The following is a 57,671-nucleotide window of genomic DNA, read 5'->3' as shown; positions in this document are numbered from 1 at the left end:
TTACAAACGGATCGGCCACAAACTTTTCGCCCGTTAATTCAGGCAAGTTCAGATACCCCCGTCCTACTCCGTCTCCGGCGATGCACAGCTCACCTTTTACACCTATAGGCAGCATCCGATCATGGGAATCAACAATATACACACGGTTGTTGCCCAGCGGTTTGCCGATCGGCACGTAACCGCCGTCGTCAGCGGATGCCAATGTCTCCGGTACGATGTGAAAGACCGATGCATCCACGCAGGTTTCCGTCGGACCGTATACATTGGTTATGAGCGGCATTGATGACCCGTTCGAAGCGAACAATTCAAGCAATTGCGCCACCGTCGCCTGCGGGAGCGCCTCTCCTCCAATAAGCATGTGCCGGATCGTTACCCCATGAAGGCTGTCTGCAGCGATAAGCAATTGCAAATGTGACGGTGTTCCGTCTGTTACGTCAATGCGGTGGGTGCGATAATAGTTTGACAAGGCATAACCGTCTGATACTGATGCTTTAGGGACGATATACAGTGCATGTCCCCCTAACAGTGCCGCGAAAATTTGCTTGACCGATGCGTCGAAATAGTACGGTGCCAACAGAGACACACGCAATCCCGAATCATAAGCACCGTACACTTGTCCGCGGATCCCCTCCATCAAATGAAGGACCTGGCGATGCTCGATCAGCGTGCCTTTTGGCTTGCCGGTTGTGCCTGATGTGTAAATCACATACGCCAAGTGATCCGGTCCGGCTGCCGTCACCAGATTCGAGCCATCCCCGCTGTTCATTCGTTCGTCATTCAGCAGTAAAATCTCTCCGGCAAAGGATACACGATCTTGTAAATGGGGCTGTGCCAGCAGAACCTTTGCTCCTGAATCCTCCAGAATATAGCGGAGGCGTTCCTGCGGACTGTCCGGATCCATCGGCACATACGCGCCCCCGGCTTTCAGGATCGCCATAATCCCCACGATCATTTCCAGAGAACGTTCTGCCAGAATACCCACAGGCTGGTCAGGCTGCACGCCTTCGCTTCTTAAAATCCGCGCCAGGCGGTTGGCCCGCTCATTCAGCTCACGGTATGTGAATCGGCTTTTCTCGTAAACTGCGGCCGTATGTTCCGGCGTGCGCTCCGCCTGCTCCTCGAACAATTGGTGAATTGTTTTGTCCCTTGGGCAGTCTATCGCCGGTTGACCCCATCTTTCCACAATCTGCTCTTTCTCCTGCGCGGTGATCATCTCCAGCGATGAAAGCGGCGCCTGCGGATCATTCGCAATCGCCTCGATCAATTGGATAAAGTGCTTTGCCATGCGTTCCGCAGTTTCCTGCTTGTACAGCGCTGCCGCGTAACTGATCATACCTGTAATTCCGTCTTCATTTTCTGCCGCTTGGAACGTCAGGTCGAACTTCGCCATCGCATGGTTGTCCGGATAAGGGGTAAAACGCACATCATCGAGGCTCAATTCTCCCTGTTCTGTGTTTTGCCATATGAACATCGTGTCAAATAGCGGATGGCGGCTGAAATCCCGGGACACATTCAGCTTGTCCACCAGTTCGTCGAATGGATACTCCTGGTTTTCGTACGCTTTTAATGTATGCTCTTTGACTTCCTGCACGTATTCTCGGAATGTTTTTTCCCCGACCGGATTCGTTCGTATCGCGAGTGTGCCCACAAACATGCCGATTAAGCTTTCCAAATCCGAATGGGTTCTTCCGGCAATCGGGCTGCCTACTACGATGTCTTCTTGCCCGCTGTATTTGGCAAGCATGGTCGTATAAGCAGCCAGCAGGACCATGTACAGCGTGCTTTCGCTCTTCAGCGCCAAGCCTTTCAGCTGTTCCGTCAACTCCGGTCCGATGACAAACTCGATTTGTCCTCCATCAAAGCTCCGCGCAGCCGGTCTTCCGTAGTCGGTTGGCATATCCAGCACCGGAACCTCTCCGCTGAACACATCCAGCCAGTACGCTTCCTGTTTCTTCATCCGTTCGCTTTGCATATCCGACAGCTGCCACGCCGCATAATCTTTATACTGAACCCGCAATGGCGGGAATTCTTTTCCTTCATATAATGAAACGAACTCTTCAATCAAATTCTTGATAGATACGCCATCGGAAATGATATGATGCATGTCAAACAGCAGCAAATGGCGGTCTTTTGCAAGCTCGATCAATCCTACCCGCAGCAGCGGTGCTTTCTCCAAGTCAAATGCACGCACAAAACCATGAACGAGGGCTTCCGCCTGTTCTTCTTTCGCTTGAGTGAATTCCACTGCAAATTGGACGTCGTCATAGATCCGCTGCACCGGTTCTCCGTCTATCAGTTCAAAGCCGGTACGCAGCGTTTCATGGCGCTGAATCAGCTTGCGGATCGCCTTCTCGACAAGTTCCCGATCCAAAGCTCCATCGGCTCTCATGACACTCGGCATGTTGTAGCTCAGCTCTCCGCCTTTCAGCTGATTCAAAATGTACAGCCGTTTCTGCGCCGAGGAGACGGCATAGTATTCTTTTGCTTCAACGGTCGGGATAGATGTATATGCTGTGTGTTTCATTCCGGTAATCGTTTCTGCCATTTCTTCAATTGTTGGCGATCGGAACACTTCCCGCAGCGGCAGGCTGACCCCCATCTCTTTGTGCAGCTTCGCCATCAGCGTCGTTGCCCGCAGCGAGTGACCGCCGATGTCGAAGAAATTGTCTTTCACGCCGATACGCGGAAGTCCAAGCACCTCTTGCCAGATATGCGCCAGCTGCGCTTCCGCCGCTGTACGGGGAGCAACATATTCGATCCCTGTTTGCACGCCTTCTTCTGGTGCTGGTAATGCTTTGCGGTCGATTTTTCCGTTTGCCGTTAACGGCAAACGCTCCAGTTGGATAAAGTACGACGGGATCATATACCCCGGCAGTTCCTGCGACAGCGCTATTCGCAGCTCGCTTACCATCAGCTCGGTGTTCGCTGAAAAGTATGCGCATAGCTGCTTTTCTCCGGCTCCGTCTTCAAGAGCGGTGACTACTGCTTCCTGTACCGATTCTATCTTTAAGAGCTGAGCTTCCACCTCGCCGAGTTCGATCCTGTATCCTCGAATTTTCACCTGATGATCGATCCGGCCCAAATATTCGATGTTACCGTCCGGCAGCCATCTCGCCAGATCTCCCGTCCGGTACATCCGTTTGCCGGGCTCGAACGGATGATCCACGAACTTCTCCGCAGTCAGCTCCGGACGGTTCAGGTACCCCCTCGCCAGCCCGTCGCCTGCGATACAAAGCTCTCCCGGTACTCCGACTGGCTGTAGACGCATTGATCCCGGTGCCATCATATACAGCTGTATATTCGAGATCGGCTTGCCGATCGGTACTGATGCATACGCTTGGTTTGCTTCGCAGTTGAAGTACGACACATCGACCGTTGCTTCCGTCGGGCCGTACAGGTTGATCAGTTGGGCGCCGTTCACAGGCGTAATAAGGCGATGAAATCTTGCCGTATGTGCCGGCATTAATGCCTCACCGCTTGCAAACACTTGCCGCAACGTACGCAGCTTGCTTGTCTGTCCGCTCGCCGTCTGTGTTTCCGCAAACTTCAGGAAGGCGTGCAGCATCGCCGGGACGAAATGCATTGTCGTGATACTTTGCTCTTCTATTGTGTTCCAAATCACTTCAGGGTCTTTCTCTCCGCCGAGCGGAAGCAGGCACACCTTCGCACCGGTCAAAGCCCACCAGAACAGCTCCCATACCGAGACGTCGAAGGTGATCGCTGTCTTTTGTAAAATCGTATCGCCGCTGCCGATCGGATAAGCCTTTTGCATCCACATCAACCGGTTTATAACCGGACGATGTTCAACCATAACCCCCTTGGGCTTGCCGGTCGATCCGGACGTGTAGATTACATATGCCCTATCGCCCGCACCGGACAGCGGCTCCAAGTTAGAAACGTCATCATCGTAAACGGAAGTATCATCGAGATCGATGACCGTTCCTGCAAAAGCAACCCGTTCTTTCACGTGACGCTGTGACAGCAGCAGGGTCGCTCCTGAATCTTCAAGGATGTAGCGTATGCGTTCCTCCGGGTAATCCGGGTCGATTGGCACATAAGCGCCTCCCGCTTTCAGGATTGCATAAATCCCGACCATCATTTCTAGAGAACGCTCAGCCATGATCGCAACAAGCTGGTCGGCCTGTAGGCCTTCAGCTCGTAAAGTGCGTGCTAGTTGATTGGCCCGTTCATTTAACTCAAGGTAAGTCATACGCTGCTCCTCGAATATAACCGCCTCATGGTCCGGCGTCCGGAGTGCTTGTTCCTCGAACAGCTGATGAATCGTTTGTTCACGTGGGTAATGCATTTCGTTAGACTGAAAACGGCTGTGCAGCTGTTCTTTTTCTTGCTGCGTCAGAAGTTCCATTTCTTCTACTTTGACAGACGGCAGCTGCAATACTTGCTGCATAAGCTGTTCAAAATGTCCGCGAATCCGCTCTGCCTCTGATTGTTCATATTCATTTCGGTTAAAACTAAAATGAACGGTGAGTTGTTCGCCAGGGATGACAACTACATTAAAATCGTAATGGGTGTGTTCTTCTATATGGAAATTCACGATATTTAAATCCGCAGCATCATGGCCCTCTTCAACTTGCTGCCCTATCGGATAATTTTCAAAGATCATGATATGATCAATTAAGTTTTGCTTTTGTTCCGTTTGGGCCTGAATTTCGTATAAAGGATAGGTATCGTACGATTGGGAAGCCAGCGCGTTTTGTTGAACCATTTGCATCGTATCAGCAAAAGTGCTGTCCTCATCGCAGCGGATGCGAACCGGAATGGTATTGATGAACAGGCCGATCATCTGTTCCACATCAGGAATTTCCGCCGGCCTTCCCGACACGACACTGCCGAAGACAACGTCTGCGGACCCGCTGTATTTCTGTAACAAAATCCCCCATAACGTTTGGATCAACGTATTTAACGTAACCTGATGCTGATTTGCGATCTGCTGTAATTGTTTTGTCTGTTCGTGATCAAATCGGCAGATCGCATTGGCATAAGCGTATTCTTTTTGTTCATGCTGCGCTATTTTATGAAGAAGCGTGGTTTCACCTTTATATCCTTCAAGATACCCGCTCCAGTACCGCTTTGCCGCTCCCTGATCTTGGCGGTCAAGCCACTCGATATAGTCGCTGTAAGGAACTGCCGATGGCGGTTCTGGTTCCCTGCCTTCCTGTAAGGCGCTATAATGATCAAACACTTCCTTCGTGATAAGAGACAGGCACCAGCCATCCATCACAATATGATGGAAGCTCCAAATCAAATGATATTTGCGGTCTTCCATACGGAAAATCGCTATGCGCATCAGCGGATCCCGAGCCAAGTCAAATCCTTTTGCCTTGTCTTCTCTTTGATAGGCTGCGATTGTATCCTCTCTCAGGTGCTCCTCTATATCACGCAAATCTGCAAAATGAATTTGCGGTGTTTGCGTTTTATAGACAATTTGTAAAGGAGTATCGTTCCAGCCGCTGTAAAAACGGGTTCTGAGCACGGCGTATGTTTCAAATAATCGTTCAAGGCTTGCTTTAAACCAATCAATCTTTAACTCTCCCTGCAAATCGAACGATGCTTGTTCAAAATAAGAACTTGAGGCCTCGTCCAGCAGGCTGTGAAAGAGCATTCCTTTCTGCATCGGAGTGAGCGGATACACGTTTTCAACCTCACCTGCATGCGGCAGTTGAATGAGGAGCTGATCCAATTCGTCAATGGATATGCCTTTTAACAAAATATCGCTTGGCGTCAGTTCCGATTGTTCTTTATGAACGCAATGCGTAATGATTGTCCGCAGGCGGCTTTGAATCGTTTCCGATAACCGCATGATCGTTTCTTTTGCGTACTGTTTGCTGCTGTAGCTGATCGTAAGCTTCAGCCGGCCCTCGGTGATCATTCCGTTTATATTCAATACATACGGTCTTTCTTGATTTCCGCTTGAGTCTGAACCGCAAGAATAAGAAGATAACTGAACCCCATGCTGCTGTAAATCTTGGTCAAACTGTCCCAGGTAGTTAAAGCTGATCTCAGGATTGAGTTTCGATGGCATTCCGCCGCTTAAGTACCTTGCTATTCCATATCCGATCCCTTTATACGGAATTTGGCGCAATCCTTCTTTGGTCGTCTTGATATAATCAGAGATTTCTTTGCCCGGCTGCGCGTGCAGCACAACCGGATACAGACTTGTAAACCACCCGACCGTGCGGGAGATATCTATATCTTGTATAATCTGTTCTCGGCCGTGTCCCTCTAAATGAATCGGAATTTGTTCCAGTCCTGACCAATGCGATATGGAAAGACCCAGAGAAGTTAAAAGCAAATCGTTTATTTCCGTGTGATAAGCGCGATTCGCTTGTTTTAATAAGAGCTCCGTTTCCTCTTTCGTCCATTCCACAGTTGCTGTTTCGCTGTCTTTTGCAGTTGTATGGGTTTCATGAAAATCTTTAGGCAGCGGTTTGACTTCGGTTTGTTCGATTTTTGTCCAATATTCCTGTTCTTGTTTTATGGTTTCACTTTGCGCATATTCTGACAGTCTCTTAGCCCATAATTGGAAAGAGTCTGTTTTTTGCGGCAGTTGAATCACTCGCCCGTTCTCGGCTTGCTTGTAGCCGCTAACGATATCTTCCAGTAGTATGCGCCATGAAATCCCGTCTATAATCAAATGATGGATGGCAATGAGCAAATGATCTCCATCTGCGCATTGAAACAACCCGGCTTTCATTAACGGCCCATCACTTAAATGCATACTGCTTTGTATCTCATCAGCTTTGGCTTCAATTGTACGTCCCGGATCGGGATCTTCTTTCAGATTCATGACTTCTAAGCGGTACAGTCCGCTTTGGGTGATTTCTTCATTCTGTGCCTCACAGCCATTTTCCGTAGTCCGGAACGTCATGCGGAGCGCATCGTGATGTTCAGCAAGCTTTTGCAGGGTTTGACGAAGCTGCGTTTCCTGAAAACCTTCCGGCGCATGCAGCATGACGGCTTGATTGTAATAATGCTGATCTGTTGTTGTTTGTTCGAAAAACCAATGCTGAATAGGAGTCAGGCTGACTTTTCCTTTGACCTCACCTTGATCGGCTATACGCAGATTCTGCTTGATATGCGGACTCAATTCTGCAATTGTTGCATATTGAAACAAGTCTTTGATTTCCATTTTGTATCCTTGCTGATTTAATCTGGAGGATACTTGAATGGATTTAATGGAATCTCCGCCAAGATCGAAGAAATTATCAAGAATACTGACGTTTTCAGCGCCTAATACCGATTCCCAGGCAGAAACTAATATTTCTTCAGCTTTTGTTCGGGGAGCTTTATACTCTGCTCTGTCCTGCAGTTCGAAATCCGGAGCCGGCAGCCCTTTTTTGTTTATTTTTCCGTTAGAAGTTAAAGGCATTTCATCAAGCTCGATAAAATAAGCCGGAACCATATAACTTGCAAGGGTTTGAGACAATTGTTTCCGGAGCCGGGCTGCCGTTGTTTGCCCGCCGCTCACGTAATATGCACACAATTGTTTAAACCCGTGGACGTCCTCTCTGGCTGTAACGACAGCTTCCTTAATCACTTCTTCTTGAAGCAGTGCCGCCTCGATCTCGCCTAATTCGATACGATAGCCTCTGATTTTCACTTGTTCATCTATTCTGCCCGCATATTCAATGTTTCCGTCCGCCAGCCACTTCGCCAAATCTCCGGTCTTATACATCTTCGCTCCGGGTTCAAACGGGTCATCGACAAATTTCTCTGCCGTTAATTCGGGACGGTTCAAATATCCTCTTGCCACACCGGCGCCGCTGATATAGATCTCTCCCGGGACACCGATCGGCGCGGGTTTCATATTCTCATCAAGAACGTAAATGCTCGTATTTGCCGCAGCGGTTCCGATCGGTACTGATTCCCGCCTGTCCTTTGCGGCATCATAACGGTAAATCATGCAGCCGACAACGGTTTCCGTCGGTCCGTACTCATTGCATATTTCAATCCGGCCTTCGAACTGTTCATGAATGCTGCGGGCTAACCGGGTGCTTAAGTTTTCCCCGCCCACAATCATTCTTCGGACAGCCGTTTGATCGGCAATGTTCATTTCTTTCAAGACCTGCAAATGGGCCGGGGTCAATTTAATGATATCCACCCTCGGGTCCCGCACAATTGATTCAAGCAGAGCTGTTTTATCCTCTCCGTCATAGACGATGATTGCATTGCCTGTGACAAGCGGCGTGAAAATAGAAGTCACCGTCAGATCAAAAGAAATTGACGAATACAATGGGAAGTTGGCTTTCTCGCCTTTTACATAAACTTCTTTCGCCCACCAAATATAATTGGTCAAGCCTCCGTGCTCGATTAGTACGCCTTTTGGCCGGCCTGTGGAACCTGACGTATAAATGACATATGCCAAATGGCTCACATCACTTATCGGAGCAAGGTCAGAGCCATCTTGGTGATAAGAACTTTCATCATCAAGTAAAACCGTGACGCCTTCATAGGCAAGCTGTTTCCTGACGTCCCGCTGCATTAAAACGATTCCGGCTTGGGAGTCATCCAGCATATACCGGATGCGGTCTTGCGGATATTCCGGATCTATAGGTACATAGGCTCCGCCTGATTTTAAAACGGCAAGGATTCCGACCACCGATTCGATGCTGTTTCTTGTGATGATGGCTACAGGCTGATCCGTCTGCACTCCTTTCGCTCTTAACGTTCGCGCCAGGCGGTTGGCCCGCTTATTGAGCTCTCCGTACGTGAGCTGCCTGTCCTTATCAATGACGGCTGCTTGATCGGGCGTACGCTGCGATTGCTCTTCAAATAATTGATGAACCGGCGTCTGCGGGAACGGCGCAGCCGTGTCGTTCAGCGTCTGCAGAAGGGTTCTTCTTTCGCCTTCCGTTAACAATTCCGCTTGATCCACCCGGATATCCGCATCTGTCACGACTTGATGCAGGATTTGCATGAAATGTTCCCGAACCCGCTCTATGCTTGCCCGCTCATACACATTTGCATTGTATTCAAAAGAGATGTTCATCTCGTCGCCCGGTATAACGGTCAAATTAAAATCGTAGTTGGTCTGTTCTTCCATTTGTACGTTGGAAATCGTGATGGATGTTCCGTTTTGGCGGCCTATACTTTCCATATACTGATCAACCGGATAATTTTCGAATATCATTAAATGTGTAATTAAATCTTGCTTTTGCGTTGTACGCGCTTGAATATCGTACAGTGGGTGCGTCTCAAATTTTTGGGACGCTACAGCCCTTTCCTGCGCCTCTTTCATAAGCTCAGCAAACGTTGTCCCGGCTTCACATCGGAACCGGACGGGAATGGTGTTAATGAATAAGCCGATCATGGTTTCCACGTTTGGAATTCCAGCGGGTCTTCCGGATACAACACTTCCAAACACAACGTCCCGGCTACGGTTATATTTCTGCAGCAAAACCGCCCATGCCGTCTGCAGCAGCGTGTTCAGCGTGACATGATGCTTGCCTGCCGTCCGCTTCATTTTCGAAGTGAGATCGGAGCTTATGTCACACGTCACTTTTTCAGGAACGTATCGTCCGTCCTCCGCTGCATGGTGATCCTTAGGAAGGCCGGTTTGCTCCTCATATCCCTCCAAGTACTGATCCCAATAAGCCGCGGCCTCTTTCGCATCTTGCCGGCCGAGCCATTCAATATATTGACTGTACGGAGTAATTGACGATTGTTCAGGCTGCTTTTGCTGAAGCAAAGCAAAGTAATTCTCGAAAATTTCTTTTGTAATCAGCGGCAGACACCAGCCGTCCATCAAAATATGGTGGAAACTCCAGATAAAACGGTATGTTTTTTCATCCGTACGAAGGATGAATAACCGCATTAACGCGCCTTTTTCTAAGTCGAACCCCCGCATCTTATCTTCTCTGGCATACTGCTGAATCATCGCTTCTTTTTGTGATTCCTTCATCTCTCGTAAGTCATTGAATTGAAAACCGATTTTTTTCGTTTTGAATATGATTTGGAGCGGCTGATCCTTCCAGCCTCTGTAAAAATTCGTGCGGAAAATATCATATTTTTGCGATAAGCCGTCCAAGCTTTTTGAAAATGAATCAATTTCCAGATCTCCATGCAGATCAAACATCGTTTGCTGAAAATAAGCACCAGAATTCGGATCAAATAAGCTGTGAAACAGCATGCCCTTCTGCATCGGCGTTAATGGATAAATATTTTCCGCTTCGCCTAATTCACGCGTCTGCTCCAAAAGCTGTTCCAGTTCGTCGATTGAGATGTCTTTTAACAGGATGTCACTTGGTGTGAGAGAAGTCTGCTGCCGGCTTACGCAATGCGCAATGACTTCTTGCAGACTTTCTTTCAACCCCCGGGCAAATTGAGCCATAGTAGATCTTTCGTATTGTTTGCTGCTGTAGCTCAGTGTCAGTGATAATGTCCCTTCGGCAATCATTCCGTTCAAATCAAGCACGGCCGTTCTCTCTTGGTTTTCGTTCATTGACAACCCTGTGGAAAAAGGCGAGATGCGCAAAGCCTGATGCTTCAGGTCTTGGTCAAATTGTCCCAAATAATTAAACGATATCTCCGGATTCAGCTGCAGGCTGTCGGCTTCCGAGTGCCCGGATATATATTTGATGATGCTGTAATTCATTCCTTTGTCAGGGATACGGCGCAGCCCTTCTTTTACGATCTTGATCCGCTGCGACAGGTTTTTTCCGGCTTCCATCCTCAGGACGACAGGGTACTGGCTTGTGAACCATCCTATCGTGCGGGAAATGTCAGCATCCGGAATAATCGGTTCTCTCCCGTGGCCTTCCAAATTCACGACAATGTCTTCCGTGCCTGTCCACTTGTGAACAGCCAGCCCTAACGAAGTCAGCAGCAGATCGTTGATATCCGTGTTGTAGGCGCGGTTCGCTTGTTTTAATAATTGCTCCGTTTCCTCTTTTGTCCATTGAATCGTCACTTCTTCGCTGTCTCTTAATAACGACCCTTCGCTGATAGTGTCCTTAGGCAATGGCTGAGGCTTTATACTTGAAAGCTCAGTCCAATACGCAATCTCCTCTTCCATATCGGTTTCCGCCGCATATTTGGACAATTGACCGGCCCAGAATGGAAACGAGTCTGTTTTTTGCGGGAGCTGGATCGTTTGTCTGCGTTCTGCCTGCTCATAACCGCTTGCAAAATCTTCGAGCAAAATACGCCAGGATACACCGTCAATCAGCAAATGATGAATTGCAATCAGCAAATGATCCCCGTCCGGACATTGGAACAAACCGAGCTTCACCAATGGCCCTTTGTCTAATACCATGCTGCTTTGAATCTCATTCGCTTTATCGGCAATCGCTTGAGCCGGATCGGTTTCCCCTTTATAATTCATCACTTCCAGATGGAATAGTTCACTTTCATCTGTTCCTGTAATTCGCGGAGCGTATCCGTCCGGCGTTTTTTCAAAAATCATCCTCAAGGCATCGTGATGCGACGCGATCCGTTCCATCGTCCGGCGAAGCGGGCCCTCTTTAAAGCCTTCCGCCGAATATAACATGACGGCCTGATTGTAATGGTGTGCATGCGGCATTTTTTGCTCAAAAAACCAATGCTGTATCGGGGTCAGCTTGGTTCCGCCATTCACTTCTCCTTGATCAGCCACCCTGCTGACCGGTGCTACAAACTGACTAAGTTCAGCAATCGAGGGGTGTTTAAACAAATGCTTCATATCAACCTTGTATCCGGCTTGATACAATCTGGATGACACCTGAATTGATTTAATCGAATCTCCGCCAAAATCAAAGAAATTATCCAAAATTCCTATACGTTCTGCCCCTAATACTTCTTGCCAGATAGACGCCAGCAGTTCTTCTATTGTGTTCCGCGGGGCTATGTATTCGTTTTCCGCCCGCGTATTTTCGTCAGCAGCAGGCAAAGCTTTCAGATCAATCTTCCCATTGGAAGTGAGCGGAATGCGTTCCAAAGGGATAAAGCGGGAGGGAATCATATAATTCGGCAGTTCCCGGGATAATTCTTCTCTGAACTGCGCAGCGGTCAAAGAAGGCTCGCCGACATAATAGGCATACAATTGTTTGGCCCCGTCTGCGTCTTCCCGCGCGACGACTGCGGCTTCACGAACGTTTTCCAGATTGAACATGGCTGCCTCTACCTCGCCGATCTCAATCCGGTAGCCGCGAATTTTCACTTGATGATCAATCCGCCCTAAATATTCGATTCTTCCATCCGGCAGCCATCTGGCGAGATCCCCCGTTTTATACATCTTTTGACCAGGGACATGCAGATGCTCCACAAATTTTTCCTCCGTCAATTCAGGCCGATTGAGGTAGCCGCGGGCCACTCCCGCTCCTCCGACATACAGCTCTCCCGGTATGCCGATCGGCTGGATTTGATGGTGCGCTCCTAAAATATAAGCTTGATGGTTGGCCACCGGGCTGCCGATTGTGATCTGTTCATCAGCGGACTGAACAGGGTGAAATGTAGATACCACGCTGTTTTCTGTCGGTCCGTATTCATTATTGATCCGAATGCGAGGCTGCAGAGAATGCAGCTTCTCAACTGTATCTGTTTCCAGCTGCTCACCGCCTACAACAACATGCTGAACATGGATGAAATCCTCTCTGTTCATCTGTTCAATCATCGTTTTCAGAAGACGGGGGGAAGTTGAAAAATGGGTAATTCTCTCTTGTTTTATGGCATTTTGAATGGCGAAAGTTTCTTTATTCTCTTCATTAGGCAGAAGGTGCAAAGTTGCTCCTGAGATGAGCGGGCCGAAGAAATTTAAAATGAACGCATCAAAAACATACGGGTACAAGACAAGCACGCGATCCGCCGGAGAATGCTTGAAAAACGCCTTCTTCCACTGAAGCGAGTTCACAATGCCGCCGTGTTCAACCATGACCCCTTTCGGCTTTCCTGTTGTACCCGACGTATAAATGACATAGGCTAAATGGCTGTGTCCCGCTACTGGTGATAACAATGAGCAATCGGCATGGTATGATGCTTCATCATTCAAATCAATCACCGGGCCGTCAAAGGCGAGGCTGTTTTTTAAATGATGCTGAACAAGGAGAACGTCTGCATCCGCATCATGAAGCAAATATTGAAGCCGCTCTTTTGGATATTCAGGATCCAGGGGCACATAAGCGCCCCCTGCCTTCCAAACAGCTATAATGGATACGATCATCTCTAATGAACGATCAGCGAGAATGGCGACTAACGTATCGGGTTGAACCCCGCAATTACGCAATGTTCTTGCCAAACGGCTCGCCTTCTCATTCAGTTCCCTGTACGTCAAATGGTCGTTTTTAAATTTGACGGCCGCATTCTCAGGCGTTCTTTCTGCCTGCTCTTCAAATAATTGATAGACTGTTCTGCTCCCGGAGAAATCTCTGACGGTGTCGTTAAAATCAAACAATAGCTTCTGTTTTTGCGCTTCCGGTAAGATCTCTGCCGTATGGATCGCGGCTTGAGGCTGAAACAGGATCACAGACAGCAGCTGATCCAAATGGGATACAATTTGATTGATATAGCGCTCATCGTACAGATTGCCGTTATAAAAAAGCTTCAAATGAATCCCGTTGTTCTCCAAATCAAAGTGAAACAGCGTATCGGTTGCAGTATCTTCTTTACATTGCAAGGAATGAATTTCGTTAAGCGAAACGACGGTATGAATCAAAGGCATATGCTCGTCATTGTATTGCACGCTCAGATGCCGGGCCATTTTTCTGAACGGCAGGTTTTGATTTTTCAGAGAATCATTAACGGCTTCTTTCAGCTGCCCGAATACGGTTTTAAATGTGCTCTCGTTTGAAAGTGTATTTTTTAAGAGGACAATGTTGTTAACGGCTGACTGGCCGGCTTTTTGCTTCGATACCGTTGGAATGCCAAGAATCAGGCTCGTTCGATCCGTATATTTATATAACAAGCACTCAATACCCGCCAATAAAATCAGATAGGCCGCCATATCGGAATGATTCGCCATTGTCATGATTCTTTGAGATACTTCCGGAGATAAGGAACGGCAGATGCATTTTTCCTGGTAGCCGGTACGGACCAACGACGCTTTATCCGCTGCTTTAAAGTAAGGGAATGCGCTTAGACCGTCTTCTTCATCAAACAGGTTTTCCCAGTACGTTTCTTGAGTTTTAAATACCGACATTGGAGCACCTCATTTTATATATTTTAAAGAAATAATGCTTTTCCCTAAAAGTTCAATTGAATAGAATCAAGCGCGTTCTCTTCTTCCTCATTGCTGCCGCTCAATCCGATATGTTCGATTAGAATGCTTGGCTGTTCCAAAATCGCCGATAGGATGTGTAAGTAGTCGTTTGATAAAACCTCGATTCTGCTTTTCTTAAACAGTTTTTTCGAATATTCAAACAGTCCGTGATAGTTGTCGCGGTCCGCCTGAATCGACAAGGTCAAATCGAATTTGGCAACCGGATGATGAAATGGATACGGCTTGAGTTGAAGGGAATCGAAAGTCAATTCAGCATGATCAAGATTTTGCAGCACAAACATCGTATCGAATAAAGGATTGCGGCTTGAATCTTTTGGAAGATGCAGATGCTGAATTAATTCTTCCAACGGATAGTCTTGATTTTTATAGGCGTTCAGCATGTTTTCTTTTACTTCATTTAAGTAGGCATCAAATGTTTTACGGCCCGCCGGGTGATTGCGAATGACTAACGTATTGACGAACATTCCCACGACCGGCTCTACATCCAGATGAGTCCGCCCGGCAGATGGCGTTCCTACGATAATATCTTCTTGTCCGCTGTATTTGGATAAAAGAATCGTATAGGCTGCCAATAAAATCATATACAGTGTTGCTCCTGTGTCTTCTTCCATTTGGCTTAAACGCTGTTTCAAGTGTTCGGGTATAAGAAATTCAAATGATTCGCCTTCGTAATCGCGTATGGCAGGTCGCTCATAATCCGCAGGAATATCCAGTACAGGAATATCACCGTGAAACTGATCCAGCCAATACGCTTCCTGGCTCTTGATGTTCCGTTTCTGAATGTCCGATTGCTGCCAAACTGCAAAGTCTTTATATTGAATAGAGAGCGGGTCCGGTTCGTTCCCCTCGTAGATTCGGCTTAAATCTTTCATCAGAATATTGACGGACACGCCGTCAGAAATGATATGATGCATATCCACCACAAGCAAGTGCCGCGCAGGTTCAATTTCAATCAGTCCGGCCCGCATCAGCGGCGGCTTGGCTAAGTCAAACGCTTTGATGAAATCAAGCACACGGTCTTCCGCTTCTTCTTCGCTTGCTTGAATTCGTTCTATCGTAAAGTCGACGTTCTGATGAATACGCTGTGCCGGCTCGCCTTCATATAAATCAAAGCTGGTACGCAACGCTTCATGACGCGCGATTAATTTTCGGAAAGCGGCGTTTATCCGTTCGGGATCGATCGCCCCTTCCACATTCATGGCACCCGTCATATTGTAAGTCAGCTCGCCGCCTTCTGTGTGACTTAATAAATACATCCGCCTCTGAGCTGAAGAAACCGGATAATATGGCATTTCCTTTGCAGCCGGAATCGGTACATATCGATTTTTGTCCATGTGTAACGCCTTGTCAGCCAATTGTTCAATGGTAGGAAACTTGAATATGTCTTTGAGAGACAGATTCACATCCAGCTCTTTGTGAATTCTGGCGGCTAAGGCTGCCGCTCGGATGGAGTTGCCCCCGAGATCAAAGAAATTATGTTTGATCCCCGCATGGCTTATTCCGAGCACTTCCTTCCATAAATCTGTCAGTTTGGACTCCGTCTCATTACCCGGCGGAACATATTCAGCTGTCTGCTGCAGACTCGCTTCCGGTGCAGGCAGCGCCTTACGGTTTATTTTCCCGTTGGATGTTAACGGCATATGCTCCAGACGGACAAAATAGGACGGAACCATGTAGTCCGGAAGCTGGGATGACAAATGTTCCCTAAGCTGCGCAGCCGCTATAGGCTTGTCGCTTACGTAATACGCGCATAATTGTTTTAAGCCGTCTTCTTCTTCTTTCACTGTTACCGCGGCTTTTTGCACCGCTTCCGCGTTATGCATCGCTGCTTCAATTTCACCAAGCTCGATTCGGTGTCCCCTGATTTTGACTTGTTCATCAACGCGCCCAATATATACGAGATTTCCGTCCTTCAATCGCTTAGCCAAATCCCCTGATTTGTACATTTTCGCTCCCGGGACATACGGGTTTTCAACAAATTTCTCTTCCGTTAAATCCGGGCGGTTCCAATACCCTCTGGCAACACCCGGTCCGCTGATATATATTTCGCCGATTACCCCGATCGGAACCAGGTTTCTGCTTGCATCGGCCACATAAATATCCGTGTTGGCAGCCGGAGTGCCGATCGGTACAAATTCCCGCTTGTCCCGTTCTGCGTCGAAGTGATAAATCATACATCCGACGACAGCTTCCGTCGGTCCGTATTCATTGAAAATGTCCAGCCGGCCTTTAAACTGCTCGCTGACACTTTTGGCCAGACGGGTGCTTAAATTTTCTCCGCCGACAATCATTTTCCGTATGGCGGTGCCGCCAGCGATATTCATCTCCTTGATGACGTGCAGATGTGCCGGGGTCAATTTGATCATGTCTATTCTTGAGTCCCGCATAATCTCAGAAAGCACAGCGCTTTTGTCTTCGCCGTCAAAGACAATGATGGTATTTCCCGTAACCAGCGGTGTAAATATCGAGGTCACAGTCAGATCGAAAGAGATGGAAGAGTATAATGGAAAGTTGGTTTTCTCACCTCTTACATAAACCTCTTTCGCCCACCAAATATAATCAGCCAGCCCCTGATGCTCAATGAGTACACCTTTTGGATTTCCCGTCGAACCTGACGTATAGATCATGTAGGCCAAATCATGCGCATCGCTGTCCGATTCAAGATTCGAGTGCTCCTCATGGTATGAGTTTTCCTCATCCAAAAGCACAATGTCACCATCATACGGTAATTGATCCAGCAGGCTGCGCTGTGTCAACACAACCTCCGCTCTTGAATCTCTCAGCATATATTGGATCCGATCTTCCGGATATTCAGGATCAATGGGCACGTATGCGCCGCCGGCTTTCAGAACAGCCAAAATTCCGACAATCAGCTCGATCCGATGCGGGCTGATGATGGCAACGAATTGATCCGCTTGTACGCCTTTTGTCCGTAACGTCCGCGCCAATCGGTTCGCCCGTTCATTGAGCTGTCTGTACGTATACCGCTCATTGCCAAAAATAACGGCTTCATGATCGGGACTCTGTTCCGCCTGCATTTCAAACCACCGATATACCGTTTCCTTATGCGGATACGGCGTCTTTGTGCCATTACACTCCGTCAGCAGTTGATGCCGTTCGGTTTCAGACAGCATAGGAACGGAAGACAATGTCATCTCCGGCTGCTCAGCAAGGCTGTTTAAAATGGCGGTATAGTGTCTGGTGATCTGTTCAATGGTGTCTTTTGTGAATCGTCCCGGTTTATAATCAAAATGCATCTCTATCTGTTGACCGGCATCTTCGATCGTGAGCATCAAATCATATAAAGAGACCCCTGGATTTCGTTCTTTCACTTTAAATGTACATTCATTGTGCCGGATTTCATGAAATTCAATGTTTTGAAACACAAACATCGTATTAAACAGAGACTTTCCGGTTGTTTCCCGCTGTACATTTAATTTCTCCACAAGCCGGTCGAATGGATAGTCTTGGTTTTCGAAAGCGTCAAGCGTCTGCCGCTTTACTTCTTCCAGATAATCCGTAAACGTTCTATTGGCGTGCGGCTTCGTCCGGATTCCAATGGTTTGTATGAAAATACCGATGATCTTTTCGATATCCGGATGATTTCTTCCTGAAGCAGGCGTGCCTACGACAATGTCTTCTTGTCCCGTATATTTATGAAGCAGCACATTATAGGCGGCCAGAAGCACCGTATAGAGAGTCGTTTCCGCCTTTTGCGCCAAATCTTGAAGCGAACGGATGACATCCGGCTGTAAGGAGCATGTCACACGCTGTCCCTCAGAAGACCGTTCTGCCGCTATTGAACCGTCTGTCGGCAGGTCGAGAATGGGAATTTCGTCTTGAAATTGTTCCAGCCAATATGTCTCCTGCCGCTTCATGGCATCCTCATTCAGCCGTTGGTTTTGCCATTCTGCGAAATCTTTATATTCAAATTCAATGTCCGGTAATGGTTTCTGATGATATAAAGCCAGCAATTCATTTGTAAGGATGTTGACGGAATAACCGTCCGAAATGATATGATGCATATCGATGAGCAGTTCGGCCTGCTCGTTTTCAATCTTGATCAGCTCCGCACGAACTAACGGAGCTTGATCCAGGCGGAACGGTTTTACAAACCGGTCTGAATAGGCATCAAATTCGTCCCGGCTCATTGCCCGGACATGAACGTTAAAATCAACTTCGTTTTCAAGTTTCTGAACGATATCGCCATCTATAATGTCGAAATACGTGCGAAACGCTTCGTGCCGCTGCATCACTTGTTGAAGAGATGAGATCAGGGCTTGCTCATCGTACTTCCCTGTTATTGATATGTGGCCGAACATATTTTGCGCCAGCTGATCCGGTTCCAGTTGGTGCAGGAAATATACTCTTTGCTGTGCCGGCGATGTCGGGTAATACGCTTTTTTCTCGGCAGCCTTCATTGGGAGGTGCACGACTTTCGTTTCGTTCTGAATGAAACGTGCTAATTCCTTAACAGTCTGGTGATTGAAAAATTGTCCGATGGAAACCTTTTGATGAAATGTCTTCTGAACTTTGGAAAGCATAAGCGTTGCCTGAAGTGAGTTTCCCCCCAGAGCCAGGAAGCGATCTGATCTGCCAACCCGTTCAAGGCCGAAAAGTTCCTCCCAAATCCGCGCCAGCTGCCGTTCCGTTTCATTTACCGGCGCCTCATAGGCTTCAGTAAAATTTGCCGTATTGCTTCCTATTGAAGAGATCCGCTTCTGGTGTTCGGCGTAAAGTGCTTGTAAATCATGCTGTTCTTCATCGGAAAACATCATCATGGCGTCAAGAGGGATTGAATCTCCCTCAACCATTTTTTGCAGCAATTTTGTAAAACCCGCTCCCCACTTTTTCATGATTTCCGGACTGACGACGTTCGTATTAAAGTCGAAATCAAGAACATATTCTTGATGCGCGTCTGTTATGTTCAGAAATAAATCGTATAGGGTGCATTTTACCGGGTATGCAACGGGCTCCGCCTCCGCCTTTCCGAAATGCAGCTTTCGAAAAGGCCTGTCTAAATTAAAGATAATACGCATATCCGGCACTTGATCGTGCGGAAGCTCTCTGGCCACCAGTGTCATCGGGACGGCTTGGTGCCGCATTGCAAGATTCACGCTTTCTTTCATACTGCCAAGATAACCGGATAAAGTGCTTTCTGAAGAAGACGTGTTCTTCACCGGAATCATATTGACGCAATTTCCAATCAGATCATGCTGTTTCATATGCGATTGACCTGCTGCGGGGACCCCGATCACAAGGCCTGACTGTTTGGTAAGCCGGTGCAGAAAAAGATGAAATGCACCCAGCATCGTCACAAATACGCTATTTTTCATCTGAATGCTTAATGACCTTAAAGCCTCGCTCAATGGCCGTCCAAGCCTGACGGTACACCGGTCTCCCTCATACCCGTTCGGATAACGGACAGAATCTGTGCTTGGCAGAATTGGCTGCTGTATCGGTTCAGAGAAATGACGCCGCCAATAACGGACCCCTTCTTCATAATGGCCGCTGTCAATCTGTGCCTGCTGCCAGTCTAAGTATTGGCGAAACGAAACATCTGCCTCTTTCGGCGAAATCGGTTTTCCTTGTACGATTGCCGCGTAGTTGCTCTCCAGTTCTTGAACAAAAACGGCGATTGACCATCCATCGGCAATGATATGATGGAACGTGAGCACAATCAGATGTTCATTGTGAGCCGATGTAAGCACATGGATTCTAAACAAAGGTTTTTGTTCATGGAAATGAAACGGCCGCTTGGCATCTTCTGTCAGCCATTTTTGGATTTCCGGCTCCCGATGTTCATGCGGGTGACCGGTAAAATCAATGACAGGTATTTCTATATTCATCCGTTCCTGCACTTGCTGTACCTCGTCATCGGGATGAATCACCGTACGTAAAGCTTCATGACGGTCAACGATATGCCGGACGGCTTGTTTTAATGATGTATACTGCAGTTCGCCCTTCACTTTCAGCATAATGGACTGGTTTAAAGCGGCGGAAGCTTCATTCCCGTAATGGGATGCCATAACCAACTGCTTTTGTTCAGGTGAAAGCTCGCGCGTCCCGGACTTTTTACGGCCTCCGCCATCAGGGGAATCCGGGCCTTCCGGAATAAATCCGCCTCGGCGAAGATCCTCCACCGTGTCTTTCACCGCTTGAATAATATTTTCGATATCATCCGCGGTATGCGCCGCAGACAAGAAGCAGTTGCGTCCCTCCCATACATAGACCCCTTTATAGTTGAGATGGTAAAAGAACAAGTCATTATCAAGCGATGAGACAAACCGGAATAAAGAACCGAATCGAACCATGCGGATAGGCACTTGCGCTTGTTCGAAGCAGCGATTCAGCTCATCGACCAGGTAGGCTGTTTTTTGATTAAGCTGCTCATACAGATGTTCTCCTTCGGTTTGTAAATGGCGAAGGACGGCTAATGACATCCTCATGGTAAGCGGGTGAGTATTGAAGGTGCCGGCCACAAACGTGCGTTTCGCCTCGTCTTGCGGGTAGGAATCGTCCCCATACTGCCAAGTACCCCCGTCGATCGCATTCATGAACTCAGCTTTTCCGGCAACTACCCCTAACGGCTGTCCGCCGCCGATGATTTTTCCGTAGGTCACTAAATCAGCCTGAATGCCGAACCATTCCTGTGCGCCGCCAAGACCGATCCGAAATCCGGTAATAATTTCATCCATAATCAGAGCTGTTCCGGATTGCTGCGTGATCGCCCGCAATTCTTTCAAAAATGCCTGCGGCTGCAAATCCGGTCTGCGGCTTTGTACCGGTTCCACCAGTACGGCTGCCAATTCATCACCAAGACTGCGGATCACGTCCAGCGAATCGGGATTGTTGTAATGTAAAATAATCAAATCATCCATAAAGCTCTGCAGTATGCCCGGAGCCAGCGGATTCGCAGACGCAGCCCCGCCTTTTGTGCCGGCAACCCCTAATACGCCGTCAAACGTGCCGTGATAAGATCCGGAGAACGCCACGACTTTCTTTCTTCCTGTTGCCGCCCGCGCCAAACGCAGGGCAACCATGACGGCCTCTGTTCCTGAATTATAGAAAGCGACCCTTTCCACTCCGGTACATGTGCGGATCCGGTCGGCAACTTCACCGGCGACATCTGACATCGGGCCGAGCGGAGGCAATGATGAACGGGTTGAATCATCGATAACCTGTGTAATAAAGGAAGGATGATGCCCGAAAAGGTTAACCCCGAATCCCATGGTGATATCGATATATTCATTTCCGTCAATATCCCACATTTTAGAACCGTCAGAACGTTCGGCGATAATTGGGTATACGATTTCCTTCCAATACGAACGGAAGCTGGACAAATTGCGGTTGTTTGCATGAGCAAATCGGGTATTGTCCGTATATTGTTTGGAACCTTTCGTTTTATCTGCGTATTTCTTGATGAAGTCTTCTAAGTATTGTTTTTGCCGTGCGGTATAGTGTCCCTGATCATGCAGGTTCTGAGGCTGGAAAGGAACATAGGGTTTCGCTTCTTGAGCCGCTTTCTTTTCTGCAGTGACGGCCGGAGGCCCCTGCTTGACAGAAGGAATTGATTTCTCTTGCGCCTTAGCGTATTCTTTCTCATCGGAATGATGCCCGCTGTTTCTCAACAAATTAAAGCTATTTAATTGAGCTTGCAAGGTATCCTGAATTAATTGATTCTGAGAAGAGATTATTTTTTCGAGCATATGCTCTTGATGACCTTCTCTGCGATCCGATTCAGACTGCGCTTCTGAAATGACCTGTATTTCCTGCGCCGGAACATTCTCTTGAGGGGGAGCGGATGCAAAGGACGATGGAACGGTCTCAGCCAAGTAATCTATGACACTTTGAAGGTTGTTCATCGTATCAAAAAAACGATCCATCGGGATGTCTGCCCCAAATTCGTCCGCGATGGCTTTTTTGACCTGTGACAGCATGATAGAATCCATTCCGAGCCCGATAAAATGAGCATTCAGATCGAGTTCCTCCGCTCTGATCCCCGAAGCATTGCTGATTACAGTTTTCAGGAAGGATTCAATGTGCGCCTTCGATTGGTTGATATTCAATGCCGCTTCTCCTCTCTTTTCGTCCTCGTTTAAGCGCAATTGGTCAGCTTCAGCCCAGCATCGGCTCCGTTCAAACGGATACAGTGGCAATGGCGTCTTTTGTACAGTTTCACCGGAATAAAGCGCGCGCCAATCGATAACGGCTCCTTGCACAAATAATTCGGCTGCGCGATTCAGCCATGTGATCCGTTCATCTTGCGTACGTAAACGCTGCTTAATCAGAGCGGCTGCTTGTTGATTCAGCTCTTCTTTATGAGCAGGCAGCATTTCCTTCATATTCTTGTAACCGATGTATACACCGGGAAGGTTTCTGTCTCCCTGAATCAGGCGGGTCAGCTTATCCGATAGTTCTTGTTTACCGGATACAATCATGGCAATGCCATGATCCAAATGAGCCCTGCCCGTACTTGCTGTATAGCAAATGGACTTTAATGAAGCTTGGCTGTCATCCGATACATATTGCCGGTACTGCTGTGCGAGTTCATAGAGTGATTTTTCAGTATGAGCGGATAAAACAAATAGGTGCGGCCCATGTTCATCCTCGGGTGCATACTCACTTTGAGAAATATATTCTTCCAATACCACATGAGCGTTCGTTCCGCTAAAACCGAACGAGCTGATTCCGCCTCGCAGCGGCTCATCACCGGATGTGAACGCTGCAGCTTCCTGATTCACAAAAAATGGTGATGAGTGAAAATGAATGAGCGGATTAGGTTCATTAAAGTGCGCTAACGGCGGATTTTTCTTGTGATTCAGCATGAGGACAGATTTGATCAGCCCGACGATGCCTGCCGCTTCAAACAAATGACCGATGTTCGATTTAACAGAACCAATCGCACAAAATTGTTTTTTTGCCGTGTACTTTTCAAACGCTTTACAAAGCCCGTTAAATTCAACCGGATCGCCGAGCTTCGTTCCGGTGCCATGCGCTTCGATGAAAGACAGTGTTTCAGGGGCAATGCCCGCGTCTTTCCAAGCCGTCTCAATGACCTCAGTCTGAGCTGCCGGATTCGGTGCTGTAATCCCGGCGGTTGTTCCGTCTTGATTCATCGCGCTTCCCTTGATTACGCCGTAAATATGGTCTCCGTCGCGAACAGCATCCTGCAAAGGTTTTAGCAGGACTGCGGCCGCGCCTTCACCTGTGCCCGTGCCGTCTGAATCTTTGCTGAACGTTTTGGTGTATCCGTCCGAAGATTCCATATCAAGCCCGATACAGATCGGCAAGATCGATGTCCGGATACCTCCGGCAAGAGCCATTTCACAATCGCCGGATATTAAAGATTTGCATGCCATATGAACGGCGGCAAGCGATGAGGAGCATGCCGTATCCACTGTGACCGCCGGCCCTTTTAAATTTAAGAAATAAGCGATTCGGCTGGCTAGCACGGAAGGGAGATTGCCCACGATATATTGATGAAGTTCCTCCGGATAATTCGCAGAAAGGAGACGTTCATAATCGTAGCCCACCTTCGAGTACCCCGCATATACCCCGACACGGCTCCCGTTCATGCTGCCGCCGGCATAACCCGCATCTTCAATCGCATGCCATGCAGACTGCAAAAACAGTCTTTGGTTAGGGTCCATAAACTGAGCCGCTTTAGGAGCTAAACCGAAGAACGAATAATCAAAGCGGTCGATTTCATCTAAATAGCCGCCCTTCACAAACTGACTCTCATTGAACTCGCTTTGGATAGATTTTAAATAATCCGCCGCATCTTTGAGCCGGGATTCGGGGTATTCTCGAATGCTGTGCTCACCTTTTTCAAGCAGATTCCAAAAATCACTTTTCGTTGATGCTCCCGGGACATTGAGCGACATCCCGATAATGGCGATATCTTTCGGTGTCACATGGCTTGGTTTCGCGGCCGCGTCCTGCTTGATTTCAGCCCGGCTTTCAGACAGATATGCCGCTAAATCAGTGATAGAAGGATACGTAAAGAGATCTGAAACGGCAAGCTCGCGTCCGAATTTCTGTTCTATGCGCTCGGCAATCTGCGATAACTGTAATGAATTTGCTCCCATATCAAAATAACTGTCAGCGAGGTGAACCTTTTTCCCGTTGAGCACTTCGGAAAAGATAGACAGCAATTCCGTTTCTATCTCATGAATGGGTGTCTGTCCGGATGTTTCCGGGCTGCTCTCCAAACATTCATTGATGGCGGCAGACTCTGTTGAAAAATTCCCTGCCTCATACTGTCTGGCAAGTTCGTAGCGTTTAACCTTTCCGCTGGTTGTTTTAGGGAGTTTTCGGATCGGAAGGACATCTTTTATGCTCCAGCCGCCCCGCTTGAGCAAATGCTTTTTTATCTCTTTGACAAGCGGTGCGAATTTTTCAGGTGATTTTTTGTAAACAACAAAGAGCACGATTTCTCCGCTTTGTGTCTTTTGATCATATACACCGCAGGCGGCAACTCTTCCTAAGTCAACCTCTTCCATTTCAATCGCGACCCGTTCAATATCGTGCGGGTAGATATTTTTTCCATTTACGAAAATAATGTCTTTTTCTCTTCCGGTTACGACTAAGTTACCACTTTCACTAATGAATCCGAGGTCCCCCGTATTTACCCAGCCGTCAGAAGTCAGCGCTTTTTCCGTACTCTCGGGGTTGTTATAATACCCTTGGGTCACATTGTCTCCTTTGATGTGGATATGGCCGATGATTCCGTCTTCTACTCTTTCATTTGTTTCATCGGAGATCCGAAGCTGACAATAGTCAATAGGTTGTCCCACCTCAACGAATGAAGCGCAATTTTGGTCCTCTTTGCTGACTTTTACAGCTCTTTCACCAAGATTTAAATAGTCACGATGCAAATAAACGGGAACGAATTCTTTACCTATTTTAGAGAACGCTGCGCCAACCGAAGCTTCCGCTAAACCGTAAACATTCAAAATGGCGGATCTTTTCAGATTGAATGCTGCGCATCTTTTCAAAAATTCGTCACACAGCTCCGGCAATATCGGTTCTGCACCGTTTGCGATGACCTTGATGTGGGATAAATCCCAGTCTGGTTCGTTTTTCAGAAATTTAAGGAAGTAGTTGTACCCGAAATTAGGAGATGATAGAATACTGGCTTTATGTTCATGAGCTTTTTTCATCCAAAGAATAGGTCTGCGAATAAATAACTCTGTAGGCATTAGATTTTGATTGATTCCGGTTATGAAGGGAACAAGGTGGCAGGCGATGAGCCCCATATCATGCGTTAAAGGCATCCATGATAAGAAAGAGTCTTTCGAATGAATGGCTAGGGCAGTCCCAATGGCGCACGTGTTATGTATTAAGTTGTGATGCGTTAACATGACTCCTTTTGGATCTCCTGTCGATCCGGAAGAAAATTGGATAAAGGCGAGTTCATCCGCATCAGGTTCATAAAATGAAGCGGGGTAATCGTAGGTTTGATCTTGAATGATGTCAGATTTTTCGTTTAATTGATGATGGAAATCCTGTAAATCGTGTTCTGCAGCGTATTTCTTTATTTTGTCCAATACTTTTTCAGAGGCAATCAGAAACGGATGATTTAATATATTCCAAATGCGCCAGACCTTCAGCTTATGGTCATCATCTTCTCCGATACTGACCGGAACCGGGATCATTCCTCCTAATATACAAGCCCAAAAAGCAACGACAAATGATTTGTTTTCTTGGATTTGAAATACAATTTCCTGCTTCGGCTTAATGCCGAGATGCTGTAAATAGCCAAGATACCCTTGCGCCTCTTCAAACAATTGGCGGTAAGAGACAACCGTCTCGTTTTTATCGGATTCGATAAAACGGATCCCGCGATCAGAGATACTGCTTCTTTCCCGAATGACATCTACTAAGGTTTGGAATTGACTGGTATACATAGGTCCCCTCCTGGGCGCTTTATTTTAAAATCCGCAATTCTTCCCAAGCCGGAAGCTGTTTAGCTTCACAAATTAATTTGCATAAATGGATCGAATGTTCGAGTTCTTGTTCTGAAAGCACGTCTTCATGCCTTTTCATTCTCTCTTTCAGCTCTTGGATTTGCGTAAATAATGGCGTCGTCATATTGGAATAAGCCGCTGAATCCTTGTTGTAATTTCGCGCAATGACGGATTGAATCATCAATTTATTCAGTTGTTTTTTGCGTAAATGGACAATATGTTTCTTTCTTTCCGTTGAATTGGAAAGCGGGGGAACATCAGATGTCTGTCCTAAGGGATAAGGTACAATGTGATTCGTTGTTTTTCTCAGCAGACCGGCTAAGACATTGTTCGGACCCATTTCGATGACTTCTGTGACTCCATGTAAAAGCAAGTAATGCATCGATTCTGTCCATCTAACCGGCATCGTCATGTGCTGCTTGAGATGTTCGCTGATCGAATTTCCGCTGCTGTAAGGGCGCGCGGTGACATTTGAAATGATCGGCCATGCGGCATCCCGGAAGGAATACCGGTGTAATACAGTCTGGAATTGTTCGGAGGCTGATCGTATCATCGAACTGTGAAAAGGCGCACTGACATTCAAATAAGTGTATGCCGCACCCTTTTCCTCCGCCATCTTGATGACACGTTCCACAGCTTGCCGGTGTCCGGAAATCACATGCTGCTGTTCTGAATTCATGCAGGCTACACCTGCCGGAAAGTCTTCCGTCGATACTTTCGAACATATTTCCTGCAAGGTTTGGAGAGAGAGCTGTGTCACGGCGGCCATCGTCCCCTGCTGATGGGGATCCGCATTTTGCATAAGAATTCCCCGCTCCCTTACAAGTGTAACGGCATCCTGAAAAGAAAGGGCGCCGGCACAGACAAGCGCTGAATATTCGCCTAAGCTATGGCCTGCCAGGAAGCGGGGCTTCACCCCTATTTCCTGCATATACACTTGAAAAGCAATCACACTGACCGTTAAAATAGCGGGCTGCGCGTTCATTGTCTTTGTCAATTCATTCATATCTCCGTTAAAACACAGTTTTTTTACATCCAAGGAGATCGCATCGCTCGCTTCTTCAAACAATCTCTTTGCGAGCACAAAATCATTCCAAAATTGTTTGCCCATTCCTACAAATTGAGACCCTTGTCCAGGAAATAAAAAGGCAAGATTGTTCATGAGATTCCTCCGATCATATTGAACAGGGGATACAATATCCTACAAAATATCCCTTTATCTAACATCCTAGCATGATTATAACAAATGTGTATAGAATACTTTCGGAGGAGTTATTGTTCGTTTTCACAAACGAATTAGATATATTTATTCATAAAATAAAACATGGGGATTTCACCGAAAATCAGTCTTAAAGAGAGATGATGAAAGCCGGGGTGGAGCCTGTTACCGGCTCTTCTTCACTTCGGACGCGCTCTTCATGTTTCATATGTTTTAGGGCTATTGGCATTATTGTGTCAGAAATTACATATTTTCTGTTTATTGTAAAAAATCATTTGTATATCTGTGAAAGATTGTAAACTGATTGCGCTTGATTATAAATGTGGTGCAAGAGATGGATCTGGATGGGGAAAATCCGCAAGGACGAAATACGCCGCAGAACATGCGAATGACCCTGCCCGGATACCGATTGACGCAGTAAATCGGCCTATTGAGTGAACAAGGTTTTCAGGCATAAAAAAACAGCCGTTCAGAGCGGCTGTTTTTTTAAAAAGTATAAGAACTATTGAGCGGTATACCCGCCATCCATGACTACGGCCTGACCTGTGACCCCTTTTGCTTTGTCGCTGGCCAAAAATACGGCGTAATCAGCGATTTCCTTCACTGACAGCAGCCGTTTTTGGGGAACGAGCGGAAAGATGACGTCCTCAAGCACCCGCTCGTACGGTACATTCCTTGTTGCGGAAATGTCCTTTAACTGATTGCGGACAAGCTGAGTGTCCACATATCCCGGACAAAGCGCATTGACGGTAATGCCGTCAGCCGCGCCTTCAAGTGCGCCGACTTTCGTTAAACCAATGACGCCGTGCTTGGCGCTGTTATATGCCGCTTTCCCGTGAAAACCGATCAGTCCGTTGACAGACGCCATATTAATGATTCGACCGAATTGCTGTTTTTTCATAATGGGAAATGCATGCTTCATTGCGATAAATGGCGCAGTCAGCATGAGACGAATGAGCCGTTCAAACTGTTCGGTGGGAAATTCCTCGATGGGCGCGACATGCTGAATGCCCGCATTATTCACAAGGATATCGAGACGTCCGAATTGTTTCTCGACCGTCTGCAGCATATCGGCCACTTGCTTTTCATTTGTTACATCGCATGTGATGCTGACTGCTTCACAGCCTTCATCTTTCAGTCTTGCCGCCGCTTCTTTCCCCGCTTGTTCGTTTACATCAGAGATGATGACGGCTGCTCCTTCACGGGCGAATTCTTTTGCGATTTCAAGCCCGATTCCTCCGGCTGCTCCTGTTACAACGGCTGTTTTTTCAATAAGCAATGAATGCATGACGGCACCTCCTCATTTTGGTCTGACCCCGTTTTTTAACGACTGGCTGACAGTAAAATGACCTTCTGTTTTCTCAAAGACCTCCTCCATTGTTACACCTTCCTGCAGTTCGGTGAGCGTCATACGGCCATCATGAAAATCGAATACAGCCAAATCTGTGATCAGCCGATCGACCACCTGCCTGCCGGTTAAAGGCAGCGTACATTCCGTTCTCACTTTAGATTCCCCATATTTATTAACGTGCTCCATAATGACAATAATCCGTTTTGCTCCGTGGACCAAGTCCATGGCGCCGCCCATTCCTTTGATCATTTTTCCTGGGATCATCCAGTTCGCCAAATCTCCCCGTTCGGACACTTCCATCCCGCCGAGGATCGCTACATCAATGTGGCCGCCGCGAATCATGGCAAAGGATTCGGCACTGTCAAAATACGAGGCTCCCTTTACTTCGGTGATGGTTTCTTTTCCCGCGTTGATCAGATCGGGGTCCTCCGTTCCTTCCGCCGGATAAGGCCCGATCCCGAGCAAGCCGTTTTCAGACTGAAGCAGGACGTTATAATCATTCGGTATCTCATTGGCTACAAGCGTCGGCATCCCTATCCCCAAGTTCACATTCATTCCGTCCTTAATTTCCTTTACAGCCCGTTTGATCATTCGTTTTCTGCTATCTCTCATTCTGTCAGCCTCCTTTATCATGCTTGCCGGACGGTGCGGCGTTCAATCCGTTTTTCATGAATCCCGCCGAGCAGCACGTGCTGCACAAAAATACCCGGCGTATGAATTTGATCCGGATCAAGCTCTCCGGCATCGACGATTTCTTCAGCCTCTGCAATCGTCACTTTGCCTGCCATTGCAGCGAGCGGATTGAAATTTCTCGCCGTCTTTCTGAACATCAGGTTGCCCAGAGGATCGGCTTTCCAGGCCTTTACGATGGCGGCGTTCCCTGTAATCCCTTTCTCCAGAAGATAGGTGCGTCCGTCAAATGTCTTATGTTCTTTTCCCTCGGCTACTGATGTTCCGACGCCCGCAGGTGTGTAAAACGCCGGAATGCCCGCCCCTCCCGCGCGAATTCTTTCTGCGAGCGTTCCTTGGGGCACCAATTCGACTTCCAGCTCTCCGCTTAAAAACTGCCGTTCAAAGGTTTTGTTTTCTCCCACATAGGATGCGACCATTTTTTTGATCTGCCGGTTTGCAAGCAAGAGGCCTAACCCCCAATCATCAACGCCGCAGTTATTACTGACAACGGTCAAGTTTTTTACGCCGCTGTCCCTGATCGCGAGAATTAATTGTTCCGGAATGCCGCACAGGCCGAAGCCTCCTGCGATGAGGGTGTCTCCGTCCTTGATCAGTGCAGCAGCATCTTGATAAGAGTCCATCACTTTTCCCATATTCGTTTCCCCTTTCTGTTTTGGCTACACAAGGCCCGTCAGACTGTAAATGGCGATGATGACAAACACAGCGGCTGTTTTAATGACGGTTATGGCAAAGATATCCCTGTAGGATTGGCGGTGGGTCAACCCGGTGACCGCGAGCAGTGTAATGACGGCGCCATTATGCGGAAGAGTGTCCATCCCGCCGGAGGCCATCGAAATCACCCGGTGCATGACCTCCGGCGGGATGTGGAATGTATTGATTGCTTCTGTATACGCTGCTGACATCGTGCTTAAAGCGATGCCCATTCCTCCTGATGCCGATCCTGTAATCCCGGCAAGCGCAGTGGTCGTCACCGCTCCGTTGACGAGCGGATCTGTAAACGTCTGCGATATGCCGCTGCTGACCATTTTAAAGCCGGGAAGCGCCGCAATGATGCCGCCAAATCCGTATTCGGCTCCTGTATTCATCGACGCCAGCAAGGCACCCCCGATGCCCTCATTCAGTCCTTCTTTCAAATTGAAGAGGACTTTTTTCCAATCGAACAAAATCGTGGTCATGATTCCGATGAACAGTGCGAGTTCTACTGACCAGATCGCAGTGACGGAGGAAAGGTCAATCTTCCCGAACGCTTCTAAGCCGAGCGGCGCAAAATCAAATCCGTCAGGGTACCAATGCGGGAGCCACATCGTGAAGCATTTGTTCATGACTCCCACAAGGATAAGCGGAACAAAGGCGAGCACTTGCCGCGCGGGGCTGGGTTGCGGTAAAACAGGCGTATGTGTTTCATTAGCCAGACTTGAGGATTCCTCTGCAGCGGAAACTTCAGATTGAAATCCAGCATAGCCTTCTCCGGCATTGGCCGCTTTTTTGCGCCGGGATTCTAAATAAATCATTCCGGCCGTAAGCACAAATGCTGCACCAATCAGTCCGAGCCAGGGAGCGGCATAAATGTTTGTTTTAAAAAAAGCGGTCGGAATGACATTTTGAATTTGCGGTGTGCCGGGAAGCGCATCCATTGTAAATGTAAAGGCGCCCAATGCAATCGTACCGGGTATCAGACGCTTGGGAATATCAGCTTTAATAAATAGGTTTTTAGCAAACGGATAAATGGCAAACACCGCTACGAAGAGACTGACGCCGCTGTACGTTAAAATCGCACCCATTAAGACGAGGGCGAGAATGGCTCTTTTTGCTCCCACAAGCTTGACGATTGTTTTTGCAATCGACTCAGCGAGCCCGGATATTTCAACAACCTTGCCAAAAACGGCCCCTAAAAGAAATACGGGAAAATACAGCTTAATAAATCCTACCATCTTCTCCATAAATATATTCGAGAAGAAAGGAAGTACGAAGCTTGGATCTGTCAGGAGCACGGCAAACAGCGCACAAATCGGGGCGAATAAAATGACTGAAAAGCCCCGGTAAGCCGCAAACATCAGCATGCCTAATGCCAATAAAATAATAACAATGTCCACAAATCCCCCTCTTTTCTGCTCAATATTAGTAAGCGCTTACAAAAAATCGAGATAATAAAGCAAAAAACATGCCGGTTTTGCACAGTTTCTGAGGCTGAAAAAATGTGCATCATGGTGAATGTTCCGTTTTGGCGAAAGAAAAGGAGACCCTTGCTGTATTAGATTGATTGGCTGAGCAGTGAGTTTTTTTAGGGATAGTGAGATGGATCAGAGAGGATTTTTGCTTTATAAATATGTATTCTTTTTTCTTTCATTTATTTCCTGCAAGAGGAACCGATAAAATCCGGCCCTCCTGCATGGTCATTCAGCCAATGACAACCGGAAGCTCTTTGAGCGACCTAAAACCAATGAGCTTGCGGTATTCAAGGCGGTGTGCAGCCAGCCGAAGCTTAGGCATCCGCTCAAACAGTGTAAGAATTGCAATTTGTGCTTCGATGCGCGCTAATGAGGAGCCTATGCAAAAATGGGCGTTCTTTCCGAATGCAAGATGCGGGTTCGGCTTTCTTTGGATATCCATTTTGTGAGGTTGATCGAATATGCTTGGATCGCGATTGGCTGCCCCTAAAAGGATATATACCTGCTCTCCTTTTTTTATGGTCTTCCCATTTATTTCGCAGTCTTCTGAGGCGGTGCGTGCCGTCAGCTGCGCGGGGCTGTCGTAGCGCAGACATTCCTCAACTGCAGTTTCAATAAGCGAGGGGTTTTCTCTCAGTGCGCTAAGCTGTTCAGGGTGTTTCAATAAAGTAAACACACCGTTGCTTATGAGGTTTACCGTCGTCTCGTGTCCGGCTATGACAAGTAAGATACATGTCGCGAGCACTTCCTCTTTTGAAAGCTGTTCCTCCATAATAAACCTGCTGATCAAGTCTTGCTGAGGGTGCGCTTTCCGCTTGTGAATCAAATCTTTGAAATATGACGTCAGCCTGCCTGCGGTGTCGCTTGCTCTGACTAACGTCTTTCTTGATCGGGTAAGATCAATGGCCTGGATGACGTCTGCCGTCCATTGTCTGAATTGATATCTCTCCTCTTTCGGCACTCCGAGTATCTCCGCAATGATAAGGCTTGCCAATGGAAAGGCAAACTCTGAAACAAGGTCCGCGGTTTTTTTGATTTGGACTTGATCCAACAAGTCATGAACCGTTTCTTTTATACAAGGGCGAAGTGATTCCGCCGTCTTTGCGGTAAATTCTTTACCGATAAGCATCCGCATCCGCTTATGGTCTGATTGATTTTTAAATAACAGCATATCGTGCTGGATATGCGATAGATTTTGATATTTCGTTGAAGCTTCCGGAAGAGGAATGCGGTTTTTAAACCGAATGTCTTTCAAAATCGCTGCCGCTTCTTTGTACCCGGTGACATACCAGCCCGGATATTTTAATACGGTTCCTTTATAAACAGGATCAATGGATCGCAGTTTGTCATAAAACGGGTAAGGGTCATTCCAAAAATCCGAATCCGCATGGAGAGACGGATGTGCAATCGATAGGTCCGCCGTCATCTTATACCTCCGTATTGCAGGCGGATTGCAGGCCGGCTTTCATTTCTTCAACGGATTCGACTTCAAAACCTAAATCATGGAGCATTTGATGATCCTCTGTTTCTTGCTGCCCTGCTGTCGTTAAGTAATCTCCGACGAAAATCGAATTTGCGGCGTAAAGTCCCAGCGGCTGTAGCGAACGAAGGTTGACTTCCCGGCCTCCTGAGATACGGATTTCTTTTGACGGATTGATAAAACGGAACAAGGCGAGCACTTTCAGGCAATACACCGGATGTAATTCGCTTACCCCTTCTAACGGAGTTCCGTCAATCGCATGCAGAAAATTAACCGGGATGCTGTCGGCGTCAAGCGCTTTTAAGCTGTTCGCCATATCAATGACGTCCTGTTTCGTCTCTTTCATGCCGACGATGACACCAGAACAAGGTGACATCCCCGATTGTTTCGCCGTTTCCACTGTATTGACCCTGTCGTCATACGTGTGGGAGGTCGTAATGTTTGAGTGATTCCTCTGTGATGTATTGATGTTATGATTGTACCGGTCTACTCCTGCCTGTTTCAGCCGCTCTGCCTGTTCCGGCTTCAGCAGACCGAGACATGCGCAGATTTTTAAACCGTACGTTTCTTTAATTTCTTTGACAGCATCAACAACTTGATCTACTTCTCTGTTTGACGGTCCCCGCCCGCTGGCGACGATACAGTATGTCCCTATATTCAGGTCGTGGGCGCGTTTTGCCCCCTTTAGCAATATATGCTTATCCACCATCCGGTAAGACTCAATCGGCGCTTTTGATATTGAAGATTGTGAACAGTACCCGCAATTTTCCGGACACAGGCCTGATTTGGCATTCATAATCATATTCAGCTTTACTTTTTTTCCGTAAAATCGTTTTCTGATATGAAAAGCGGCATGCATCAGCAATAAAAGATCCTCATCAGGACAATTTAAAATGGCCAGCGCTTCTTGATTCGTTACTTCCGCCCCGTCCAGCACTCTCTCTGCAAGATCCATCCATTGATTCATGTTTATCTCCCCATTTGTGTCAGATTCATGAAAGAGGAAACATCTATATGTTTCTCAATCATGTGTTGAATGTTTTCCGATGAAACGTGATCCAGCTTCGGTGTGATTCCCAAAATCGGAACTTTGCATAATATTTCAATCATGCTCGGGTTTGTCTTTTCGTCCAGCCCCGGCCTGCTCCTTACGCCGTTGATAATAATGCCGAGAACCTCTATCCCCATGTTTTTCGCATATTCAACGGTTAAATATGTGTGGTTGATGGTTCCGAGATCAGGCCTGGTGACAATCACCGCCGGCAATTCCATGGCTTTTATCAGATCACTGACTAAGTAATTTTCACCAAGCGGGACGGAAATGCCGCCTGCCCCCTCAACGATGAAACACTCATGACGATTTTTGATCTTACTCCAGTGGGCCATGACATCCGCCATGCTCACGGATTTCCCCTCAAGCATGGCGGCCGTGTACGGGGCAAGCGGCTCTTTCCATTCAAATGGCGTGATTTCTTCATGAGACAGTGCGGTTTGTGACATGTCTTTCAAGAGCGAGGTGTCACTTTCCTGATGAGTCCGCGGCACGCCGCTTAAAAACGGCTTAAACACTCCGATATCCGCCTGTTTCTGCCGGAATGCCGCGGCAAGACCGCAAGAAACGATGGTTTTTCCGACGCCGGTATCTGTTCCTGTGACAAAAAAACTTCTCATTTGTTTATATTCAGCTCTTTTCTAATGGAATCAAATGCTTCTGTCAGCTCGTCTATGTCCTGTAAGCTGCGATCCGCCGTAACGGTCAGCCTGATTCTGCTTTCGCCTTCCGGAACGGCGGGCGGGCGGATGGCCGGGGCGCAGATTCCCTTTTTCTCCAGCAGCGCAGCGGCTGAAACCGCTGTTTTTGCATCACCGATGATAACGGGGATAATCGGTGTATCTCCGCCTCTTACGGTAAAGCCCATATCGGCCAGACGCGTTTTTATCTTTTTGACAGACGACTGCAGCTCCCGGCGCTTATCGTGCATATCTGAAATGATGTCAAATGCCGTATGCGAAGCCGCACAAATTGACGGCGGGAGGGCCGTCTGAAAAATAAACGTCCGCGCCTGATTCAGCAAAAAATCAATGAAAATGTTTGATCCCGCGGCAAAACCGCCTTCCGTTCCTACAGCTTTGCTTAATGTGCCGATGACAACATCAGGACAAACACCGAAATAGTCACTGGTTCCTCCGCCGTTTTCCCCGAGTACACCGGTTGCATGCGCGTCATCTGCTATCACAAATGCCTGGTACTGCTTTGCAAGCGCCATTATGCGGTCAAGAGGCGCGATGGTGCCGTCCATGCTGAAGACCCCGTCCGTGACGATAAAGCGGAGTTTCCGAGTCTGGACGGAGGCGAGTTTTTTCTCAAGATCATCCATATCAATATGGCGGTACACGATGGTTTCCGCTTTTGATAAACGGCAGCCGTCAACAATGCTCGCATGGTTCAGTTGATCGCTTAAAATGACATCGCCTTTTTGAGGCAGTGAGGCAAGCACGCCGATATTCGCCAAGTAACCGCTTGAAAATAATAAAGCCGCTTCCGTCTGTTTAAAGTCCGCGATTGTTTGTTCAAGTTTTTCGTGCCACACAGTATTTCCTGTCGTTAACCGTGAGCCGCCGCTTCCCGCTCCGAACCGGCTCAGCGCTGTTTGCGCGGCTGTGATCAGCCGTTCATCTTTTGACAGGCCTAAATAGTCATTGGATGCCCAGGTCTGCCGCTTTTGCCCCTTGGTTTTAAGAGCGGTTTCCTGTGTTCGCAGCATCCGATACAGCCCGTCTCTTTTCACCGCATCGAGCCTTCCGAGGAGCCATCCGTCAAAATCCACGGCCGGTCACCTCGGCTATCGCTTCTTTCATAATGGAGATCATGGCTTGTAACTGATCGGTTGTGCTGGCAAGCGGCGGCAGAAAGGCGATGACGTCTCCGAGCGGCCGTGTCAGCATACCCAGCTCTCTCATTTTCAAGGAAACCTTGTATCCCATCCGCTTTTCAGGCGGATAAGGCTGTTTCGTCTCTTTATCCCGCACAAGCTCTATGCCGCACATCAAACCGAGCTGGCGGACATCGCCGACATGAGGAAGCTGCTTCAGATCATGAAGAAATTTCGCTGCCGTTTTTGATTTTTCGGCGACTTGTTCAACAATGCGCTCTGATTCGAATAAACGCAGATTTTCAATTGCCGCGGCACAGCCAAGCTGATTTCCTGTATAGGAATGGCCGTGGAAAAATGTTTTCATTTTGTCGTAGTCATCGTAGAAGGCTTCATAAATGGCTTCTGTGGCAAACGTCACAGCGATCGGCAAATAGCCTCCCGTAATGCCTTTCCCTGCCGCCATCAAGTCCGGCTGGACATTTTCATGCTCACAGGCAAACATTTTTCCGGTGCGGCCGAACCCCGTCGCCACTTCGTCAACGATCATTAACACATCATATGCCGTACACAGCTCTCGTACGCCTGCCAGAAAGCCTTCAGGCATGACGATCATGCCGGATGCGCCTTGCACCATCGATTCAATCGTAAGTGCGGCAATCTCTTCGTGGTGCTTTGCAAGCAGCTGTTCGAGCGCGTGAAGGCATTCATCCCGGCACTGTACGGGGTCGCCGCTTTCAGATCTGTATACATACGGAATCGGGGCTTTGTAGCTTTCAAACATCAGCGGGCCGTACACATGGTGGAAGAGTTCAATGGAGCCGACGCTGACGGCTCCGATCGTATCGCCGTGATAGCCGTTCTGCATAGAAATAAACGTCTGTTTCTCGGGTCTCCCTATGTTTTTCCAGTATTGAAAGGCCATTTTCAGAGCGATTTCCATTGCTTCCGCTCCGCTGTCGGAATAAAAAACGCGTGTCAGCTTTTCCGGTGTGATGCCTGTCAGCATCTCGGCAAGTTCTGTTGCGGGAACGTTCGTCATACCCAGCAAAGTCGAATGAGCGATTTTTTCAAGCTGTTTTTGAATCGCTTCATCCATTTCTTTTTTGCGGTGGCCGTGTACATTAAGCCATACTGAAGAAAAGCCGTCATAATATTCTTTGCCGCTGATATCTTTCAGCATGATCCCGTTTCCGCTTTCAATGATTAACGGATCTTCATCGTAATCTTTCATTTGTGTGAAGGGCAGCCAAAGATGCTGTTTGCTTTTTTCAATCATTGATTGTTTCATATGTTCTCCTCCCGCTGAATGAATACAGGCTGCTTCTCTAAAAAATGGATACAGCTCTCTGTATCTATTGAGCCTTCTGTAAAGAAAATCCGGCAGCCGCTTTCATCTCCGGCATTCTTCATCTTGGCAATCCGCTGATATCCCAGCTTCTTTGCGGCAACGTAGCCTGTTATGTAATCAGGGTCATCTGACCAGCACAATTCGGCAATAATCCCCGGATGTGCGCAAACTTTTGCCGCGATGGCATGTGCTTCTTTTATTCGTGAATTTTCCGGCATGTTGTGCGTAAAAGCCCATTTTTGAAAATCATGTGACGGCCAATCCACTCGTGATACCCGCACACCTCTATTTCCTCTGCCGTCAATGCGTTTTCCTGCCCGGATATCAAACAGGACCGCTCCTCTTGCTTCTGCATATTCCGCAATGTTTTCGTACGCTTTCTCTATCATGTGCGGGGGAATCCCCGCCTTTTGCAGAAGCTTGCGGGCGATTGCTTGTCCTTTTTCCGGCGTGTCTGTTTGATGGAAAGCAACCGGCAAAGGGCGGATCGTTTCGATCGGTTCATTAATACTTTCAAGCTGAATCTGCATAAAATCAGGTATCCCTCTTGAGTGCGAGAAGCCTTTATGTAATAAGCCATCTACCGCTTCCTGTAAACCGCTGTAAGTGATGAGCCGTTCTCCGCCGGAAATGTGTTTTCCGCCCTGCTCATGGGGGGCGTTTCGGGAAGCTCTCATTCTGACGCTGTAATAGGTTTCTTCCCGCATATATTCCCCTCCTTTCTCTTACTTTGAAAATTAATGTTAACCAAAATAAATTTAAGGTTAACACTTATACAGAATATTAGTGCCCTTCGCGGAATATGTCAACCTAAACTATCAAACTGTTAACTTAATAAGTTTTGCAAAGTCTCATTACGTTTTCATGTTTTGTTCATATTTTAGTAATTGTTTATTCAACACTGTCCGCTAAAGTAATCCATATCAACAAATAGGACAGCGAACCGCATCTTATTATGAGGGGAGGTCACCGTTATGCTGAAAGAAAAAGTAAAGACAGCAGGCCGTTTTTGCACTGTAGGCGTCGGCAATACGCTGATCGATTTTGGTGTCTTCTTTCTTCTCGCCGCTTGTCATGTCCCCTATCTTCCGGCGCAGATCTGCTCCTATTCGGCAGGGATCATCAACAGCTATGTATGGAACCGGAAGTGGACGTTTCGTGTAAAACGCAAGGCTGACGGGAAAGAGATCATGCGATTTCTCATGATTAATCTTGCCGCGTCGGGAATCACCTTTTTGCTGCTTTACGCGTTTCAAAAAGGCGGCTGTTCGCTATTGGTGAGTAAGTTCGCCGCCACTATCGGCGGGATGATGATGAATTTTATCGGAAACCGAATCTGGGTATTTGGAGATTCGCTGAAAAACATACAGGATCAGGAGTGAAGATGAATGAGAAAAAAAGTGAGAAAAGCGGTCATTCCCGCAGCAGGTTTAGGAACGAGATTTCTGCCGGCGACAAAGGCGCAGCCGAAAGAAATGCTGCCGATTGTCGACAAACCGGCCATCCAATATATTGTCGAAGAGGCCGCAGCATCAGGAATTGAAGATATATTGATTATTACAGGGAGAAACAAACGCTCGATTGAAGATCATTTTGACCGGTCGGCGGAGTTGGAATTCAATCTTGAGGAAAAAGGCAAGACGGAGACGCTGAAGGAAATGCAGCGGATTGCCGATTTGGCCAATATTCATTACATCCGTCAGTAAGAACCGCTCGGACTAGGAGATGCGGTGCTGTGTGCGGAGCATTTTATCGGAGATGAGCCTTTTGCCGTTCTATTAGGTGATGATATTATGGTATCTGATACTCCCGCTCTTTCACAGCTCATCGACGTCTATAACCAACACGGCACAGAAACGGTCGGCGTACAGCCCGTCGATCCTGCTGATGTCAGCAAATATGGTATTATACAGACGGGGCGGCAGAGCGGTCATGTGTACCAGGTTGAGGATCTGATTGAGAAGCCGGCTGTTGAAAAGGCGCCCTCTCATATTGCCGTGATGGGCCGCTACATATTAACCCCTGCTATTTTTAAAACGCTGAAGACGATCGGAAGAGGCGCGGGCAATGAAATCCATTTGACAGACGCGCTGCGCGAAGTGTGCCGCACCCGAAGCATTTACGCGCGGGAGCTTGAAGGAAGCCGGTTTGATATAGGAGATAAAATCGGCTGTTTTAAGGCCGGCACGGAGATCGGGCTTCTGCGGGAAGAAATGAGACCGAAACTTTTAGCTTATTTAGAAGAGGTGTTAAAAAGAGAATCTGAAGAAATCGTGCGTTAAAAAATAATTTGTAACCATTTTGCTTGTCAATCAGTCATATAATTGGGTAAAAAGATAAAGAGGTTGTGAACAGTGTGGGCAATTTTATTAGTGAAATATTATCCTGGCTGACAAGTATGGGCTATTTAGGGATTGCGCTCGGATTAATGATCGAAATCATTCCGAGTGAAATCGTTCTGGCTTACGGAGGCTACATGGTGTCAGAAGGCACGATCAGCTTTTTCGGCGCCATTGTCGCCGGTGTGATCGGGGGAACGATCGCGCAGTGCTTTATTTACTGGATCGCCCGTTATGGGGGACGGCCGTTTTTGGACAAGTACGGCAAGTACTTACTTCTGAAAAAGCATCATGTTGATGTTGCGGAAAACTGGTTTCGCCGTTACGGCGCCGGCGTTGTGTTCTCGGCGCGGTTTATCCCGGTCGTCAGACATGCGATCTCCATCCCGGCCGGCCTTGCGAAAATGCCTCTTTCCAAGTTTGTCATATTGACGACACTCGCCATTATTCCGTGGTCTGTCATTTTCGTTTATCTCGGGTATCAGCTCGGGGGACAGTGGAAAGACGTAGACAGCTATGCCGGAATGTATACAACTCCGATCATTATATTGGCTCTCGTATTTATTGTTGTTTATTTTGTTGTGAAGAAAATGAGATCAAGACTATGAAAAAAGACTGCATAAGAACGGCTGCGAGCCGGATCTATGCAGTCTTTTTTTATTTATACCGGGTATACGGGGTGTTTCCGGTGTGTGAATGTCAGTTGTTTGGACATGTAAGCAGTGAGGCGTTTATTGAGTTCTTCCCGCAAGGAATCAGCAGGAACAATGCCGTCAATCACCATTTCAGAAGCAAGCCGGTAAAGGTTAATGTCTTCCTTATATTCATCACGCTTTTCTTGAATAAAAGCCGGCCTTTCTTCAGGGGCTAGCTCACTGATTTTGTTTGCGTAGACCGCATTCACCGCTGCTTCAGGACCCATAACGGCAATTTGCGCAGTCGGAAGCGCTAAACAGCAGTCCGGTTCAAAAGCAGGCCCCGCCATCGCGTATAATCCGGCACCGTAGGCTTTTCTGACGATAACGGAAAGCTTCGGAACAGTCGCTTCCGCCATTGCGGAGATCATTTTTGCGCCATGCCTGATGATGCCCGCCTGCTCAACCTTCGTTCCGATCATGAATCCGGGAATGTCTGCTAAAAATAGAAGCGGAATATGGAATGCGTCGCACAAAGCGATAAATTTTGCGGCTTTATCCGCCGAATCGAGAAATAAAACCCCGCCTTTGACACGCGGCTGATTGGCGATAATGCCGACCGGCTGTCCGTGAATCCGCGCAAGCCCCGTTATTAATTCCTGCGCAAATAACGGTTTAATCTCAAAAAATGAGTCTTCATCAATGACACGTTCAATTAAATCCATCATGTTGAACGGTGCGTTTTGATGTGCCGGGATGACATCTGAGAGCGGTTTTTCAAAAGCTTTCGGGTTCTTAGATTTGTTGACGGGCGCTTTTTCAGTATAATTTGCCGGAAAGTAGCTGAGATATGTCTGCGCCATCATGATTGCTTCCTGTTCCGTCCGGGCGAGGAGATCACCGCAGCCTGATACGGAACAATGCATACGGGCGCCGCCCATTTCTTCAAGCGATACTTTCTCGCCAATCACCATTTCTGCCATACGCGGGGAACCTAAGTACATGGATGCATTGCCCTCAACCATAATGACAATGTCGCAAAAGGCCGGAATGTAAGCGCCGCCCGCAGCGGAAGGGCCGAACAATAAACAGATTTGCGGAATGCGGCCCGACAGCTTTACTTGATTATAAAAGATGCGGCCGGCTCCCCTTCTGCCCGGGAACATGTCGACCTGATCCGTAATTCTCGCACCTGCGGAATCGACTAAGTACAAGAGCGGACACTGAAGCTTTTCCGCCGCCTCCTGAATGCGGATGATTTTTTCCACCGTTTTCGCGCCCCACGAGCCCGCCTTTACGGTTGAGTCGTTTGCCATCACACAAACGGTTCTGCCGCCGATGGTTCCGATCCCGGTAACGACCCCGTCAGCCGGCAGTCCGTCTGACATGCACTCGGCGAAAAAAGCGTCTTCAACGGATATGCCGTCATCGAATAAAAGCTTCAGCCTGTCTCTTACAAAAAGTTTTCCCTTCTTTTCGTTGCTTGCGTGATATTTCGCGGCTCCTCCCTTTTCAATCGTTTTGCTGCGTGTCTGCCGTTCTTTTTCGTAATCCATCCGAGTCCCTCCATGTTTTATTTTCCTTTGTATTCAGGGGGTCTTTTTTCTTTAAAAGCGCGCAGGCCCTCTTCTCTGTCAAGTGTGGGGATGACTTGTTCATATGCTTTTCGTTCGATTTCGAGTCCTGTATTGAGATCTGTCTCCAGACCCTTGTTTATCGCGGATTTTGCTTGTCTGACGGCGATCGGCCCATTAGCGGCGATGCGGCCGGCCAGTGCTTTTGCTTTTTCCATAAGTTCACCGGCTTCACAAACATGCTCGATCAGCTTCATGTCTTTTCCCTCTTCGGCAGAAAGCCTTCGGCCGGTATAGATCAATTCTTTTGCCGCGCCGGGACCGATAAGCCGGGGCAGTCTCTGCGTTCCGCCTGCTCCGGGAATGATCGCAAGCCCTGTCTCAGGAAGGCCGAGGCCCGCCTGGCTGACGGCTGTTCTGATATCGCAGGCGAGAGCGAGTTCAAGGCCTCCTCCGACAGCGGTTCCGTTCAGCGCTGCAATGACCGGCTGCGGGAGAGCTTCAATGGATGCGGCCGTTTCACCGATACGCCTGACGCTTTGCTTAACCTGTTCATGATTCATCCCCGCTCTTTCTTTTAAATCAGCACCGGCGCAAAATGTGTTCCCGGTGCCGGTGAGAATGACACAACGAATGAATGGCGAGTTTTTGATGTCTTCAATCACACGCTGTAAATGATCAATCATGTCTGAAGACAGCGAGTTGGCCGCATGCGGGCGGTTCAGCGTGATCAGACCGATCGTTTCTTGACAGACGGAATACAAGACGCAATCTCCCATGGCTTCTCCTTTCTCATTTCGTTCTGAATGCCTGCAGGTTTCTGCTTGGCAGGTCTTTGCCTATTTTATCCGCGATCCAGCCGGCGGCATAAAGAAGTTTATTCATGTCCGTCCCGGTATCAATCCCCATTTGTTCGAGCATATAAATGACGTCTTCTGTGGCAGCGTTTCCTGCTGATCCAGGGGCGTACGGGCAGCCGCCAAGCCCGCCTGAGGAAGTATCAAAGGATGTGATGCCCATATCAAGAGCGGGAATGATATTCGCTAGAGCCGTTCCTCTTGTATCATGGAAATGGAGTGCGATTTTTGAGGCGGGAATTCTCGGCAAAAGGGCTTCAAGCACGGCTATGACCTGCAAGGGGTTTGCCGCGCCGATCGTGTCGCCGAGCGATATTTCATCAACACCCATTTCGAGCAGGGTGTCTGACAGGCGGATGACTTGTTCGACCGGCACGTTCTGTTCGTACGGACAGCCGAACACAGTGGACAGATAAGCTCTCGTCGCCATTTTTTCAGCTTTTGCTTCAGTAATAACCCGCCTGAGCTCTTGAACGGTCCGGTCAATCGGTTTGTTTACGTTTTTTTGGTTATGGGTTTCGCTTGCAGATAAAAATACACATGCCTGATCGATTCCGCCTTCTGCCGCATGCTCCAGTCCGATGAGGTTCGGAACGAGAGCCGCGTAGACCGTATGTTCAGATCTGGCAATGCCTTTTGCGACGTCCAGGCTGTCACGAAGAGCCGGAATCCATCTCGGATGCACGAATGATGTCACTTCGATATAGGGAAGGCCTGTTTTTGACAGCATATTGATCCACTCAATCTTATCTTCTGTATCCACCCACGCCGATTCATTCTGCAAGCCGTCACGCGGTCCTACTTCATTGATGCGGACATGTTTCGGACAGTTCATGCTGCACCTCCCGTTTTATTGAAGTTCAATCAGGACCTCTCCTTCATCAGTGAAATCACCTTCTGATTTTTTCACTTCTTTCACCGTACCCGCTGCATCAGCGATAATCGGAATTTCCATTTTCATAGATTCCAAGATGGCCACTTCCTGTCCTTCTTCAATGACATCACCCGGCTTCACATGAATTTTCCACAGGTTTCCCGCCATTTGAATTTTTATGACGCTCATTTGGACGCCCCCTCGTTCATTGTTTGTAAAAAACCGGTTGTTGCCTCGCCCTTTTCAAACACTTCTGAATAGGCAATTTTTGTAAGCAACGGAATGTTGGTTTTAATCCCTTCTACATGATATTCGCCAAGAGCGGTTTTCAGTTGTTCAATGGCTTGTTTTCTCGTATTCGCCGTGACGATCATTTTGGCAATCATCGGATCGTAAAACGGAGAAATGACGCTTCCCTTTTCGACGGCGCATTCGTGTCGCACTGACGGGTGTCTTAAAACGGAAAAAGACGAGATGGTACCGGGTGACGGGTAAAAGGTGACCGGATCTTCCGCATAGATCCGCACTTCAATCGCATGACCGCGGTGGTTGATATCTTTCTGCGAGAAAGGCAGCGCCTGCCCAGCGGCAATTTTCAGCTGTTCTTCCACAAGATCCAGTCCTGTAATTTCTTCTGTCACCGGATGCTCCACCTGCAGTCTGGTGTTCATCTCTAAAAAATAGATTTGTTTCTTTTGGTCGACGAGAAATTCTATTGTGCCTGCATTTTGGTAGCCGATCGATTTTGCGGCTTTAACGGCGGTTTCACCGAGTCTTTGTCTTAATTCATCGTCAACAAACGGCGACGGCGCTTCTTCTATCACTTTTTGGTGGCGCCTTTGGACTGAACAGTCACGTTCAAACAGATGAACGGTGTTGCCGAAAGAATCTGCGAGTATCTGAATTTCAATATGACGGGCATTTTCAATGACCTTTTCCATGTACATTGCGCCGTCTCCAAAAAAGGACGCGGCCCGCTTTTGATTTCCTTCGAACGCTTTGGCCAGCTCTTCTTCTGAATGTACGATCTGCATGCCGATTCCGCCTCCTCCTGCGGACGCTTTCAGCATGACCGGAAAACCGATGGCACGGGCTTCGGCTAAGGCGGAGTGAACATCGGGCAATGGCTCTGAAACACCGGGAACGATCGGGACCTTTGCTTTTTGCATCGTTTTTCGGGCTTCAATCTTGCTGCCCATCTTGGCGATGATATCACCGGGCGGACCGATAAATGTGATTTGTTCCTTCCGGCAGCGTTCGGCGAACAGGCTGTTTTCTGACAGAAGCCCGTAGCCCGGATGAATGGCGTCCGCTCCGGCGGATTTGGCGGCTTCTATGATTCTGTCGATATGTAAATAGCTTTCATTTACTCTCGATTTACCGATCGGATAGGCCTCATCAGCCGCTTTTACATGCAGCGCGTCCCGGTCGGCTTCTGAATACACAGCTGCCGAGGGGATGCCGAGACGTTTGCAGGTGCGGATAATTCGTAAGGCGATTTCTCCTCTGTTGGCAATCAGGACTTTTTTAAACAAATGTGAAGCACTCCCTTTTCATTAAGTTAACTTGAGCTCTTCAATCGTTTTTTCCCGCAGCTTGAATTTCTGAATTTTTCCTGAGGCTGTCATTGGATATTCATCTGTAAACAAAACATACCTGGGGACTTTATAGCGGGCGATATGTTCTTTGCAAAAGGTTCTGATGTCTTCTGCGGAAGCGGTTTGTCCGTCTTTGAGCCTGATCCACGCCGCGGCCTCTTCTCCGTATTTCGGATCAGGCACGCCGACGACCTGAACGTCCGCCACTGCGGGATGCCGATATAACATTTCCTCAATCTCGCGCGGATAGATATTTTCGCCGCCCCTGATCAGCATGTCTTTCAGACGGCCCGTGATTTTGCAGTATCCGTCCTCGTCCATGACCGCCAAATCACCGGTATGCAGCCAGCCGTCTTTGTCTATCGCTTCTTCGGTCGCTTCTTGATTTTTATAATAGCCTTTCATGACATGATATCCGCGGGTGCAGAGCTCTCCTTGTTCGCCCCTGGCGGCTTCTTGGGATGTTCCGGGCCGAACGATTCTGACTTCGATATGGGGAAGCGCGCGCCCCGCTGTTTCCACTCTTCTTTCAAACGGATCATCTGTTCTTGTCTGCGTAATGACAGGTGATGCTTCGGTCTGTCCGTAGGCAATTGTAATGTCAGTCATCCCCATTTTGCCGATCACTTCTCTCATGACTTCCGCCAGGCATGGCGAGCCTGCCATAATCCCGGTTCGGACGTGGGAAAGATCATATTCAGAAAAACGGCTGTCATTTAGGAGGGCGATAAACATCGTCGGTACACCGTGCAGAGCCGTGCAGGCTTCTTGCTCCACCGTTTTCAGAACGGCCGGCGGAGAAAACTGTTCGATCGGAATCATCGCCGCACCCGCGGAAACACATGCCAGCACGCCGAGCACGCACCCAAAGCAGTGGAAAAACGGCACGGGAATACATAAACGGTCACATGAAGTAAGCTTCATGCATTCTGCGATATTGGCCGCGTTATTTACGATATTAAAATGTGAGAGCATGACGCCTTTCGGAAATCCGGTCGTACCTGATGTATATTGCATATGAATGCAATCATCCTTTTTCAGGCTGTCCATCCTTCCGTCAAGCGCTGCATCCGTTACAGCTTCGGCATTATCCAGCAATGAATCCCAACGGTGCATCCCGGGCAGGCTTTTATCACCGATATATAACACCGTCCTTAAAAAGGGATAACGTTTCGAACGCAGCCTGCCGCGCTCACAAGTTTTCAGCTCCGGAATTAGCTTATTCACCATCTCAACATAAGATGTCTGCCGGTAGGAATCCATGATTATCAAGGCCGAGACGTCTGAATGCGCCAGCAGATAATCGAGCTCTGCGATTTGAAAATTGGTATTAATGGTGACCAGAACGGCGCCGATTTTCGCCGTTGCAAATTGCGCCGCGAGCCATTCCGGAATGTTGGATGCCCATATGGCAACATGATCTCCTTTTTCAACTCCCAGCTTCATCAGCCCTTTTGCGGTTTGCCGGCATAACCGGTCAAACTCGGCATACGTATAACGAAGGCCGCGCTCAGGGTAAACAACCGCTTCACGATCCGGAAAAAGCTCCGCGGTCCGCTCAAGCAGCTTTCCGGCTGTTAAATGGATAAGTTCAGCCATATGACCTGCCCCCCTTCCATCCCTGTCTTAGTAAACGTTTTCATTTCACTTCAAAAGCTGTCTTGCGATGACCATTCTTTGAATTTCTGACGTTCCTTCGCCAATCTCCATCAGCTTTGCGTCACGAAGCATACGTTCGACGCCGCATTCCTTCATATAACCGGAACCGCCATGAATTTGGATGGCCTGAAGGCATGTTCTGACGGCCATTTCTGAAGCATAAAGCTTGGCGAATGCAGCTTCTTTCGTAAATGGCAGGTTTTGATCCTTCAGCCATGCCGCTTTAAGCACCATCTGTCTGGCAAGGTCAATTTCCATCGCCATATCGGCCAGCTTAAATTGAATGGCTTGAAATGACGATATCGGACTGCCGAACTGCTTGCGTTCCTTCGCATATGACAGCGATGCCTCCAGTGCGCCTTGAGCGATACCGACAGCCAGTGCCGCAATCGAGATCCGCCCGCCGTCTAATGTATATAAAAATTGTTTAAAACCTTTTTCAGGATCACCGAGCAGGTTATCGGCAGGCACCCTGACATCCTCCAGCACAAGTTCGGCCGTATCCGACCCTCTCACACCCATCTTGTCGTACGGATTTGTGATCGTAAATCCCGGTGTGTCTGTCGGGACGATGAGAGCTGAAATGATCGGTTTTCCGGCGGAGTTCTTTCCCGTAACGGCGGTGACAATGACCGTGCGGGCGTAATTTGCGTTTGTGATCCAGCATTTCTCTCCGTTTATCACATAGTCATCGCCCTTTTTCTCGGCTTTTGTCTGGGTTCCGCCGGCATCGGAACCGGCATTCGGCTCTGTCAGCCCGAATGATCCGAGCGCTTTTCCCGAAGCAAGCGGAATAAGATGTTCTTGCTTTTGTTGGTCAGTACCGAAATAGTATAATGGGCTTGCGCCGAGTGACACGGCCGCCGCGTAGCTCAGCCCCGTGCTGCCGCAGGCTTTTCCGATTTCTTCGACCGCTGCTGCATATGAAATGGTATCACCGCCCGCCCCGCCGTATTCTTCCGGAAACGGAATTCCGAGCAGCCCGAGTTCGCCTATTTTTTTAAATGTGTCTATCGGGAAGACGGCCGATTGATCAACCTCATGGGCTTTCGGGGCAATTTCATTTTTGGCGAAATCTCTGACCATTTCGCGCACCATCTGCTGTTCTTTTGTCAGTTGAAAATTCATTAACCTTCCTCCTTCTGCTGCTTTCTACATTTTATTAATGGGGGTCTTTATTCATTCCATCCAAATAAAGTCTGAACATTCGGACTCATCCGCTACAAAAAAAACTGACAGCGCCGCAACGGTCAGTTTTATTAATAATGGCTATTTAATTGTCCGTTTTGCGGAGGGACGGCTCTCATGGTGAAGCCTGTCAACGGAAGTAACGAAATAGGTGCAGGCTTCTTTCGCCCGAATATCAGTATCTGAAAATGTCTGCGTCCGTGACGATGTTTTTCTGACTGTATCCACTAAATAAGGCTGCTTTCCCTTTTCTGCGCGGTAAATGGCGTAATAAGCCGTTTTTTTACCGTTGGATTTCGCATCTTCAATATAGAGTGTATGGCCTGAAGCGTTCTTCTCCGCCCGTTTGACAGCCGGTTTTTTTAAAGCGGAATGTCCGAGCCAAGGCATCTCGGGAATTAATGCGGGCCGGCTGTACATGTCTTTGATCAAACGGTTTTTCACATCGAGCGGATTACGGTTTAAATCCTTTAAACTGAAATGCATGCTGCCTTTTATCCATGCTGATCCCCTGTTTAGAGTAATCTGCCTTCCGTATTCCCCCGGGTCGGCCCAGGCCGGATCAGCGTTGTTGTTGATTTTATAAGCTGCCTGCCCGATATATAAATGCACCGGCCGATTGTTCACTTCTTTTCCCCACCAATCCGCTAAGACGTCATATGCCGCCGCTTTAAATCCGATGCTCCAGTAAATTTGCGGTGCGATGTAATCAATGTATCCTTTTTGGATCCATTCTCTCGTATCAGCATATAAATCATCATAGTTCCGCACCCCGGCGGCCGTTTCGGAGCCTGTCGGGTCATCTGCGGCATTTCTCCATACGCCGAACGGGCTGATTCCGAATTTGACATAAGGTTTTTCTCGTTTGATGGTTTGGTTGATTTCTTTTACAAGCCGGTTGACGTTATCCCTGCGCCAGTCATCAACTGATGCAAAGTGAGCTTTTCCGTACCGTTCGTATTCCGCCTGATCGGGGAATTCCTGTCCGGCAATTTTATAAGGATAAAAATAATCATCCATATGAACCGCATCAATGTCATAACGGCTGACCACCTCTTTGATTCCATCCGTTATAAATTGTCTTACTTCCGGAATGCCCGGATTGTAGTACAGCTGTTTTCCGTATGCAGCGACCCAGTCCGGATGCGAACGCGCGGGATGATCATCTGAAAGCGCATTCAAATTTGTGTGATTCATCGTGATCCGGTAAGGATTGAACCAAGCGTGAAATTCAAGATTCCGTTTATGTGTCTCTTCAACTAAAAAAGCAAGCGGATCGTAGCCGGGATTTTTGCCTTGTGTTCCTGTCAGATACTCTGACCAAGGCCCGTAATCTGATGGATAAAAAGCATCAGCCGCAGGCTTAATTTGGACGATAACGGCGTTCATTCCCATCTCCTGAACGTCATCCAGCAGCTTGCTGTATTCTCTTTTTTGCTCTTCCGGTGACAGCCCTTTTTTAGAGGGCCAGTCGATATTGGTGACAGACGCGATCCATACGGCTCTCATTTCTCTCTCCGGCTGAGTGCCGCTTGCTTGTGCGGATGCTGAGAATGTAAAGATGCCGGCTGTCAGTACAACGGCCAAAAACCATATCATGCTAAAACGGCAGCTTTTCATGTTTTTCCCCCTCTCTGCTTTACGGTATTCCGAAGCATTCCGGGCGGTGAATCAGAAAGCCTGCTTTGCTCCTCTCAGCCTAAAAGGGAAAGAAAAAAGTCCTAAAGCGAATCAAAACGCTTCAGGACTTTTTATGTTTCATAGCGGCGAGCACGTCAATGACCTTCGTTCCGACGCCGACACACGTTTCAAGAATGGCCTGCGCTCCGGCGATGGACAAAATGAAAATAACCGGATGTGCATAGCGGGGCCAGACCAAGTAGCAGATGCCGATCAATATGGCGCACCAGACGCCCGCACACCAATAACATTGCAGCATATAACCGAATGCGGAGGAAGGGACTTTTTTTTGGACGGCGCGCCCGTTTTGATCGACGGTTTTTTCTTGCTTTATAAAGGGTTTTCTTATGAATTCCGTAATCTTATCAAATACGATCAAATGGGTCAGCCGGTAGCTGGCAAGAATGATCATTACATACGTAAGCCAAGATAGGTTCGTCATGTCAAAGCCTCCAAAAAAACTGGTTTGATTCCCCTATCTTGCCCTCTGTCATACTGAACCATTCTGCCGGATGTTACAGATTCCGCGCCAAGCGTCTTCCGCTGTTTGCAATGATGTCCAGTATGACCTCAGCATTCTGCTGTGCAAAGGCGGGTTCAAACATATCTTTATGGGCGCCCCCGCCTTGATATTCCTGATAGAGTCCCGTTGTGGCGCCTTCCCATTTCATCGGCTCGGTCTTATCACTGTGCTCTTCCTTTATGCCGGCCTCGATAAAATGGAGGTTTGCCGCGATTTGGCCGTCATTTATCAGTTCCGCCCAGTACGTTTGATAGCGCTCTGTTTTTCGGATGACCGCTTCCCTGACGGCTTCCGGGACATTTTCGGCTGTTGCGTTTGTTGGCTGCGGCGGCAATGTGTCAAGCTTTCTGTACGCGTCTGCGATAATGACGTCGCTGATTTCTAAGCCGCGCTTTTCCATCGCTTTTGCCGCCTCGAATGCCGTATTGCCGCCTGCCGAATATCCGAAGAGTATATAAGGGCCTTCCGGCTGGATTTCCAGCATTTTATCAATGTATTGTTCCATTCTGCTGTCTTCTTCAATAAAGTTAAAACCGTACACAGCAGCCCGTCCATTTAATGCCGCCGCAAGATCTTTAAAGAAAATGCCGAAACCTGAGATAGGCGGAAAACAGAAAAGATTGCGGCCTTTCGACTGGTTCAGTCTGCTGATATGCTGCTCTGCAGCTTCTGTCAGTGTGTTTGAATACAGCTTTTCAGCCAATTGTTCAATTGTCGGATATTCAAATATCATTTCAATCGGCACATCCATCTGCTGCCTGGTCTTCAGCTGATGAATCACTTGCAATGCTTTCAAAGAATGGCCGCCCAGCTCAAAGAAGTCATCCTGTATGCCCATCTCCCTGCAGCCGAGGATCGGCGTCCAAATGTCGATCAGCTCACGCTCTACCCAGTTTCGTGGCGGAACGGCTTTTGATGACGTTTTTTTCCGTTCTGGCGCAGGCAGCCCGCGGCGGTCCACTTTGCCGTTTGCGGTAAGCGGCATACGGTCAAGCTTCATCACATACTGAGGAATCATATAGTCGGGAAGCGACCTGGCCAACAGGGATCGAATGGCTCTTTCTTCAACATGTGCGCCTGTATAATACGCACAAAGGATTGCTTCTTGTCCTTCGTCTGACACGATGACTGCCGCTTCCCTGATTCCATCAATTTCAGTCAAGCGCGCTTCGATTTCGGCCGGCTCAATCCGCTTCCCGCGAATCTTGAATTGGCGGTCGATACGGCTGATGTATCCGATGCTTCCATCAGGCAGCCAGTGTGCCAAGTCGCCTGTTTTGTAGATCTTTTCTTCAGGATGAACCGGGTGGCTGACAAACGCTTCACTTGTTAAGTCAGGCCTGTTTAAATAGCCTTTGGCAACCCCGTCACCGCCGACACAAAGCTCACCGGGCACGCCGATCGGCGCAAGTCCGCCATTTTTATCAATGATATACGCGGTTGAATTGCTGATCGGTTTTCCGATTGGGATCGGCTGAGAAAAATCGTGCCTGATTTCGTAAAAGGTAGAAAATGTCGTATTTTCTGTCGGTCCGTATATGTTATAAAGGCTGAGATTCGGACAGCGGTGTCTGACCTTATTGATGAGCGCCGGGGACAATGCTTCTCCGCCGACATATAAGGTGTGCAACCCAGAAAACATCTCCGGATCTGCCTGGGCGAACTGGTTAAAGAGCGCCGTCGTCAAAAACAGAATCGTAATACGGTTGGAAGAAAGATAATTGCCGAACCTCTCAGGGGCAAGCATTGTCGAGCGGTCAACCACATGAAGACATGCTCCGTTCAAAAGCGCTCCGAAGATTTCGAACGTCACTGCATCAAAACCGATGGACCCTGTCAGAATGAGACGGTCCGACATGCCAGCCGACGTGTAATTGCTGTTTGACACGAGCGATACGACGTTTCGGTTGGAAATCATCACGCCCTTCGGTTTTCCTGTTGAACCGGATGTATACATAATATAGGCAAGGTCATCAGGTGCTGTATCGGTATTCAGTTTTCCCGCATCAGGTGTTTGTTTTTCAGCTGCAGCCGGGATAGAGATGATGTGAGAAAAGTCAATGTCAGTCTCAATTCCTTTTTGTACCGTTAACAGCTGTGCTCCGCTCTCAGTGAGCATATCGGCGATCCTGTCGGTTGGCAGTTCTGCATCAAGAGGAAGGTACGTCCCTCCCGCTTTCAATACAGCGAGAACAGCGATGATAAATTCCGGTGAGCGTTCGGCCAGAATCCCGGCAATTCCCTTTGGCGCCAGACCGTTTTCCAGCAGGGTGCGGGCGAATGCAGTTGACCGTTCATCGAGCTCCCGGTACGTCATCGTCAGCCCGCCGGCGTGAAGCGCCTGATGGTCCGGGGTTTTCTTCACCTGTCGGCTGAACAGGCTGATGATGCTTTCATCTCTTTCATAAGTTGTTTTCGTGTCATTAAATTCGCCGATTATTCTTGATTTTTCCTTTTGTCCGAGCATCGGAAGCCGATCAGCGGGAACATCGGGATTGAAGGCGGCGCCGCGCAGAGCTTCTTCCAAGTGTCCTTTTACGCTCTCTATCCATACTTCGTCATAAACGTTCGCATTGTAGCTGAATTTGATGAGCAGCTCATCGCCAGGCGCTATGATGAGGTTAAAATCGTAGCCCGATTGTTCCGAAACGTTGACATTCCCGATCCGGAATGGTGCATCCGATTCCTTTTCCGCGTCTTTCATCTGCTGCTGAATCGGATAATTTTCAAACACGATAATATGGTCGATTAAATCCTGTTTCAGCTCAGTCTGCGATTGGATGTCAGCAAGCGGATGATAGCTGAACGCCTCTGAGTCAAGCATTTCTTTCTGCAAGCGGCCCAGCAGTTCTCTAAAGCTTTCGTCACCCGTTTTAATGCGTACCGGAACGGTATTGATAAACAGCCCGATCATGCTTTCCACGCCGTCAATGACGGAAGGCCGCCCTGATACGACGGCGCCGAATACGGCATCGTCCGTCCGGTTGTAGCGCTGCAGCATCAGGCCCCATACAGTCTGCATAAGAACTGCGAGCGTAGCGCCCTCTTCTTTGGCGATGGTTTTCAGCTTGTCCGTCAGGTTTTGATCTATAGAAAACAGCAGCTCTTCCTTGCGGTAGCCTTTTTCCTGGGGACGGGCCGATATTTTCGGGAGTCCTGAGGGTGTCTCGCAGCCTGCTAAATATCCTTTCCAATACTCAGAAGCCGCGTCTTTGTCCTGAGCAGTCAGCCATGTAATATAAGTGCTGTAAGGCTTTGCGGGTGCCAGTGTGACAGGTGAGCCTGATTCAATCGCCCGGTACATATGCATGAATTCCTGAAGGACGATGCCGAGGCACCAGCCGTCCATAAGGATGTGATGGTGACTCCAGACGCATACATATTTTTCGTCAGCCGTTTTAAACAAAGAAACGCGCATCAGCATATCCTTTTGCAAGTCAAAGCCTTTTAAGCGGTCACGTTCCTTAAATCGTTGTAAATAGATGCTCTGTTCCGCTTCGTCCAAATGTGTAAGATCTTCGCGGTGCAGCCGGAATTCCCGCTCACGCAGCACAACTTGGCGGGGGCCGTTCAGCTGAGCGACATGAGGTAAAAAAACCGTTCTGAAAATATCGTGACGGCTGATGACAGACTGTACGCTTTGCTCAAACAATTCCGGACGAAGCCGGCCTTTTATGGTGAAGACGGATTGCTCGATATATGCAGCCCCCTCCTTTTGCAGAAAGGAATGAAAAAGCATTCCTTCCTGCATTCGGCTGAGGGGATAAATATTTTGGATATTTTTTGTTTTGTCCATGTGTTCCTCCCGCTCGGTTTAGTGGAAGCTGAGTAAGTCGGCAATATCCTGCAATGCTTCCTCAGTCAGCTCCCGATCATCAAAGTCACTGACGGTCTTCTCCGTATCGGTTTTGCTGAGGCAGTGTTCCGACAGTTTCAGGAGATAATACCGGCAGCTTTCGGACAGCCGTTCGATCGTATCTTGCCGGAAGCGCTCCGTTTCATAGGAAATGCTGACGGTCATCCGGCCTTTTGCCGCAATCGCGCTGATTTCAAGTGACTGCTCCCGTTTCCATGTATCTGTCACATCATCTCCGCCTCCCAAAGGAGAAAACTGAAACGCGTCAGGCTGTTCCGTTTCTGCCGGGTTCCCGCCGGGCGCATCGAATTGTCCGAGATAATTAAAGCTGATCTCCGGTGCTTTCCCGAAAGTCATCCCGGCAAGCTTCGGCGGTGTTAAATATTTGAGGACGCCGTATCCGTTCCCTTTATCCGGAATGCGCCGCAATGTGTCTTTGACGGATTTCAATGTGCGAATTTCATATTCTTCAAGAGGTTCATAAACTCCGCTCCGGAAAAGCACCGGGTAAATGGAAGTGAACCACCCCACTGTCCTGCTGATGTCCGCACCTGCCTGCTCTGATTGGCGTCCGTGTCCTTCAAGGGCGATTTTCAAAGCGTGCCGCGGCGACCACTTTTGAATGGCAAGCACGGCGGAAGCCAAAAGCACATCTTGCGTATCCGTATTGTAGGCACTGTGCACATCTTTCAACAGGGCGTCCGTTTCACTTTCTGTCAGAGTGAAGGATACCGTGTTCCGTTTTTTTGCAGGAGTTTGAGATAAATCTGCCTGTTCGTAAGGAAGACTTTCTGTTTCATAGTGTTCAATCTCCCGCCAATACTCCGCCTGCTGAAGAAGCTGTTTACTTTCGGCATAATCGGCCAGCTGCTCCGTATATGTTTTGAATGACATGGTTTTCGGAGGGAGTTTGATTTCCTGTCCAGAGACGGCCTGTTCATAAGCAGAAGCCAAGTCTTCCAATAAAATCCGCCATGATATCCCGTCGACAGCGAGATGATGGACCGTCAGAAACAAGTAATCTTCTGCTTCAGAGCGGAACAGCCCCGCCTGTACCAGCGGCCCGTTCTCTAAATCCATGTTTCTCTGAAGCTCTGCGACGCGGCGTTTTACAAAACGTTCCTTCTCATGCTCATCGCCTTCCATTTCTAATATGGTCAGGCTGTAAAGCTGCTCATCTGCGAGGTCAGCCGGTCTGTTGAAGAGGAGAAGACCTTTCTCTTCGTCTTTTTTGCAGACAATGCGCAAGGCATCATGATGAACGGTAATGGCTTTTAGCGTTTTCCTCAGAGCCTCTTCATCTATTGAATTTGCTCTCGTCAGCATGACGGACTGGTTAAAATGATTTGCTTCCTTCATGTCTTGTGTGAAGAACCATTTGTGAATCGGCGACCACTTCACTTCTCCTTCTGCAGGAGCTTGGCTGACCGGCTGCCGCTCTGTACGGACATAAGGCGCCAGCTCCCTAATTGTCGGCCGGCTGAAAATATCTTTTACGGCGATCTGTTTTCCTGCCTGATGTAATCGGGCTGATACTTGCAGGGCTTTAATGGAATCGCCGCCCAGTTCAAAAAATGATTGATCCGCGGCAATGTTTTCAGTTCCGAGCACTTCGCTCCAAATCGCGGACAGCTCTTTTTCCATGTCGCTTTCAGGCTCGGTAAATGCCCGTCCGGTGTGCGCTTTTTTCCGCGGCTCAGGAAGCGCGCGGCGGTCAAGCTTCCCGTTCGGTGTGACAGGCAGGGCTTCAAGTGTTTCAAAGAACGCCGGCACCATATAAGCGGGCATTTCATTTCTGAGTGCTTGCTGCACAGTTTCACTTTCTGTTCCTTCTTCTGTCACGATATAAGCGCATAGTTCCGTTTGGCCTGCTGATGCGGGCAGAGCGGTGACGGCTGCTTCTTTGACTCCTTTTATGCCTGTTAAGGCGGATTCAATTTCTTTCAGTTCCACCCGGTAGCCTCTGATTTTGACTTGCTCGTCCATTCGGCCGATATACTGCAGCGTGCCGTCCGGCAGCCATTTTGCCAGGTCGCCCGTGCGGTACATGCGCCGGTTCTTCTGGAACGGGTCTTGGACAAAGGCTTGGGCCGTTTGCTTAGGAAGATTGCGGTACCCTCTTGCAAGGCCGGAACCCGAAATGCAAAGTTCTCCCGTTACACCGATCGGCTGCGGATGATCTCCGTTTAAAATATAAACGTGTGAATGCTCAATCGGACGGCCGATCGTGATGTTCTTACTTTGTTCTATATGTCTTGCCGCTGTAGTGGCGACGCTGTTTTCCGTCGGGCCGTACTCATTGGCAAGCTCAGTGTGTGGACAAACTGATAAACTGCGGCTGATAATGTTTTGGTCGACAGCTTCTCCCGCTAATGTGACAATTCTGAGAGACTCTGCATCCCCCGGCTCCAGTACGTCAAGCAGTGTACGGTACAGTACGGGAACAATGATCATGTGAGTGATGCGGTAAGATGCAAGATAGTGTTTAATAGCAAGAATATCTCTTGCTTCATCTTCGGCTAAAACGGCCGCTTTCGCACCGGAAATCAGCGGTGTGAACATGCTTGTTACAAACCCGTCAAATGAAAATGAAAAGAGCTGAAGAATCGTATCTTTCTCATTCAGATCATAAAATCCGCTCCGCCATTGAAGGGTTTGGCTGACGGATCGATGTTCGACCATAACCCCTTTCGGCCTGCCTGTCGTTCCCGATGTATAAATGATGTAAGCCAAATCTTCCGGTGCTGATAATGACTGGACCGGCGAAGCATCCTGTTCTTGAATATCCTCCAGTGCGAGCACTTCACCGTTAAAACGATCAGGCACTTGTTCTATCGCACCGTGTGCGGTAAGGAGAAGCGCTGTGCCGCTGTCTGAGATGATATATTGCTTGCGTTCCTCCGGATATTCAGGATCTATCGGGACGTAAGCTCCTCCGGCTTTCCAAACCCCGAAGACTGCCGCTACTTGTTCCGGCGATCTTGGTATCACAATGCCGACGGCTGCATCAGGTCCGATCTGCCGTTTTTGCAGGGCTCTGGCGATTTTATTCGACCAGTCATCTAATTCTTTGTATGTGATCAATGTTTCCCCGCTGATAAGGGCCGCGGCATCAGGTGTTTTTCGCGCCTGGGTGATGAACAGTTCATGAACTGTTTTTTCAGGCAGCTGTTGATCCGTCATGCCGTTAAAGTCTGAAAGAATCCGGTTCCGTTCCGGAGCAGTCAGCATGCTGATCGCTTGTAAAGAAGTTTCCGGTTCACGGACAATGTGTTCAAGCATCGTCATAAAGTGGGAAGCCCAGCGCTGCATCGTTTCTTTCCGGAATAAAGACGCCGCATATTCAAACAGAAAATGAATCTGTCCCCCGCCTTCAGAAGCCTGCAAAGTGACATCAAATTTGGAAACCGGACGGGACACGTCCGCATTCTGAATATGCAAACCGTCCAACAGCAGTTCCTCATGCTCTATATTCTGGACGACAAGCATGGCGTCAAACAGCGGATTGCGGCTTGTGTCCCGCTGCACCCCGAGCCGCTCCACTAGCTCTTCAAACGGATAGTCCTGAT

General features: G+C 48.2%; 25 protein-coding genes and 2 pseudogenes (1 of these 27 running past the window's edge). 3 read left to right on the top strand and 24 right to left on the bottom strand.

The genetic code is table 11. The annotated features are described in order from the left end of the window. The 13 genes from D5S11_RS03795 to D5S11_RS03735 form a co-directional block, all read right to left on the bottom strand. Positions 1-14,131: the 5' portion of a non-ribosomal peptide synthase/polyketide synthase gene (locus D5S11_RS03795; protein ID WP_108724941.1), read on the bottom strand. Its footprint begins 1,994 nt before the window's first position; only the first 14,131 of its 16,125 coding nucleotides appear in the window; the start codon lies at positions 14,129-14,131; the stop codon falls past the left edge of the window. 44 nt (positions 14,132-14,175) lie between these two features. Beyond that, positions 14,176-26,124 carry a bacillomycin D hybrid PKS/NRPS BamA gene (gene bamA, locus D5S11_RS03790; RefSeq protein WP_108724940.1) on the bottom strand — a complete coding sequence of 3,983 codons (11,949 nt, stop codon included), beginning with the start codon at positions 26,122-26,124 and terminating at the stop codon, positions 14,176-14,178. A gap of 19 nt (positions 26,125-26,143) precedes the next feature. Continuing rightward, on the bottom strand, positions 26,144-27,346 hold the full coding sequence (gene bamD / locus D5S11_RS03785; protein ID WP_032865980.1) for a bacillomycin D biosynthesis malonyl-CoA transacylase BamD: 1,203 nt from the start codon (positions 27,344-27,346) through the stop codon (positions 26,144-26,146). 559 nt (positions 27,347-27,905) lie between these two features. Further along, the gene (locus tag D5S11_RS03780; RefSeq protein WP_014418050.1) at positions 27,906-28,691 is read right to left on the bottom strand and encodes a 3-hydroxybutyrate dehydrogenase; all 786 of its coding nucleotides are present in this window, start codon (positions 28,689-28,691) and stop codon (positions 27,906-27,908) included. 12 nt (positions 28,692-28,703) lie between these two features. After that, entirely contained in the window at positions 28,704-29,366 is a 663-nt protein-coding gene (locus D5S11_RS03775; RefSeq protein ID WP_007410136.1) for a CoA transferase subunit B, read from the bottom strand. 17 nt (positions 29,367-29,383) lie between these two features. Continuing rightward, positions 29,384-30,079: a CoA transferase subunit A gene (locus tag D5S11_RS03770; protein WP_047935773.1), complete on the bottom strand. Its 696-nt coding sequence runs from the start codon at positions 30,077-30,079 to the stop codon at positions 29,384-29,386. A gap of 24 nt (positions 30,080-30,103) precedes the next feature. Then, a complete protein-coding gene (locus D5S11_RS03765; RefSeq protein ID WP_108724939.1) occupies positions 30,104-31,540 on the bottom strand; it encodes a GntP family permease in 1,437 nt (478 codons plus the stop codon). A 304-nt stretch (positions 31,541-31,844) separates the two neighbouring features. Further along, complete coding sequence (locus tag D5S11_RS03760; RefSeq protein ID WP_015239958.1) at positions 31,845-33,041, bottom strand: cytochrome P450; 1,197 nt, start codon at positions 33,039-33,041, stop codon at positions 31,845-31,847. A 1-nt stretch (position 33,042) separates the two neighbouring features. Continuing rightward, complete coding sequence (gene bioB / locus D5S11_RS03755) at positions 33,043-34,062, bottom strand: biotin synthase BioB (RefSeq protein ID WP_007410132.1); 1,020 nt, start codon at positions 34,060-34,062, stop codon at positions 33,043-33,045. A 2-nt stretch (positions 34,063-34,064) separates the two neighbouring features. Further along, positions 34,065-34,766: a dethiobiotin synthase gene (gene bioD, locus D5S11_RS03750; protein WP_108724938.1), complete on the bottom strand. Its 702-nt coding sequence runs from the start codon at positions 34,764-34,766 to the stop codon at positions 34,065-34,067. Then, complete coding sequence (bioF, locus tag D5S11_RS03745) at positions 34,763-35,923, bottom strand: 8-amino-7-oxononanoate synthase (RefSeq protein WP_108724937.1); 1,161 nt, start codon at positions 35,921-35,923, stop codon at positions 34,763-34,765. Before bioF ends, bioD begins: the two co-directional genes overlap by 4 nt. After that, positions 35,913-37,259, bottom strand: a complete 1,347-nt coding sequence (gene bioA / locus D5S11_RS03740; protein WP_106080060.1) for an adenosylmethionine--8-amino-7-oxononanoate transaminase — start codon at positions 37,257-37,259, stop codon at positions 35,913-35,915. The genes bioF and bioA overlap by 11 nt, the downstream gene beginning before the upstream one ends. Further along, on the bottom strand, positions 37,256-38,026 hold the full coding sequence (locus D5S11_RS03735) for a 6-carboxyhexanoate--CoA ligase (protein WP_047935774.1): 771 nt from the start codon (positions 38,024-38,026) through the stop codon (positions 37,256-37,258). Before D5S11_RS03735 ends, bioA begins: the two co-directional genes overlap by 4 nt. 223 nt (positions 38,027-38,249) lie before the next feature. Between D5S11_RS03735 and D5S11_RS03730 the strand changes: the two are divergent. The 3 genes and pseudogenes from D5S11_RS03730 (at position 38,250) to uptA (ending at position 40,266) form a co-directional block, all read left to right on the top strand. Continuing rightward, a pseudogene (locus D5S11_RS03730) lies at positions 38,250-38,701 on the top strand (GtrA family protein). A gap of 6 nt (positions 38,702-38,707) precedes the next feature. Beyond that, positions 38,708-39,601 (top strand): annotated as a pseudogene (gene galU, locus D5S11_RS03725) (UTP--glucose-1-phosphate uridylyltransferase GalU). A gap of 74 nt (positions 39,602-39,675) precedes the next feature. Then, positions 39,676-40,266 (top strand): undecaprenyl phosphate transporter UptA, encoded by a 591-nt coding sequence (gene uptA, locus D5S11_RS03720; protein WP_032871608.1) that lies wholly within the window; start codon positions 39,676-39,678, stop codon positions 40,264-40,266. Positions 40,267-40,319: 53 nt separating this feature from the next. Here the strand turns inward: uptA and D5S11_RS03715 are convergent, their stop codons facing one another. The 11 genes from D5S11_RS03715 to D5S11_RS03665 form a co-directional block, all read right to left on the bottom strand. Further along, positions 40,320-41,849: an acyl-CoA carboxylase subunit beta gene (locus tag D5S11_RS03715; protein ID WP_108724936.1), complete on the bottom strand. Its 1,530-nt coding sequence runs from the start codon at positions 41,847-41,849 to the stop codon at positions 40,320-40,322. A 17-nt stretch (positions 41,850-41,866) separates the two neighbouring features. Then, entirely contained in the window at positions 41,867-42,646 is a 780-nt protein-coding gene (locus D5S11_RS03710; protein WP_108724935.1) for an enoyl-CoA hydratase, read from the bottom strand. A gap of 13 nt (positions 42,647-42,659) precedes the next feature. Next, positions 42,660-43,559, bottom strand: coding sequence for a hydroxymethylglutaryl-CoA lyase (locus D5S11_RS03705; RefSeq protein ID WP_007410122.1), 900 nt, complete (start codon positions 43,557-43,559; stop codon positions 42,660-42,662). A gap of 15 nt (positions 43,560-43,574) precedes the next feature. Further along, positions 43,575-43,787 (bottom strand): acetyl-CoA carboxylase biotin carboxyl carrier protein subunit, encoded by a 213-nt coding sequence (locus D5S11_RS03700; protein ID WP_007410121.1) that lies wholly within the window; start codon positions 43,785-43,787, stop codon positions 43,575-43,577. After that, the gene (locus D5S11_RS03695) at positions 43,784-45,133 is read right to left on the bottom strand and encodes an acetyl-CoA carboxylase biotin carboxylase subunit (protein WP_106080063.1); all 1,350 of its coding nucleotides are present in this window, start codon (positions 45,131-45,133) and stop codon (positions 43,784-43,786) included. Before D5S11_RS03695 ends, D5S11_RS03700 begins: the two co-directional genes overlap by 4 nt. 21 nt (positions 45,134-45,154) lie before the next feature. Then, positions 45,155-46,795: an AMP-binding protein gene (locus D5S11_RS03690; protein WP_108724934.1), complete on the bottom strand. Its 1,641-nt coding sequence runs from the start codon at positions 46,793-46,795 to the stop codon at positions 45,155-45,157. 45 nt (positions 46,796-46,840) lie between these two features. Beyond that, a complete protein-coding gene (locus tag D5S11_RS03685) occupies positions 46,841-47,983 on the bottom strand; it encodes an acyl-CoA dehydrogenase family protein (protein WP_007410118.1) in 1,143 nt (380 codons plus the stop codon). A 141-nt stretch (positions 47,984-48,124) separates the two neighbouring features. Beyond that, positions 48,125-49,663: a glycoside hydrolase family 10-like protein gene (locus tag D5S11_RS03680; RefSeq protein WP_007410117.1), complete on the bottom strand. Its 1,539-nt coding sequence runs from the start codon at positions 49,661-49,663 to the stop codon at positions 48,125-48,127. Between the two features lie 121 nt (positions 49,664-49,784). After that, positions 49,785-50,165, bottom strand: coding sequence for a DUF1360 domain-containing protein (locus tag D5S11_RS03675; protein ID WP_007410116.1), 381 nt, complete (start codon positions 50,163-50,165; stop codon positions 49,785-49,787). Positions 50,166-50,238: 73 nt separating this feature from the next. Beyond that, a complete protein-coding gene (locus D5S11_RS03670; protein WP_108724933.1) occupies positions 50,239-54,042 on the bottom strand; it encodes a non-ribosomal peptide synthetase in 3,804 nt (1,267 codons plus the stop codon). A gap of 18 nt (positions 54,043-54,060) precedes the next feature. Beyond that, on the bottom strand, positions 54,061-57,671 hold a 3,611-nt coding region (locus tag D5S11_RS03665; protein ID WP_128424595.1), incomplete at its 5' end, for a non-ribosomal peptide synthetase.

It is taken from the genome of Bacillus sp. L75, from assembly GCF_003676355.1.
In the GTDB taxonomy this organism is placed as follows: Bacteria; Bacillota; Bacilli; order Bacillales; family Bacillaceae; genus Bacillus; species Bacillus velezensis.
This window is presented reverse-complemented; position numbering and strand designations above follow the sequence as displayed.

Coding starts and splice junctions, on each gene's coding strand:
- D5S11_RS03700 (WP_007410121.1), bottom strand. CDS start 43,787: ATGAGCGTCATAAAAATTCAAATGGCGGGAAACCTGTGGAAAATTCAT.
- bamA (WP_108724940.1), bottom strand. CDS start 26,124: ATGTATACCAGTCAATTCCAAACCTTAGTAGATGTCATTCGGGAAAGA.
- D5S11_RS03735 (WP_047935774.1), bottom strand. CDS start 38,026: ATGCGGGAAGAAACCTATTACAGCGTCAGAATGAGAGCTTCCCGAAAC.
- D5S11_RS03675 (WP_007410116.1), bottom strand. CDS start 50,165: ATGACGAACCTATCTTGGCTTACGTATGTAATGATCATTCTTGCCAGC.
- bioB (WP_007410132.1), bottom strand. CDS start 34,062: ATGAATCAATGGATGGATCTTGCAGAGAGAGTGCTGGACGGGGCGGAA.
- D5S11_RS03705 (WP_007410122.1), bottom strand. CDS start 43,559: ATGAACTGTCCGAAACATGTCCGCATCAATGAAGTAGGACCGCGTGAC.
- D5S11_RS03670 (WP_108724933.1), bottom strand. CDS start 54,042: ATGGACAAAACAAAAAATATCCAAAATATTTATCCCCTCAGCCGAATG.
- D5S11_RS03710 (WP_108724935.1), bottom strand. CDS start 42,646: ATGGGAGATTGCGTCTTGTATTCCGTCTGTCAAGAAACGATCGGTCTG.
- D5S11_RS03770 (WP_047935773.1), bottom strand. CDS start 30,079: ATGGGAAAAGTGATGGACTCTTATCAAGATGCTGCTGCACTGATCAAG.
- D5S11_RS03775 (WP_007410136.1), bottom strand. CDS start 29,366: ATGAGAGATAGCAGAAAACGAATGATCAAACGGGCTGTAAAGGAAATT.
- bioD (WP_108724938.1), bottom strand. CDS start 34,766: ATGAGAAGTTTTTTTGTCACAGGAACAGATACCGGCGTCGGAAAAACC.
- D5S11_RS03680 (WP_007410117.1), bottom strand. CDS start 49,663: ATGAAAAGCTGCCGTTTTAGCATGATATGGTTTTTGGCCGTTGTACTG.
- bioA (WP_106080060.1), bottom strand. CDS start 37,259: ATGAAACAATCAATGATTGAAAAAAGCAAACAGCATCTTTGGCTGCCC.
- D5S11_RS03685 (WP_007410118.1), bottom strand. CDS start 47,983: ATGAATTTTCAACTGACAAAAGAACAGCAGATGGTGCGCGAAATGGTC.
- D5S11_RS03715 (WP_108724936.1), bottom strand. CDS start 41,849: ATGGATTACGAAAAAGAACGGCAGACACGCAGCAAAACGATTGAAAAG.
- D5S11_RS03690 (WP_108724934.1), bottom strand. CDS start 46,795: ATGGCTGAACTTATCCATTTAACAGCCGGAAAGCTGCTTGAGCGGACC.
- bamD (WP_032865980.1), bottom strand. CDS start 27,346: ATGAACAATCTTGCCTTTTTATTTCCTGGACAAGGGTCTCAATTTGTA.
- D5S11_RS03760 (WP_015239958.1), bottom strand. CDS start 33,041: ATGACGGCGGACCTATCGATTGCACATCCGTCTCTCCATGCGGATTCG.
- D5S11_RS03780 (WP_014418050.1), bottom strand. CDS start 28,691: ATGCATTCATTGCTTATTGAAAAAACAGCCGTTGTAACAGGAGCAGCC.